Origin of the sequence: Bacteroides sp. AM23-12, from assembly GCF_003434395.1 — a bacterium.
GTDB classification, from domain to species: Bacteria; Bacteroidota; Bacteroidia; order Bacteroidales; family Bacteroidaceae; genus Bacteroides; species Bacteroides thetaiotaomicron.
The window spans coordinates 57,672-115,342 of sequence record NZ_QTLF01000009.1 but is presented as its reverse complement, the minus strand read 5'-3'; the positions used below and the strand labels follow the sequence as shown (position 1 = coordinate 115,342).

The window sequence follows — 57,671 nt, the reverse complement described above, 5'->3', positions numbered from 1 at the left end:
AAAAAGGCCAAGTGGAATTGATTGGAGTCAACTACGATATCACTGCCTTGAAAGAAACGGAAGCCAAACTGATAGAGGCAAAAGAGAAAGCCGAAGAATCCGACCGGTTGAAGTCTGCTTTCCTTGCCAATATGAGTCATGAGATACGCACTCCGCTGAATGCCATAGTCGGTTTTTCCAGCCTGATGGTGGATACGGAGGATATGGAGGAAAGACGGCAGTACATGGATATTGTGGAAGAAAACAATGACCTGTTATTACAATTGATTTCAGATATTCTTGACTTATCGAAGATTGAGGCGGGAACATTCGATTTCACCGAACGTGAGTTGGACGTAAATCTGCTTTGTGAAGATATTGTTCTCGCTATGAGAATGAAGGCCAGGCCGAACGTGGAAATCCTTTTTGACCGCCATCTGCCGGAATGTCGCATCATGAGTGACCGCAATCGTTTACATCAGGTTATTTCTAACTTTGTAAACAATGCGATTAAATTCACGGAAGAAGGAAATATACGGGTAGGCTATGATCAGCTTGATGAGGCTCATCTGCGTTTCTACGTTGCCGATACAGGCATTGGCATTGAGCCGGAAATGCAGAACGAGATTTTTGAGCGTTTCGTCAAACTGAATTCCTTTGTACATGGCACAGGACTCGGACTTTCCATTTGCCGCAGTATTGTGGAACAACTGGGTGGCGAGATTGGCGTAGATAGCGAACCGGAGAAAGGGTCTTGCTTCTGGTTTACCCTGCCGATAAAGTAAAGTCGTTATTCCTTTGTGCGGTTAGTCCGTGCAACTCTTTCTGATAAAGGCTGTTTAGAGTGCCGGCATGGGGACACTGACATTTTTTAAGATGTCGCTTTGAGCCAGATAGCTGCTATTATTGGCATAGATAAACATAACACTGCCATCTTTAATTGTATTAATGATGGGCTTGGCTAGTTTTGTCGGGAGGGCAGGACATCCCAGACTTCTCCCCAAACGTCCCGAGGCGGCTACTGTCGGATTGGCGTATGAAGCCCCGTGCACGACGATGGAACGTTCTTTTGCTTTGTCATTGATTCCTTTTTCGAGTCCGTTTAGGATGAGTGAGTAGCCGTTTCCGCCTTGGTAAGTGTTTTCAGTGAGATAAAATCCCAATGAACTTTTATAAGAGCCGTTTTGGTTGGAAAAAGAAGTGGCATAGTTCCCTCCACTGTTTCGTCCGTGTGAGACTACTGATGAAAACAGCAGTTGTTTCTTCTCCATATCGAAGACAAAAAAACGTTTTTCGGTAGACGGCTTTGAGAAGTCAATCAGCGTCAGAATCGGTTTACTCTTCTCCTTGATGCGGTTGTAACCGGCGACAGCCTGACGGAATGCAATGAAATTGACAATTCCACCCAACTCCATTTCTTCAAAGAGTTGTTCGCCGGCAGCTAATTCGGACACAGGAGTCGGAGAGTCAGATGCAGGAACGGCCATTGTGTCGACTGAAACATGGCTGAATGGAATGAAAAGGAATGATAAAAATAATATAACTTTCTGAAGCATAGGGCTTAAGCTTGAAATAAAATCGCGGTAAAGATAGGGATTTTTATTCCAAAACAAAAATAATCGTCTCATTAACAGGTGCCCAGTCGAAAATAAATTTGGCATGGGAAGTTGCGTTCCGTACACACATATGTGATCGGGGAGTGGTTCCCAGTGACCAGCTGTATTCTATCTGTGTCTTTCGGGGCTCATTGACAGGTACTCCGTGAATGTAGGCCCCGTCCGTGAAGCGGCTGGCGTAAGGCGCATAACCTCCTGTCTCTTTCGAGCCGTCTTTCAGAAATATCATTTTCACCTTCTTTTCCTGCAGTACGAACATTCCTAAAGGGGTTTCCTGCGCATACGGCGGTCGGTGAAGTCCGGTAGTAGAAGGGTTCATACTGCGTACTACCCATTTCCCTTTTTCCGTGCGTTCCAGTGCGGTAATATTCTGATTATGGCGGTCCACAAAGATGGCTTTATTGAAAACCACCGTATCTCCGATCACTTTGACATACTTTTTAGGAATCATCCATTCGCCTTCTGTAAATATCGGTTCTGCTTTGACAAAGTTTTCTCCGTCTTCGATGAAACGCGTCAGTTCACCATCCTGCCCGTAGCGTTCGGGGATTACCGTATCCGTCAGCAGATAAAGCGGGACAGACTGGTATCGTTCTACCCCAAGCGTGTCCGCTACCCGTCCGTAGGCATTTCTTTTGAAGTTTTTCACCAATGGAGCTTCACCGTTTCTGTTCTTGTAATTCTGGAGGATAGCCCATTGAGACGGCTGTATTTGTATATTTTCGAGCAAAGCAAGCTGTTCCTTTATTTTCTCCCATTGGAAACTGCGGGTCGTATCTTTATAAGGATATGTATCTTCCAGCGTGTACTTATCATACAGCAGCTCTTTGGTGATTTGAATTTCTTCCGGAGTAATCTTTTTGACGACGGGTTCTGCCACAGTTTTCGCAATTGTATCCTGTGCCAGCGAATCGACCTGCAAAGTTTTATCAGAAGATTTTTGTCCTGTACGTGAAGTGCAGGAACAGAGTACGCAAAAAGCGATGGATATGCCAAAACTTATTTTATTCATATAATCTATACAGTTCATCTTGGGGTTCGTTTACGAATATACGTTATTATAAGGAATAATCCGCTTCTATTGTTTAAAAAGTGTGGAACAAATATGCTTTTTTGCCATTAATAACCTGTTGTCAGTCATTTTGTCAGTCAATTTCTGCCAAACAATCATTATTTTGCTTTGGCATACTTTTCGCAACTGATTTAGCGTCTTCTTCAAGAAGAGGACAAATCATGAATATAATGTATAACAAATAAAATCAAAAAAAAGAACTATGAACATTAAACCATTAGCAGACAGAGTGCTTATCCTCCCTGCACCTGCAGAAGAAAAAACAATTGGTGGTATCATTATTCCTGATACAGCAAAAGAAAAACCTTTGAAGGGTGAAGTTGTGGCAGTTGGTCACGGAACGAAAGACGAAGAAATGGTATTGAAAGTAGGCGATACAGTTCTTTATGGCAAGTATGCCGGAACAGAACTTGAAGTAGAAGGCACTAAATACCTTATCATGCGTCAGAGCGATGTTCTCGCTATCCTGGGTTAATTCAAAATTCTAAATTTATCATATTAAAATAAATAAGATATCATTATGGCAAAAGAAATATTATTCAATATCGATGCCCGCGACCAATTGAAAAAAGGTGTCGATGCATTGGCAAATGCAGTAAAAGTAACTCTTGGCCCGAAAGGACGTAACGTTATCATCGAAAAGAAATTCGGTGCTCCGCACATCACAAAAGACGGTGTGACAGTAGCAAAGGAGATCGAATTGGCAGACGCTTACCAAAATACCGGTGCACAACTGGTGAAAGAAGTCGCTTCTAAGACTGGTGACGATGCAGGTGACGGTACAACTACTGCAACTGTTTTGGCTCAGGCTATCGTAGCTGAAGGTTTGAAGAATGTGACTGCCGGTGCAAGCCCGATGGATATCAAACGTGGTATTGACAAGGCTGTTGCCAAAGTGGTAGAATCAATCAAGGCACAAGCTGAAACTGTAGGTGACAACTACGACAAGATCGAACAGGTTGCTACTGTATCTGCTAACAATGATCCGGTAATCGGTAAATTGATTGCTGACGCTATGCGTAAAGTTTCTAAGGACGGTGTAATCACTATCGAAGAAGCTAAAGGTACTGACACTACTATCGGTGTAGTAGAAGGTATGCAGTTCGACCGCGGTTATCTGTCTGCTTATTTCGTTACTAATACGGAAAAGATGGAATGTGAGATGGAGAAACCTTACATTCTGATCTACGACAAGAAGATTTCTAATCTGAAAGATTTCTTGCCTATCCTCGAACCGGCTGTTCAGACAGGTCGTCCTCTGTTGGTTATCGCAGAAGATGTGGATAGCGAAGCGTTGACTACATTGGTAGTAAACCGTCTGCGTTCTCAGCTGAAGATTTGTGCTGTGAAGGCTCCGGGCTTCGGCGACCGTCGTAAAGAAATGCTGGAAGATATCGCTATCCTGACAGGTGGTGTGGTAATCAGCGAGGAAAAAGGTCTGAAACTGGAACAGGCTACAATCGAAATGCTCGGTACTGCTGACAAGGTAACAGTATCTAAAGATTATACAACAATCGTAAACGGTGCCGGTGTGAAAGAAAACATCAAGGAACGTTGCGATCAGATCAAGGCTCAGATCGTTGCTACTAAATCAGATTACGACCGTGAGAAATTGCAGGAACGTCTGGCTAAATTGTCAGGTGGTGTAGCAGTTCTCTATGTAGGTGCTGCTTCTGAAGTAGAAATGAAAGAAAAGAAAGACCGTGTAGACGATGCATTGCGTGCAACTCGTGCTGCTATCGAAGAAGGTATCATTCCGGGTGGTGGCGTTGCTTACATCCGTGCTATCGATTCTCTTGAAGGCATGAAGGGGGACAATGCGGATGAAACAACAGGTATCGGTATCATCAAACGTGCTATCGAAGAACCGCTTCGCGAAATTGTTGCCAATGCAGGCAAGGAAGGTGCAGTAGTTGTTCAGAAAGTACGTGAAGGTAAAGGTGACTTCGGTTATAATGCTCGTACGGATGTTTACGAAAATCTGCATGCTGCCGGTGTAGTAGATCCTGCTAAAGTAGCTCGTGTGGCTCTTGAAAATGCAGCTTCTATCGCAGGTATGTTCCTGACTACAGAATGTGTGATCGTGGAAAAGAAAGAAGATAAACCAGAAATGCCGATGGGCGCTCCGGGAATGGGCGGCATGGGCGGAATGATGTAATTCTTCCTTTCCGGACATAAAAATAAGGTATGGAACCGCTTTCCCTGTGGGGGAGGCGGTTCTTTTCTTACGTAATGAATTATTTAGCTTCGTTTATAATATTCTTCGCTTTCCTTTCATAAAGCAATGCTTTGGATATCCAAAAGCTATGCTTTATGGTTGCTAAAGCATAGCTTTAAGCTGCCATACGGGAGATGTTATAAATATTATTTTCACCTTCACTTTACCTTCGAAATCCTTTATTTATCGGTGATATCGGGTGAAGGACTAGTTATTCACTCTTTGAACTGAAAATGACATTCGTTCATGAAAGTATTATTCATTTTGCTATAAGCTAATTTATTTTTGCTATAATGATATTTGCATTAGCTATAACCTTAATGGAAAGATGCTAATAGATTATTTTTTTCTTCTCAATGTTTGTTTTAAACATCCTATTGATTGTTTTTAAATATCCTATTGATTGTATGTAAATGAGTGGTCGATTGTATCTGACTTGTCTGAAGAGAGAGGTGAAGGTACCTCCTTTCACCCGCTATCATTGATGAATAAAGGGTTTCAAAGAAAAGGTGAAGGGTGAAGCCCTTGTTTGATCATTCTAAACTCTCCTCCTTCCTGAAGGAGGGGAATTTAGTTACTTTTGACACATCTTCTTTCTATAACTGGATAATGTTTAACCAGTCCAAATTTTTTTGGGGCACTTCACTTTCGGACACCCTCTTTTTGTATATTATCATTTGCCTCTGTACGGCTTAATCTGCCGGAAATCCTTGTCATACAGCCCTACCAGTAAACTCTGTCCTTTATTATCTACTCTCAATCCACCATAGGCGGCACGATTATAGACAGAATCCTGTCCTTCTTCAAAAAAGAAGGATTCGGCACCGAGGAATAACCTGCCATTTATTGTTTTATATTTCAGGACGATCTCATTTTCATTTACTGGTTCAAGGGATTCCTGAAGACGTATTATTTCTCCGACGTGATTCTTGTCAAGCTTGAGCACAGCATAACTGCGTTTAGCTTTCTGTCTGTTTATCAACTCGGAATTTGCTTCTTTATAGTTAAGTCTCATATAATCTCCTTGCATCAGCGAACGGGGATCGACAGGAGCCAGTTGCAATAATACGAGTTGTCCCTCTTTCAGCGTCTGTTCTTTCTGATAAACAGACCAGTTAAAATATCCCAGAAGAAGAATTAAATTAGCGATAATCAGTATTCGGCTATATTTTTTCATGTCTTGTCTTTTTTTGAGTGAAAATATACCAGGCTATGAGCAATGCGATTCCCGTAAAGAACAGGGTGATCGATTTCGTCAGCAAGGTGATATCCAGATCATAGTAATATTTGGATATGGAATAGATGAAGAGGAGGAGCGCAACTGCGGACTCAGCTTTATAACCGTACTGAAAACATATCAGTATCAGCAGGATACTGCCCGATAGATAAGGGGCATGCAGACTGGGAAAGCAGATCAGGATACAAAGAAGATAGATGCACACCTGATGTACCGGACTCTTAACCTGCATCACCTGCACGATTTTATAAACCATCAGAAGGATACCCACCAACATGAAAACAGATATGATCCAGTCATTTGTGCTTTTTGTCAAGTAATTGACAGACAACCCGGCCAATGAAAGGACACAAGATACGAACAGACCGGAATGAATAGGTTTATATTTAGACAAATCCCCGTTCGTATAGCTGAGTATTTTTGTCTCAGATAGATTGACGAATAAGAAAATTGCTATAATAGGCACGGCAGCCACATTCAGCGGATTCAGTGAAGAGAATAAATTCGTTATCTCTCCGAACAGTGCCATATAGAATGAGATTACCGAAAGGAAGGTCAGGATGAACCCTTTGGATAACAGCATCGTTACTACACTGATCCCTATCAGTACAATAAAGAGGACATCCATGTTTCTATTCATTCCATAACCGGCTAATATACATCCGGCTATGTAGCATGTAATATTCATCGCATCCAGAAAAGGTTTGGTCAGGAGGCGATTGACAAATAAAGTAGTAATGATCAGGATACTTCCTGCAATCAGGCAGGATGTTTCGGACCGGAGAATGGAGGAAAGTACAAGAAATCCCAGAAAGAAGATAGCGGTCAGCACTCCTCCGATAATTGAAAGGACTTCGATTGTCAGGTTACTCTTCTGTGCCATACCATTGTTTTTTTAGGTGAAGGATTGCATAAATCAATAAAGTGGTACCGGTGATAACAATAATTCCTGAGAGGAGGAATATGTTGACGTCCCTAAGGTTACTGTGACAGATAAACAGGGATAGTAAAATCATCAGTATGGCAAAAGGAATGGCGGAAAGATAGAATAAATTCCTTTGTCTCCATCCGAACCATAACCCTGCCGAGAACAGCAGAACGGTACTTGCGAGCGGAATGGATACGATTGCATCCTTTTCGCAGATTACTGCCATCATAAGATAAGTCACATGCACAATGGTCGCCAGAGAAAGCAGGCTGACAAACCAACGGTTTTGTCGGCTGAGGGTACCTTTGATACTCATCCATTCTGTGACGACCGTTGCCGAAGCGCAAATCCAGGTTACTGCACTGGTCAGTAAAGTGACTGCCCATTGGTTATCCGGCACTATTTGCATAGCGTATAGCCATATGGTAGTACAGAGCAGTCCGATAAACGTCAGCCAGAGCGGAGTGAAACGGATGGCGAATGCCCAGAGGATGGTGAACAGTGTCCAGCCCAGAAATAAGTCATACGCATCAGCGCCTGTCTGATAGATTTGTCCGAATACGGCAAAGAGTGTACCCACAAGGAATGTGGCTCCGGTGAGGATTATCTGTTTGATAAGTATATTCCATCGGGTAAATACTGTTAGCAGAACAGATGCAACAAGCAATGTTTGTACGATTCCCAGTTTGGCGAATTTGGGAAGATCTTCCCAGTTATAGGCGAAGAAAAAGATAATTCCTGCTACCGTAAAACCAACGCCTGCTGCTAACAGAAAAATAGAAAGAAATTGTTTCCATTGTTTTTTATCGGCATACATCGGTTGCCTGAATAGGAGTGAAGAGTCCGGTTTTTCCATGTACTTTTCTTTTTTGATGATTACAAACATAAGAAAATAAAATGATTATCTTTCGGTTGGATATATAAAAAAGGCAGAATCTGATTCATTGTTAGTCTGTAATGAGATCAGATTATACCTTTCTGAAGATAATCATCTTGTCTGTGTGCAAGGATAAATATCGTTGAAGAAGGAACTGTCAGAAGACTTCCCGTATATGTTTATAATTCGAATTAATAGTATCGATCACTTCCTGTGAGCGTCCGTTAATCAACAGTTTATACATGGACTGGGCGAAGCCTACCATCTGCCCCAACTCTATCTTAGGAGGCATGGCAAGAGCGTTCGGATCGGTCATGATATTTACCAGTACCGGACCATCCAGTTCGAATGCATTTAATAAAGTAGTCAGTACTTCTTCCGGATTGCTGACATTGAAGCCTGTCATTCCCATTGCTTCGGCTACTTGCGCGAAGTCCGGATTCAGCATATTTGTCTGCCAGTCCGGCAGGCCGTCTACTTCCATTTCCAGTTTTACCATTCCCAGGGAGCGGTTATTGAAGACAATGATCTTAATCGGTAACTTATATTGAACAACGGTCTCCAGATCTCCTAAAGTCATCGACAGACCTCCGTCACCACAGAGCGCCACTACCTGACGGTCGGGGTAGGCCAGTGCTGCCCCGATGGCCTGTGGTAAAGCATTTGCCATAGAACCATGATTGAAAGAACCCAGCATATGCCGCTTTCCCGTAGCTTGCAGATAACGTGCACCCCATACACAAGTCATTCCGGTATCTACGGTGAATATTGCATCGTCCGATGCCAGTTTATCAATCTCGGACATCACATATTCCGGATGGATTTTGTTTATATCTCCTTTATTTTCCGTATAGGCTGCCAGGTCTTTCTTTACTCCTTCATATCTTTTCAGTTGTTTCAGCAGGAAAGTATCATCAGTTTTGGGGTCCAGCATACGCAATAATGCCTGAATAGTCATTCTTACATCTCCGCAAAGTCCGATATCCACTTTGGCACGGCGTCCGAGCCGTTCGGGTTTGATATCTATCTGTGCTATCTTGATGTCATCGGGCAGGAAAGCGGAATAAGGAAAGTCTGTGCCGAGCATAAGAAGTACTTCGGCTTCGTGCATACTGTAATATCCGGAAGGCATTCCCAACAGTCCGGTCATTCCGACTTCATAAGGGTTCTCATATTGTACTTCCATTTTTCCTTTGAAAGTATATACCACAGGAGCATTCAGCTTCTCGGAAAGCGCGATCACTTCCTCATGTGCTCCCCGACAGCCGATGCCGCAGAAAAGAGTAATGCGTTTATGATGGTTCAGCAACTCCGCCAATTGTACCAAGTCTTCTTCCGCCGGACAGACTTCAGGCGGAGCCGGATAATTCTTTACCGAAGATTCGACAGAAACTGAAGATGCTTTGGCCAGGTCTCCCGGTAAGCCTACAACAGCTACCCCTTTTCGGGTAATGGCTGTCTGAATGGCTGATTGAAGCATACGCGGGAATTGTCCCGGAGTAGTTGCCACTTCATTATAGTAGCTGCAATCATTAAAGAGTTTTATAGTATTGGCCTCCTGAAAATATTCAGTCCCGAATTCTCCGCTGGGGATGGTGGAAGCGATGGCAATGACCGGTGCTCCTGAGCGTTGTGCATCATATAGCCCATTGATGAGGTGAACATGACCCGGTCCGCTACTGCCTGCGCAGCATCCTATCCGTCCGGTCAGTTGAGCTTCGGCTGCTGCGGCATAGGCTCCGGTTTCTTCATGCCGTACATGTATCCATTGTATCTTATTGTTTTTTCTGACAGCTTCGTTTACTTCATTTAAACTATCGCCAGTCACGGCATAGATGCGCTCTACGCCCGATTCAACTAATGTATCGATCAGTTGTTCTGCTATTTTTTTTGCCATATTTCTAATAGGTTTAGGATTGATTCTTAATGTAATAACAGATGTATGCCAAGAAAAGTTCTGTTTTAACATATGCTAATAAGTCCGTTGTGTCGGTACACATCGCAGGTTTTATGTTAAAAATAATTTTGTAACAACTTTTTAGCATCGGGGAGGGAACAATTGTGATATCCATTTGTTATCTTTATAGGCGAAATCTTAACCTAATGTTTATAACCTCTTAATAGCTGTAGAAAATGGATAGAAAGCAAATCGGTGTGTATGCTGGTAAAGTCTGGCAACTGCTGAGCAACAATGAGAAATGGGGCTATGGTACCTTAAAGAGAAAGTCCGGGTTGAAGGATAAAGAATTGGGTGCCGCTCTGGGCTGGTTATCGAAAGAGAATAAGATAGAGTTCGATCAGTGTGATGAGGAACTTTATGTATATCTCTGCGTAAATGTTTATATTGGATGAAAGAATGTCTGATGTTTTAATGAGAACAGATTAAATCCCCGAAGTTACATCTTTGTAGATGAGGCTTCGGGGATTTTGGTATTTTATTCCTTCTCTTTCTTCTGTATTTTCATTTCGATGAGGAAAGCTGCCAGCAGCCCTGCGCCACCGAAAAGAAGTACGCATGCGCCATACACGACACTTGCCTGACGTTCCACGTCCCAGTTTCTGGAAGCGGTGTATCCCGGAAATGAGTTGATGCAGATAAAGAAGGCGACCAGTAGACCTAATCCTATTCCAAGCATCAGCAGACCGCTTTTTAAAGAACCGAAGGTAAATCGGGAGCGGGAGTAATTAAGGTTGAGGGATAAGTTACTGTTGATTTCTCCTGTGTTGACTCTGTCAGCCAGCTTTTCAATCATGGTTATCCGCTCTTTCTTACATACAAAAAGTTCAAATAATTTGTAGATTCCTAATGTAATAGTACCTACGACCAAGGGAATGGTGATAAAATCCATCATAATTATACTGTTTTTAAGTGAATATTTTCGTTCTTTGTATCGTTTGACGCAGTGGACGGAAAAAGGTTACACTGAAAAGCGGATAATTTATAATCCTGTATTTTTCCTTTCCCGGACTGTAACCTTTTGTAACGGGCAGCGTCTAAAGAGTCAAGATGGAACAGAAAGACGAATCATACTATATCGAACGCATACTGGATGGAGAGACGGAATACTTTTCCGTATTTCTTGACCGCTACAGTCGTCCGTTGTATACGTTGGTGGTGCAGATCGTCGGTTGTCCCGAAGATGCGGAGGAGCTGCTTCAGGATATTTTTCTGAAAGCTTTCCGCAACTTGAATCGTTATAAAGGCGAGTGCCGTTTTTCTACATGGATTTATCGCATCGCTTACAATACCGCTATCTCGGCTACCCGGAAAAAGAAACAGGAGTTTCTTTATATAGAAGAGAATACGATTAACAATGTACCCGATGAGATGGCGGACAATGTGCTTGCTCCGGCAGAAACCGAAGAACAATTGGTTCGTTTGGGGATGGCGATAGATCAGTTGAGCGGGGAAGAGAAAGCATTGATTACTTTGTTTTATTATGAAGAAAAGTCAATGGAAGAGATCGGTGAGGTACTGAAACTTTCGATCAGTAATGTGAAAGTACGGCTTCATCGTACCCGGAAAAAGATTTGTGTATTGATGAATAATAAATAGAAGAGAGGATATGGAAGAGGAAAGAAAGATAAACGAGAATACGGGCAATATGCTGAAACAAGCATTGGAACGGAGGCAAACGGAACGACTGTCTTCCAATTTTTCGTATCGGATGATGGAGCGTGTTCATCAGGAGGCTGAGAAGCAGACGAAGCGGAAAACGAGAGTCGGTTGGGCAGCTTTGCTGATATCGGCTTTGGCGTTGGTAGGGCTGGGTGTCTATGTGCTGACTTTCTATCTGGAATTTAACTTTGCCGATGTGATGCCGCAAATGAATGTCCGGCAGGATTCTTCTTTGTTTGGATTTTATGTCTATATCGCACTCCTTGCATTGGTCTTGCTCGGATTAGATTATTGGCTGCGCAAGAAGTATATCTGGAAATAATTCTGTTACTTTGCATGACAATTAAAACAATGTGAAGAAACAAGAAGAAACAATGAGAAGTTTTGCCTCTGATAATAATTCCGGTGTGCATCCGTTGGTGATGGAAGCATTGAGCTGGGCCAACGCAGATCATGCGTTGGGTTATGGTGATGATCAATGGACGGAAGAAGCCGTAGCCAAGATAAAAGAAACCTTTACACCGGACTGTGTTCCCCTGTTTGTATTCAATGGCACGGGCAGCAATGTGGTGGCTTTACAAGTAATGACGCGTCCGTATCATTCAATCTTCTGTGCGGAAACTGCCCATATTTATGTAGACGAGTGCGGCTCTCCCGTGAAAATGACAGGTTGTCAGATCCGGCCGATTGCCACCTCCGACGGTAAGTTGACTCCCGAACTGATGCAGCCTTATCTGCACGGCTTCGGCGACCAGCATCATTCGCAACCCCGTGCGCTTTACATCTCCCAATGCACCGAACTCGGAACGATTTATACACCCGAAGAACTGAAACGTCTGACTGACTTTGCCCATCTGAACGGTATGTATGTCCACATGGACGGAGCAAGGATTGCCAATGCCTGTGCCGCCCTTCATCTTTCGCTCAAAGAGCTGACTGTAGACTGTGGAATTGACATTCTTAGTTTCGGCGGAACAAAAAATGGACTGATGATGGGGGAATGTGTGATTATATTTAATAAGGACCTGCAACGGGAAGCCCGTTTTGTCCGGAAGCAATCTGCCCAACTGGCTTCCAAGATGCGTTACCTTTCTTGTCAGTTCACTGCCTATCTGACGAATGACCTGTGGCTGAAGAATGCTGCTCATGCTAATGCTATGGCAGGTAAGCTTTATCAGGCGCTTAAAGAGTTGCCGGAAGTCACCTTTACTCAGAAGCCGGAGAGTAACCAGTTATTTCTGACTATGCCCCGTCCGGCTATCGACCGAATGCTGGAATTTTATTTCTTCTATTTCTGGAATGAAGCGAATAACGAAATCCGCCTGGTGACTTCTTTTGACACTACAGAAGAAGATGTGAATCAATTTATTCGACTTTTGAGACGTTAAAGGAGAAGAATGGAACAACAAAAGCGCCTGTAATACTGTTGTAATAAAAAGTTTGGGGCTAACTTTGTCCCCGTAATATTGCTTTTATTATGATGGATGCTAGACGAAACGGACTTGTATTATTGGCGCTATTGTTGTTGACACAAACCACTATAAGTGCGCAGACTGATTCTATGGGTAAAGATGTGCCGGTAGATTCTGTCTCTGTGGCAACCTCAGACTCGCTTCAGACAAAGCGTAGTTTCTTTAAGAAGTTTCTTGATTATTTTAATGACGCCAATAAGGAAAAGAAAAATAAAAAGTTCGATTTCAGTGTGATTGGCGGTCCTCATTATTCCAGTGATACCAAGTTCGGTCTTGGATTGGTGGCGGCGGGGCTGTATCGTACAGACCGCAATGATTCGATCCTTCCCCCTTCGAATGTTTCTCTTTATGGAGATGTCTCTACTGTTGGATTTTATCTGTTGGGAGTAAGAGGCAATCACTTGTTCCCGCAAGAGAAATACCGGTTGAATTATAATCTTTATTTTTATTCTTTCCCCAGTCTTTATTGGGGAAGGGGATATGATAATGGAGCGAACTCTGATAATGAAAGCGACTACAAACGCTTTCAGGCACAAGTGAAAGTCGACTTCATGTTCCGTGTAGCGAAAAGTTTCTATATCGGACCGATGGCTGTATTTGATTATATAGACGGGCATGACTTTGAGAAACCGGAACTTTGGGAAGGAATGTTGGCACGGACCACTAATACGAGTCTCGGCCTTTCCCTTCTTTATGACTCCCGTGATTATCTGACCAATGCCTATCAGGGATATTACTTGCGGATAGACCAACGGTTTAGCCCGGCTTTTCTCGGTAATAAATATGCGTTTAGCAGTACGGAACTGACAACCAGCTATTATCATCCGGTATGGAAAGGCGGAGTCCTTGCAGGACAGTTTCACACTTTACTGAACTATGGCAATCCTCCGTGGGGATTGATGGCAACCCTCGGAAGTTCTTACTCAATGCGTGGTTATTATGAAGGGCGTTATCGTGATAAATGTGCGATGGATGCACAGATAGAACTCCGTCAGCATGTATGGAAACGAAACGGAGTGGCTGTATGGGCAGGAGCGGGAACTGTATTTCCGCGCTTCTCCGACTTTACGCCGAAGCATATCCTTCCTAATTATGGTTTCGGCTATCGCTGGGAATTTAAGAAGAGAGTAAATGTACGTTTGGATTTAGGGTTTGGCAAGCACCAGACTGGATTTATATTTAATATCAATGAAGCTTTTTAAGAACATAAAGAAATGGTTTGAAAATCAGGAACATTTGTTTTACTTGTTTCTGATCATCCTGATAATGCCCAACATCGTTCTGTGTTTCACAGAACCCTTGCCGTTGATGGCGAAAGTAAGCAACGTCTTGTTGCCTTTAGCCTGTTACTATCTGCTGATGACTCTGTCCCGCAACTGTGGCAAGATGCTCTGGATTTTGTTCATCTTCCTGTTTTTCGGCGCCTTTCAGATTGTGCTGCTTTATCTGTTCGGACAGTCCATCATCGCTGTAGATATGTTTCTGAATCTGGTAACCACCAATTCGAGTGAAGCGATGGAGTTGCTGGACAACTTATTACCGGCCATAGTCACCGTAGTCATACTTTACATTCCTGCTCTGATATTGGGCATGATTTCAATTATCCGCAAGCGCCGGCTTTCTGTGGCATTTATTCACAGAGAACGGAAGAGAGCCTTCATCCTGCTTGGAATCTCTCTTCTCACCTTGGGCGGAGCTTACTGGGAAGACTCCCGCTATGAACTGAAATCCGATCTTTATCCTCTCAATGTATGCTATAATGTGGGACTCGCTTTTCAACGTACGGCATTGACGCAAAATTACCGTCATACCTCGAAAGATTTTACTTTCCATGCCCAAGCCACTCATCCGGCGGACAAGCGTGAAGTGTATGTAATGGTAGTGGGAGAGACTTCCCGCGCATTGAACTGGCAACTCTACGGATATGAGCGGGAGACGAATCCGCTTCTGTCCCGTCAACCGGGAATTGTTGCGTTCTCCAAAGTCCTGACAGAGTCGAATACCACCCATAAAAGCGTACCCATGCTGATGTCGGATATTACAGCTTGTAACTTCGACTCCATCTACCATCAAAAAGGAATCATCACGGCCTTTAAGGAGGCAGGTTATCAGACAGCCTTTTTCTCCAACCAGCGCTATAATCATTCCTTTATCGATTTCTTCGGAAAGGAAGCCGATACATTCGATTTTATAAAAGAAGATTCGCTGGATTCCGCCTACAATCCTTCTGATGATGAACTGCTGGCATTAGTAGCGAAAGAATTATCCAAGGGAAATCAGAAACAGTTTATCGTACTTCATACATACGGTTCACATTTCAATTATCGTGAACGTTATCCGTCGGAAGACGCTTTCTTTCTGCCCGATTATCCGGTAGAAGCGGAAGTGAAGTACCGTGATAACCTGGTGAATGCCTATGATAACACCATCCGCTATACAGATGGCTTTCTGTCACGTCTGATTCATATGCTCGAAGAACAGCACGTGGATGCTGCAATGCTCTACACCTCCGATCATGGAGAGGATATTTTTGACGATTCCCGTCATCTGTTCCTTCATGCTTCTCCGGTTCCTTCTTACTATCAGCTTCATGTTCCGTTTCTGATATGGATGTCCGACACCTATCGGGAAGCTTATCCCGAACATTGGCAAACCGTGACCGGGAATAAGGATAAAGACGTATCTTCCAGCTGTTCATTCTTTCCTACCATGCTGGAACTGGGCGGAGTGCAAACTTCTTACCGCAACGATTCCTCATCTGTAGTCAGCCCTCTTTACACCATGAAGCCGAGAGTATATCTGAATGACCATAACGAACCACGCCCCTTGGATGATCTGGGAATGAAACAGCCTGACTTCCAGAAATGTCAAGTATTAGGTATTAGGTATTAAGTAATAAGTATTAAGTATTAATCGTAGCTTCGTAAAGCTTTGCCTGTACGGCTACGGTGTAATACTTAATACCTAATACTTATTACCTATTACTTATTCATTAATCCTTGTTAATTCTTATATCCAAAAGCATGATTGGCGTGTTATTTGCGATATAAAAGTATGAACGATTAAATTCATAAAACATGGCTTATATAGATTATTATAAGATTCTTGGAGTTGACAAAAGTGCTTCTCAGGATGATATAAAGAAGGCTTTTCGTAAGTTGGCCCGGAAGTATCATCCTGACCTGAACCCTAATGACCCAAGTGCGAAGGACAAGTTTCAGGAAATCAATGAAGCCAATGAAGTACTGAGTGACCCTGAGAAGCGTAAGAAGTATGACGAGTATGGGGAGCATTGGAAGCATGCCGATGAGTTTGAAGCTCAGAAAAAAGCGCGGCAGCAAGCCGGTGGCTTTGGAGGTGCCGGAGGTTTTGGCGGATTCGGTGGTGGCGGTCAGGGATTCTCTGATGGTGACGGAACGTATTGGTATTCGTCCGACGGTGGCGGTGGATTCTCCGGAGGTAATGCCGGTGGTTTCTCCGATTTCTTCGAATCGATGTTCGGACATCAGGGCAGGGGACAAAGTTCTGCCGGATTCCGTGGACAGGACTTTAATGCGGAGCTTCATCTTTCACTTCGTGATGCTGCTCAGACGCATAAACAGATATTGACTGTCAATGGTAAACAAGTACGTATTACCATTCCCGCAGGTGTGGCCGACGGGCAGGTGATTAAACTGAAAGGTTACGGAGCTGAAGGTGTGAACGGAGGTCCGGCCGGGGACTTGTATATCACTTTCGTCATTGCCGAAGACCCTGTATTCAAGCGTTTGGGCGATGACTTGTACGTAGACGTGGAAGTAGACCTTTATACTGCTGTATTGGGTGGTGATAAAGTCGTTGATACGCTGGACGGTAAAGTGAAACTGAAGATCAAACCGGAGACTCAGAATGGAACGAAAGTGCGTCTGAAAGGCAAGGGATTCCCGGTCTATAAGAAAGAAGGACAATTCGGTGACTTGATTGTTACCTATTCCGTCAAGATTCCGACGAATCTGACAGAAGCGCAGAAGGAGTTGTTCCGTCAATTACAGAGTATGAACTAAAATGAATGAGCACTATGCAGACCGAATTAATTATTGTCAGTGAATACTGTCAAAAGTGTCATATTGAACCTTCATTCATTGAGATGTTGGAAGAAGGTGGTTTGATTAATGTACGTACCGAAGCCGGCAAGCATTATCTGCTTGTTTCTGAACTTCCGAACGTGGAACGTTATAGTCGGATGTACTATGACTTATCCATCAATATGGAAGGCATTGACGCCATTCATCATATGCTGGAAAGAATGGACGATATGAGACGTGAAATTACTTCCCTCCGCAAGCAACTTCTGTTGTTTCGGGAAAGGGAAATAGAGGAAGCGGACTGGTAAAAAAACGAAGCCTCTGTTTGATGCAAACGAAGGCTCTATTTATAGCAAACAGAGGCTCTGTTCACGTAGATCAGAGCCTCTGTTTTATTCGGACCGTTACAGTACAAAGAAAACTATCTGATGTACGTGCAGATTTCTTCCAGATAGCGTGCATCCGTTTCATCAAAGCTGTCCGTTGTATCACTGTCTATATCCAGCACTCCGATGACGTTTCCTTCTTTTATAATAGGTACTACTATCTCTGACCTGGAATCGGAACTGCAGGCTATGTGACCGGGAAACAGCTCTACATCAGGAACAATCAGCGTCTGCGCTTCCTTCCATGCCGTGCCGCAAACTCCTCTGCCGAAACGAATGCGTGTACAGGCGATGGGACCTTGAAACGGTGCTAATACGAGTTCGTTGCCTTCCACCATATAAAAGCCGACCCAGAAAAAGTGGAAAGTCTGCTTCAGTGCGGCGGCAATATTTGCCAGATTGGCGATACGATTCGTTTCCGAGCTTACCAATGCTTGTAGCTGTGGAAGCAGTTCACGATATTTCTCTTCTTTATTACCTGTGTGAATCAGTAAATTTTCTGCCATCTCTTTTCTATTTGATTTGGTTTAGAATACTCGGATCTTTTATTTTATCATCCTCTGCGAAGAAAATGATTTTCGTCAGTATCTCCGCTGTTTTCGGGTCTTCATCCACAAAAGGCAGGAACAGTCGTCCGCGACTTTGCGAGTGTACCGGAAGAACGGCTATTTGTGCACCGCCTGCTTTATGGATAACACCACTGCCCAAATGAATGTTGTATTTGCCCAGCTTGCCTTCGATGTATGCAAAGTTCCCTTTCACCCTGACGTTGCTGAAGTGAAACAGGGGTAGGGTAAGTTCTACCAATGCACGGCGCATCTCGATGGTGGAATGGCTGGTTTCCGGATCGACACTTCCGGCGTGAGCCACACTGACGGCGAGGTCTACATCCCTCATCACTTCGGAGAAGACAACAGGTGGAATCTCCGAAATCTTCATCGGTTTATAATCCTTGCGGTTATGGAAGCAGACAAATTCCAGCGTGGGAGCTTCGATGTCGGCAGGAGAGAACCAGTCCGCCATCGCATAAATCGTGGCAATAATATTCTCTTTATAGTATATCTTCTGAAGTCCGTCCTCGTAATCGGCTACCCAGCGGCGTCCTTTCAGTACGGCAACCGTTTTCTGCGGTTGAATCTGATTGCCGGCGTAACGGCGGGATTGCGTAGCGTCTTTCTCTTCCGGTGTCGGGATGTACAATTCGCGGAATACCTGCTTGAAAGGCTGGCGGATAGCTTTGTCAAACAAGAACTTCTGATAAGCATGCCAGTTGCCACTCGCATACAGGTCTGTGGGATGGGCGATGCGTAGTTCCTCTTTCGGAGTGAGCGGAAGACAGATGCCGTCAGCCGTTATCAATAGGCCGTCGGTGTAGAAGCCTGTTCTGCCGTTGCTGGTGAAGACCAGGTTTCTCAGTAGCGGCCAGATAACCGGATTCTTCATCAGCTTGCGCAGTTCGTTTTCCTTAAAACGGGTACAGTCCTCCATTGCCTGTTCGAGCATGATGCGGGAACGGGCGTGCTGGTCTTTCAGTATTTTGTGTACCGCTTTCAGCTCTTCCACGTATGGGTGCTTTTTCAGTTTGGGAGGCAGGCTGTTCAGCTCTTTTCCGGCTCTTACTTGTTTGATCTCCGGTTTGCCTTCGTTGTTGACTTGCACATAGACTTCCACGCCTTCTATTTCTTTGGGGGTCAGGTAAGGAGTGATCTCCTTGATCAGTTCCGTTTCCATGCTCCATGTCAGACGGGTGACGTCTCCGTAACCGGAGTTGCGTGCCAGGTTTTGCAGGGCGATGGCAACGGCTTTCTTTTCACTTTCCTGTCTCTGTGCACCAAATTCCTTGCTCTCTTTCAGGAACTTTTGCAGGAACTGATAGCGTTCGAGCAATTCCTTGTCGGCCTTCCGGCCCAGCGGGATAAGGCCGTAGCTCATCAGTAAGTCTTTATTTCGCTTCGCTATGATTTCTTTCTTCGCATCTGCCGCTTTGGTCTTGCCGTTGACGGCATCGGCAAATTTACGGGCGCGGGTATGCGTGTTGCTTAATGAAATATATTTGGCTGCATTGTACACTACTTCGAAACGTTCCTTGCCGATAGTCTTGTAGGCTTCCTTGAACCAGTCGATGTCAAAAGCACCTTCCTGAAGGTCTTCTATGGCAATCGGGGTATATCGGGCGATGATCGCTTTCTTCTTGTCGTCGAAACATTCGCTGGTATGGGCATGGAAGTAGTAAGCGGCGCTTTCCAGTCCTTTCCATCCGGTCGCTTCTTCGGTGAGTTCCAGCCATTGCGGGGCGAACATGGCAGCTTCCACCAGTCGTATATGGCTGATGTCGGCCTGACTGGCGAGGCTTTTGAGTGTATCGCTGTCGTCGTCCGGAGACGGGTAGCAGGCATGGAGCAGGCTGCTCAATACTCCCCGTTTGGTGTTGCGCCAGTTGTAACTGTCACGTATGAAGGTGTCTTTGCCGAACGCTTGCAGGATACGGATCAGTGTTTCCGCTCCGTAGACGCGGTGAAGCTCTTCTGCCAGACGGGTGACCTGAGTCTCGGAATCTCCCCGCTGCAATTCTATTTCCAGAATTCGGTTCACTACTTTCTGAGTCAGTGAATGGAAGAGGGAGTGGTTGCGCTCGTCCAGTGCCGAAGTGATATCTTTGATGCGTGTGGGCGAGTTGACACGTCCCATCAGTTCCCGGTATATTTCTTCGGTAGGAATCAGTCCCAGCATCCATGCGTGGGCAAAGTCCATGCTTTGCAGGTAGACATCCGTTTCTTCCAGTTCGGGCGTATGCTCCATATAGTTGGTGAGCTTGTAGAGCTGGTACCGGACGGTGAAATAACGGGTGAAGAGAGCGTCATTGATGGGATGCTGAGGCGCGTCGAGCCAGAACCGTACAAACTTGTTGTTGTGTATCGGGTAAACGATCTCCCTTGCTCCATATTCCTGCTTGTCTCTGAGCCATGTATGCTTATTGGTGTATTGACGGAAGATATTCTTTGTATTGAGCAGAGGAAGCAACTGCAAAAGCATATTGACGGAGAACTGCTGATAAGTTGCTTCGTTTCTGTATTCATGTGCCAGTCCGTCGATAATATCTTCTATCTGCCTGTAATAGGTCAGCTTGCGGAGCGACTTTTGCAGCCCGCGGTAAGTGAAGCCTGCATACATCTTATTGATAAGCGGTTCGAATGTGTTGAGCGATTGGATAGCGGCTTCCTTGTCTTCCTGTTCTTCTTCGTCAAATTCATCGTCTTCGTCCTCTTCTATTTCGTTGGGTGCTCCGGTAGAGGCCAGCATGAACTTCATCATCAGCAATTTGTCGTAACTGCCGATTTCCTGTTGATAGAAATTCAGCCAGAGTTCCGGAAGTCCGAGTTCGCTCAGTCCGTCGTAGTGCTTGTACCAGTTCAGTAAGACACTGTTGCCCACCAGGCGTACTTCACCATATTTATCCGTGAATTCGTCTTCTTTATGCTTTTCGATGTATTTGTTCAGCTTGTCGAAGATCGCTTTGGCTTTTCCTAAACGAATAAACTCAAATGCTTTCTTCACATTGAATCCGGCATCGGGAGTAATCGGAGGCAGGCTGACTTCAAGCGCCGGATCGTATAGCCCGAAGCCATTCTCTCGGGTATAGTTACTTGTCGGGCTTTGTTCCGTACCGTCTCCGATCAGCGATTCGATCAGAATCTTTTCTTTGGCGTTCGGCTTCTGAATCTCTCTGACGGTGGACAGGAGTTTCTGATAACTGTCTTTCAGGAAATCAACGTTGCGGATGCTCTTCATCATATCCAGTCCGGCAAGGCGGCGCTCGGCATTCTTGTCGCTCAGCAATCGGCGGATACTGGCTGCCAGCTGTGCTTCCGGCTGTTTCATCAGCAGATTGATGGCATTGATACGCATCTCGCTATATTTGAAACGGAGCAGTTCTTCTATATGTTGATACTGTTCGGGGGACAGGGACATTTCGGACAATACTTTGTACGCTTCATCCCGTATGTCTGCCGAACGGTCTCCGAGTGATTGCAGCACATATTCCTGCTCCACCTTGCTTTCGGTACGGGCCAGGACGATTCCGATATAGCTGGCACGGTTGTAAGATTCGAGCGCGGGAAGATACGTGCAAAGTTCCTCTCTCAGCCGGATATCGTTGGTCATCCATGCGATGTACGCCATTTTGAGGACTACATCCGAACGGGTGAGCACCACACAATCCCACGGGAATACATAAGGCGAATAGACTTCCTTGGCGGAAATAGACTGGTAGACTTGTTTCAGATATCCGTAGTGACGGACCGCCTCTTCCGGCGTTTCAAAATAATCGCTGAGTGTGGGAGCTTCCTTGTTATCGCTGTATCGGCTTAGATAAAGCCCGTCCATATAAAGAGGAAGGATAGCCGCCACCACTTTCGGATCGTCGTGCCACACTTCGAATGCGTCTTTGCTGATCAGATGATTCATCTGAGACGATTGCGTGCAGCGCAGGAAGTACAGTAACGTCTGTATCTGATGCTTGGCTCCCTTTCGGATGATGTCCGATACGATGGCTCTGATCTCGTCCGTATCATAGAATCCGATGCTCCACAAAGCCAGATAAAGTTCGACTGTATCCTTGCTTTGCAGGGTATTGCGGGCTGTTTCGGGATGATTCAGGAAATTCCAGATCAGTTCGACATACTTGTTGGTAATCCGTTCGCTGCTGTCCTGTTCGCCGATTCCGGTGCATACGGCGATGCTTCGCTTGACGGAGGCAAAACGTTGCAGTCCGTTGTTATAGATGATGGAGAATAGGTAGAGGTAACTTTCGGGACATCCTTCGTCCATCGTTTCCACGATGGCTTGGCGCAGTCCTTCCTGTAGCTTGGCTGCCAATAGCAGTTTGCCTTCCAGCTCCAGAAGCGGGCGGTATCCGCTGATGGCGATGGCGTGGAGATACCAGCGTTGCAGGCGGTGGACGTTGTTTTCGCTGGTCAGTACCTGATTCAGGTATTCGATTACTTTTTCGTTACCTTGTGCTATTTGTGCGGCCAGCCAGTAGGAAGAGTTCATATAGCCGCTGAATTCTTCTGTATCTTCGGGTGTATTTCCTCCTTTTAAGATCGCTTCTACTGAAAATCCGGTAGCGCGTAACTTCAGAAACTGTAGCCATGCGTCTCTGGCGTGGTCCAGATGATTGGACGGATTGGCGGAACGCTGGGCGCGCCGGTCGTATCCGATGGTATGCGGACAGCGTGCTTCGAGTTGCAGATAAGTATGGAACAGTCCGGCGAATTCGTCGCCCAACATATAGCGGAACAGCGTGTTAAGTCTGCCATCCATCAGATTGGCAATGCTTTCGATGTTTTCTTCCCGGATGATCTCCTCCAGACGAGGTTCCAGTATCTCACTGAATATACCATACCGTCCTCCCATGTCCAAATCCTCCATGAACAGGTCGAACAGGGTAAGCGTTTCCGGCTCCAGGCTTGATTTTTCCTTTAGTAAACTCTCCAAATAGGGGTTTAGCAGCTTGTTCAATTTGTCGTTGTAAGTAATTCTCATGACTTTAAGCTTTTAGAGTTTATATTGCAGTTACCAAAGTCTTCCTGACAGCATTGTCAGCCGGATAAAGGTAAGTGTAGATTCTTCTTTCAGTTGGACGGAGGAGGATAATTCTCCAAGTTCCGCATCGTCCAGAAAGATGCGGAAGATTCCGTCTTCATATGATTGTAAAGCGTTGATGATAGCTTCGGTTTCCGCAGCCGGTCTGCCGTTATAGTTTGCTTCGAAGCCTACTTTGCCGGCGGCAGCCTTGTCTTCCATCTCTTCACTGGTGAGGTATTTCAGCATTTCACTTTGTTGCAGCCGTTCGTTGTACTCCTTTACTTGCCAGCAGACGACCGCTTCAATCAGTTCCTGCACACTGGCAGGAGGAGTAGGGAAATCGACCGGCATCTTTTCGATGCTGCATTTCCTTTTTCCTACTTGCTTGACTTGGATATATGCTTTCATACTTACTTTTATTTTTCGATTTGAATACTGGACGTGATTGCGTCCAGATCAGCCTGAGCCTTTTCGTCCGCAACCAGCATGACGATGGCAAAGACTCTTCTCTTATTCTCCTGAAAGTACAATAATACGGTTTGTTGCATTTCTTCTCCTTCTTCGTCGGGGTGCCCGATCCGCAAAGGATTGGTCGTCTTCGTCATAGGCAGACCGTTGATGTTGACTTTGCTCTGCTTGTAATCCTCCGAGGGCTTTCCTTGCTCATTTCGGGGGAGGGTGAGGAGCAGCTTCTTCATACGCTCGAACTCATCCTGCGTATCATAGCTGTTACTGGTCACTGTCAGCTGACTGCCGCCATTGACGAGTTTCAGCAGGGGAGGCTCCGAATCGGGAGTCGGCGCTTTCGTGCCGGTTATCTTGTACCAGTTGGTAGGATACTGGCAACTGAACTTTGATACAGCATCATAGCATGAAAGCCACGTATCCTCATCCGACATGGGAGTATACGGGAACTGTTCGGAAGTGGAAGATTTCCGGGGACTGCCGGTCACCGGGCGGCTGGCGCTTTTTTTCTGTTCTTCTTCCTGTTCCTTATAATAGGCTTCTACAAGTCCGCTTTTCCATTCGTTACGTATTTCCTGATACGTCGAGGGGATATTGCGGCAGAGTGCAAGGAAGCTGAACAGGAAGACACTGAAGATGATCAGTTCTCCGATGATGGAAACCGTTCTTCCGGCTTCGGGCTTCTTCATCCGTTCGCCGAATACATAGATGAATCCCAAAAGGAATCCGCTGAGTAAACCGCCGATGTGTGCGGCATTGTCTACTCCGGCCCGTATGCCGTAGATGAGATTGTAGCCTACGAAGATAAGAATACTGGTCAGCAAAGCCTTCCGCTGCGACCTCTCGATGCGGTGGAACAGCAGGAAAGCCAGAAAGATACCGTAGAGTCCGAAGATCGATCCGGAAGCTCCGGTACTGATCGTTTCCGCATGCATATAGAGGCTGAAGACAGCCGAACAGAGTCCTGTCAGCAGATAAGAGACGAACATACGACGCGTACCTATCAGATGTTCCAGCCAGATACCTATATATATAAAGGCGTACATATTCATCAGCAGATGGAAAGCGCCGATATGCACAAAGTTGCAGGTCACGGCACGCCACCAGTCACCGGTCAGGGTGAGCGGACCGAAGTCGGCGCCCCAGTTCAGCAAGGCCAGTGTGGAAGGTTCCAGAATTCCCGCTCCGGTAGCTGCCATCAGTATGAAGACAAGGATATTGATGTCTATCAGAACCGGTGTCGCGATGAATCCTTTCCGGGGGATAAAGAAATGGATGAAAGACGACTCTTTTTCGCTTTCTGCCTGAAGCCTCCGTTCTTCTTCCGTCAGCGGGCGGGTGAGTTCTTCTTCCAGTTCGTTGGCTTTTTGTGCCAGTTCCTCCGGTGTCAGAGCAGATTTAATCTCTTCCATCGTTTCCTGTAGTTTTTGGATATTCTTGCGATTTTTGCCATAATCTACCAGTTGTACGGAGGCGTATTGACTGCGGACGGATATTTCACCGCTGTTTCCTTCTTCGATGGTGAAAGTCACTTCTTCTCCTTGGGAACGCATACCCATTGGAACATAAAATATGACTTCACGAAGAGCGATTCCTTCGATATTCCATTCAAGTTTCTGAGACGCTTCGAGTGCCAGTATCAGAATTTGTGTATTTGATAAATCTGCAAAATGTAGCTTATCCTCGTGTAAAGGTCTGAGTCTAAACGCCATATTTCTCTCTTTTATTAAGTCGTAGATTGATATTACTCTCTTTTTGTACAAAAGTACAGAATAATAATGAAATAGAGGGTAAATGGGAGGGGGATATTTATGCGGACAACGAGAATACTAATACTTTGAGATTTAGTAAGTTCCTTTTGGAAAGAAGAGGACAAAAAAAGCATCCGCTTCGTTGGAAGGGATGCTTTTATCGTTAGTCACCCTTTTAGGGTTACTTTTTGTAGAAAGCAAGGTCTTCTTTATCCATATTTTTGATAAAGTTGGTATGCTTCGTAACTTCCGCTTCAGCAAAGTTCAGATATACATGTGCAGATTTGGAGAACAGGTCGGCAGCCTTGCTTGCGTCCTGAATCAGCAGGTGGCACATGATGATATCGGCAGCCATTTCCATCAGTCTGCGGGCTGTGAAGTCGAGCAGTTCCTGATCCTGAGCTTCTTTAACGGCGTTGGTGCTGGCTTCGAACTGGTCGGCCATCTTTTTCAGACGGGACATCAGCGGTTCCATTTCCGGTGAACAGGGTACTGTTTCAAATTCGCGGATCGTAGCAAGGTAAGAACCGTTGGTTACGTAGCGGATAGCGGCTACAGTCTGCAACTGGGTAGTACCTTCGTAGATGCTGGTGATACGTGCGTCGCGGTAGATGCGCTGGCAGGCATATTCCATCATGAAGCCCGAGCCTCCGTGAATCTGTATACAGTCGTAAGCGTTTTGGTTGGCATATTCGGAGTTCATACCTTTGGCAAGCGGAGTGAAGCTGTCGGCCAGTTTGGCGTATTTCTTTTGTTCCTGGCGTTCTTCCGGAGTCAGCTTGCGTTCGCGTGAGATGTCGTCCAGTGCTTTGTAGATGTCTACGTAGCGGGCTGTCTGATAAAGCAACGCACGGCCGGCATCCAGCTTACCTTTCATAATGGCGAGCATGTCATACACGGCAGGGAAGTCGATGATTGCTTTTCCGAACTGCTTGCGGTCTTTGGCATAGGCCAGTCCTTCATTGTAAGCAGCCTGGCTCAATCCTACAGATTGTGCGGCGATACCCAGACGGGCACCGTTCATCAATGCCATTACATATTTGATCAGACCGAGTTTGCGGTCACCGCAAAGTTCGGCTTTGGCATTCTTGTAAACCAATTCGCAGGTAGGAGAACCGTGGATACCCAGCTTGTGTTCGATACGGCGTACATCCACACCACCCTGACGCTTGTCATAGATGAACATGGACAGACCGCGACCGTCTCTCGTTCCTTCTTCCGAACGGGCAAGTACCAGATGGATATCTGCATCGCCGTTGGTGATGAAACGTTTCACACCGTTCAGCAGCCAACAACCGTCTTTTTCGCTGTAAGTAGCTTTCAGCATCACTGCCTGAAGGTCGGAACCTGCATCCGGTTCGGTCAGGTCCATAGACATGGTTTCACCCTGACATACACGGGGGATGAAGCGGCTGTGCTGGTCGGCATTACCAAATTCATACAGTGTTTCGATACAGTCCTGCAAAGACCAGATATTTCCGAAACCTGCATCGGCGGCAGCAACGATCTCGGCACACATGGTGTACGGAGTGATCGGGAAGTTCAGTCCGCCGAAACGGCGTGGCATTGTCATTCCGTTCAGACCGGCTTTGACCATCGCATCCAGATTTTCTTTAGTGCCGGAAGCGTATTCCACCCGTCCGTTGGCGCAGTGTGGACCTTCTTCGTCAACACCTTCAGCGTTTGCATTGATAATTTCGCCTGTTATTTCTCCGGTGATCTCCAATACTTTATCGTAAGAGTCCAGTGCGTCCTCAAAATCCAGAGGAGCGTAGTCGAATTCATCTTTATCTCTGTAGTTGCGTTCTTTAAGTTCGCAAATACGTTTCATCATCGGATTGTTCAAGTGATACTTGAGTTCCGGTATTTCTGTGTAAAAATTAGCCATCTTTCTTTACTTGCTATTCTGTTTATAATACTTAATCATCTTCGGCACAACTTCTTCGATGGTTCCGTTGATTACATAGTCTGCAATCGTGTTGATCGGAGCATCCGGATCGTTGTTGATAGAGATGATAATACCACTTTCCTGCATACCGGCGATATGCTGGATTTGTCCTGAGATACCACAAGCAATGTAGAGTTTCGGACGAACCGTTACACCTGTCTGACCAATTTGGCGGTCGTGTTCTGCAAAACCTGCGTCAACAGCGGCACGGCTTGCACCTACTTCGGCGTGAAGTTCCTTTGCCAGGCTGAACAGCAGGTCGAAGTTTTCTTTCGAACCTACTCCGTAACCACCGGCAATGATGATCGGAGAGCCTTTCAGGTTGTTCTTCGCTTTTTCTACGTGGCGTTCGATTACTTTGACCACATAGTCTGTGTCGGCTACGTACTTCTTCACGTCGTGGCGGATCACTTCTCCCTGATAAGCCGGAGAAACGATTTCTTTCTTCATTACACCTTCGCGAACGGTTGCCATCTGTGGGCGGTGTTCGGGGTTGACGATGGTTGCAACGATGTTACCGCCGAATGCCGGACGGATCTGGTACAACAGGTTCTTATAAACTTTTCCTTCTTTCTTATCTTCGTGGTCACCGATTTCAAGGGATGTACAGTCGGCAGTCAAACCGCTGGTCAAAGCCGAAGAAACACGCGGGCCGAGGTCACGGCCGATAACGGTAGCGCCCATCAGACAGATTTGCGGCTGTTCTTCTTTGAAGAGGTTTACGAGGATGGAAGTGTGAGGAAGTGAAGTATAAGGATAAAGTCCTTCAGCGTCGAAAACGTGGAGTTTGTCTACTCCATAAGGAAGGATTTGCTTTTCAATTTCTTTGAGGCCGGTGCCGGCAACTACTGCTTCGAGTTGGCAGTTGAGTTCGTTAGCCAACGAACGACCTTTTGTCAGAAGTTCCAGGCTGACGTCTGCGACGATGCCTTCTTCTATTTCGCAATATACAAATAAGTTATTCATGATTATCCGATGGTATGGTTAGCTAACAGTTCAACAATCAGTTCTTCCACATCACGGTCGCTGCCGCTGATGGTTTTGCTCTCTTTGGCCTGGAACACGATGTTCTGGATGGCTTTTACTTTCGTAGGCGAACCGGACAGACCGCATTGGGCGAGGTCGCCGTTAACGTCGGCTACGCTCCATTCGGGCAGGTTGAGGTAATCGCGCTTGTCATACAGGTCGGTATAGTCGAGGTTACCTTGTTGTTTTTCCGTAACGGTTTTGGCGTGTTTGTACTTCTGTACCAGCTTGGCGTTACGCGGGCGGCAGGGAGCAGCCGAGCCGTTGACTGTGATAACGATGGGCAACGGACCTTCTACTGTTTCAACGCCGCCGTCGATGTGACGTTTCACTTTGATTTTGCCGTCACCTACTTCCAGAATCTCTTCAGCGTATGTGATTTGCGTCAAACCAAGTTTTTCTGCCACCTGCGGACCTACCTGTGCCGTATCACCGTCGATAGCCTGACGACCGCCGATTATAATGTCGCACTCACCAATTTTGCGGATAGCAGTTGCCAAAGCGTAGCTTGTAGCCAGCGTATCTGCACCGGCAAAAGCGCGGTCAGTCAGCAAATAACCATTATCGGCACCACGGAAAAGTCCTTCACGAATAATATCAGCAGCGCGTCCCGGTCCCATTGTCAGAATGGTTACGGTAGAGCCTGGGTGAGCATCTTTCAGACGAAGAGCTTGCTCAAGGGCATTCAGGTCTTCGGGGTTGAAGATGGCAGGGAGTGCCGCACGGTTAATAGTTCCGTCGGCTTTCATGGCATCTTTCCCAACGTTACGTGTGTCGGGAACTTGTTTTGCCAATACAACAATTTTCAAACTCATGCTATTAATTTTAGTATTAGTATTTCTACACATTAGCAGCCAGTAGTCAAGTAGTAATAATCTTGCTATCCAAACTATCCGGTTAACTATCAGCGTGCAAATTTACTCAAACACTTGGTTCTGACAAGAAAACCGAGTAAAAAATGCACATTATTAAGTTTTTTGAGCAAATAAGGGCAAGTTTATGAGGTTAGCCATAGTCCTATGGCGGTTTGGGGGAGAAGGGGGATGGGAATGGGAAAAAGAGACACTACCATAGGAATTGTTTTTTATAAAAACATCTGTCACCGTCACCGTTCGAAGGGTAACTGTCTGACTATAAATGATTCATCTGGTGACAGCAAGTGGTGACAGCAGCGTGACAGAAGATGTTGCCGTCACAACGTGATAGGAGGGACAACGGATAAAAAGCAGGTAAAGTAACAAGGGATGGCGGCTCTTGTTTTTATTCTATATACAGGCGATTTCAGGAATGCCTTAGTCTAGTTGGTTTCCATGCGATGAAACTATAGTTCCAAAGCCTTGAAACCAATGGTTCCAAAGCCTTGAAACTAATGGTTCCAAGCCGCAGAAACTTTAGTTCCAAGCCGCAGAAACTAAAGTTTCAAGCTGTAGAAACTCTGGTTTCAAGGTAATGAAACTGTAGTTTCAAGCGGTGGAAACTACTGAAAGCTATATATGCTTGGGTTATAAGGTAAGGCCGACTAAAAAGTAGACTTGTTCTTCATAAGGATTGGCGATCACTTTTCCGAAGATCGGCAAAGAGAAAGTAGAGGTAATCTTTAGTTCTTTGGTGGCCGAAAGTCCGATGTTGACAACGTTGAATTTATCGGAATACATGCCGTCCCAAGGGGTAAAGCCTGCTTCAAGGGCAAGGTCCACCTTCTTTATACTGAACGGATAACTGAGTTCGCAGTAACTGGACCACGCACGTTTCCCGTTTTCGCGGTAATCATTCCCCGCAAATGTGGTGTACCAGCTGACTGAAAGCGGGAACTTTTCACTAATCATATATCCGGCACCGACTTCAAAAGTATGTCCGGTGGAGTGTGAACTGTAATTGAAGTACTTGAAAGGTTCTTCTTCCGTTTGCGTGAAGTAGTTGTTGGCGTATAAGGTCAGATTCCTGTATTCGTATTCCAATGACAAATCTATTTCATTATTCTTATGGCGAAATTCGGTCGAACCCCAGACGTAGGCAGTCAGTCCTTTCCAGTTGACGCCCAATGACGGTTGTACGCTGGCGTTACCGCTGTCCATACCTCTCCAAATGTAGCTGCTGACAAAATCCGCTGTTACAAAAACATCCTGTGCCTGTGCTAAAACGGAACAAAATAAGAGTGCAATCAGTAAAATTCGTTTTTTCATTTTGATGACTTTGTTGTATTCGGGCGGCAAAGATACGAATTGTTGACGAATCTGAAAGGCCCCGGAAACAGAAAAAGCATTCGGACAGGTGGTTAAACGGGAAGAGTAACCACCATTTTGCAGCCGGAAGTATAGCCGGTATCTATTCTGATTTGCCCTCCGAGCCGTTGTATGATGATGCGGCAGATGTACAGGCCAAGTCCGGTGCCCGGTTTGAAGTCATCTACTTTGGTGAAACGTTCGAACACCCATTCCTGCTTGTCGGCAGGGATGCCGATGCCCGTATCGGTGACGGAGATCACCAGTTGTCCTTTTTCTTTGTCGATGTTGCAGGTCAGTGTGATTGTTCCGCTTTCTGTGAACTTGGCGGAGTTACTTAGTAAATTGCCAATCACACGGGAGAGATAAAAGGCGTTTGTCTGTGCCGTCATTCCATCTTTATCGCCTGTGATGATACATTCGATGTTCGGCTTGGACAGAGTTTCCTTAAGTTTGGCCATTTCTTCAACACATAGTCCGTATACGTCGGTAGACTCCACAGGAAGAGGTAGTTCGGAGCTGACAAGCTGAGACAGCTCCAGCATATTGTCCATCAAAGAAGCTAACGCGGTAGAATTGCTTTGTATCAACTGCCGGAATTCTTGTCTGGTGGCCGTGTCTAAAGATTCATCGAAGATCAGTTCGGAGAATCCGGCGATTGAATTGAGCGGAGTACGTATTTCATGACAGATAGAGTTGAGGAAAGCCGTTTTCATCTTCTCGCTTTCGGTGGCTTTCATGCTTTGTTTTCTGACTTCTTCGTGCGCGGTCATTAGTGCGCAGTGCATTTTCTTCAGCCGTTTTACCATCGTTCGCTGATAGATGCTCCATCCGATTGCTGCCAGTAATAAGATAAAAGTACCGGTCAGTGCGATTTGTTTGTTTTTGTTGGCGAGTTTGCTCTTTTCCAGTTCCAGTTTGTTGACGTCGAAGCGGGTTTGCATTTCGATCATTTGTTGCTCTCTTTTTTGTGATTTATCCGACATCCGGTTCTTATTGCTTTCTTTTAAAGTCAGATATGCGTTTTTATAATCATTCAGTTTATAGTACAGACCGGCTTTCGCATTGAGTATGGGAACGAGGTTGACTGGTTGGAAATGGTCTGTTTGAGTGGCGGAATCAATGTAAGCTATCGCCTTTTTGTATTCGCCTATTGTCTGATAATATCTTGCTGTCGTCTCGTAAGTGCTTTTTACAACCTTCTTTTTATTTGCTATCTGGATATATTTCTGATAATAGTCCTTTATCTCTTCTTTCGAAATAAGATCTGCCATGAAAATAATCTGCGAATATTTAGCCATGTAGTAATGTGATTCGTCCAGAAATCTCCGGTCGAAAGTCGTATTCAGATGATTCCATTGCTTGTGTAGCTCGATCATTTTGTTCACTTCGTCTACTGCCTTTTTGTTTTCAACAGTTGTATATAAGTCTGCCAGTTCGTAGTGGCACAATATTTCGAAGTGCACCCTGTCTTGCAAAGGATAAGGGGCTAGTATCTCCAGTGCGCGCTCTACGTAAGGAATGGCTTTGGAAACTTCATTGTATGAATGTGTCAGTACCGCTGAATAATCGAGTGATACTCCGGTCAGATATTCCCATTGAATTTGTTCTTCAGGTGTCATTTGTCCGTGATTTTCCTTTTTCAGCTTGTCCAGTTCCTGTTCGATTGTTTCCAGCGAATTGTTCTTTCGCATTTCCGCCCAGATGTTGTAACAATACAAGTAATACCGGAAAAGGGTGTTGTGTTCTTCCGGCAGATATTGTCGGGCGAAGGTTATATACTTTTCTACCTTCTCTTTGTTTTTGGAAGCATATCGTTGTATCAGATTATCGAGTGCGAGCTTCATCATATATTCGTCTTTGGCTTTTGCGGCCTCGGTGAGGGCTTTGTCCCAATATTGGGAGGAAATGTTGAGGCTGTCTACGTGGATATCCGCCAGATGAATATAGATAATGGCCCGTTGCCCGGCATCCGTGTCGTTTTGCAAGAGATTCTGCAGACTGTCGACGGAAGCCGTAACGGCGGAAGCACGTGCGATAGAGGGCGCTAGCAGGATAGCTCCGATGAGAAATAAGAATTGTATTTTTCGTGTGATCAGATTCTTGGTCATATGATTAGATATTATTTGTTTTGGAATAAGGATATGTGAAAGTCAGTACGGGACCTTCCGGAGTATTCGGTTCAATCGTATATGTACCTTTGAAATATTCGATTGTCAGACGGTTGATGCTATGGCGTACTTCTGCTTTTTGTGTTTGCAGGGTCGGATCGGCTAACGGACTGTTGACTACCCGAAAGACAAATAGTTCCCGTTGCGTGTCACGTTCCAGATAGAGAGACACTTTCCTTTTCTCTTCACACGGGTCTGTGTAGATCAGTGTACTGAGAATCAATTGTGTGAATCGGGCGGTGTCTACCTGAAACGGCTGGCTTTCTATTTCCGTATGAAAGTCTGCCTGTATCTTATCTCCGCATCTCATGCGTACCATACCGAGAACGTCCGAGCACAAGGAGATGATTTCGTGCTCCTGTATCTGCCATTTCGTTCTTCCGGCCTCCAGTCTGGAGAGGTCGAGCACGTCGTTCACCAGTTGTATCAGTTCGGCGGAGTTGGTCTGGATAATCTCCGAATATTCTTTCCATTGGTCGGCATCCATGCTTTCCGGATCAGTAGTCATGAGTTGAGAAAACCCTAAGACGTTATTCAACGGGATGCGTATGTTATAGCTCATGTTAACAAGGAAGCGGCTTTTTACTTCGTTCGCTTCTTCCGCAATCTGGCTCATCTTGCGGATTTCCTCTTCTTCTTTCCTCAATTTCTTGCGTACATAATAGATACGTATGGTAGACGGAATCAGGATAAGCAGTGCGATGGCTATCAGAGTCAGTCCGGCATAATGAACCATTGCTTTGTACTGTTCTTTTTCAAGAAGCAGGTTGTCCATGTTGCGCATCTGATAGATTTCATTCGTCTGCGAGATGGATAGTGCCCGATAGAATGAGTCTTTTTTCGCCAGCAAACTTTGGAATAACGGGATTGCTTCATCCGCTTGTCCCGCCTCTGTAAGAATGCTTGCATGTTCTATTTTGTAGTTCAGCCCTTCATTGTCCGATACTTCGGACAGGAGTTCGATAGCATTTTGAGAGTATGACAGGGCCTTTTCGTATTCTTTGGTAATCCGGTAATAATGGGAATACACATTATAATATAATCCCCGGCAAGGAATGTAAGTGGTAGGAGAGAAGTATTCATCCATCTTTTTCAGATGGGGGCGGGCTTCGTCCAGTGTACCTTCATTCAGATAATAGTCGGCATAGAGAGACTCCAATAACAGGTAGCTGTATGCTTTGGGTGTCTGCTTTGCTTCTGATAGTGTGTCCAGCACTTTCTTGTATTCCTGCAGGTACTTCAGGAAGTTTTTGTTTCTAGTGGCGGAACAAGATAAGGCTATTTCTTGGAGCACGCTTTTGCGCGATTCCAGGGAGGCGGCGGGTGGCAGAAGGCGGTAGGCTTCGAATCCGGCCTCTTCGCCTTCTTTAAAGCGGGCGGTCATCATATAAGCAGTCATCAGGCATAGTTTGGCCGATGACATTCCTTGGGGATTGTTTAACTTTTGTGCCAGTTTAAACATCTCTTCGGCTTGGGTGATGCTATATTCTATTTTATGCTTTATGATATGTATGGTTATTTCTGCTCTTTTTCCTTCGAAGTATAAGCTGTAGGAGTTGTTTTTTAAAGCAACCGGAGAGAGCTTGTCCATCCAGATGACTGTGTTTTCTTCGTCTTGGTGGTTGAAGTAATAAACGACATGGGCATACAGAGCAAGACACTGATAATACTTGTTGTCCTGTGTGGTAGCTTCCTCCAATAATTTTCCCAGATAGTAGACGCAGGAAGGTGACATCGGGTCCAGATAAGCGAGTGAATAAAGCATCTCCAGCCGGGAAGAATCGGCCGGCAAAGTGTCCAGTATCTGAAGCAGACTGTCTTTGGCAGCTTCGTTATTGCTGGAGAGAGCCTTGCCGGTTCCTCCTGCCAGTACGATCAGTATGAAGAATATCCATAACCGTTTCATGACTGTGCCTCCTTTCCTTCTTTTGTGGGGTTGATGGGATGGGTGAAATAAAATCTGCATCCGGTGGTGTAGGCAGGGTCTATCCATATGCTGCCGCCGATCCGTTCAATGATCAGTTGGCAGATAGAGAGGCCGAGTCCGGTTCCCTGTGCTCCTTCGTTCAGTTTTTCAAAGCGGTTGAAAATGGAACTTTGCTTTTCCAGTGGGATTCCGCAACCGGTGTCGGTGACGGAGAAGAGCGCAAATTCTTCCGATTCCTGACGGACTTCCAGCGTGATACTTCCCTGCGGGGTGAACTTCGTGGCGTTGATCAATAGGTTGATCAGTAACTGTTGCAGGCGTGAATCGTCAGTGTATAACTTTAGGGAAGCCAGCGATGTGTTGAAACGGAGCTCGGCTTGTGTCTGCTTTACTTTGTTGACGGTATCGATTACGTTATTGCAGATGGCGATAGCGTCACAATAGGTGAAGTTGAACTTCATGTTTCCGATCTCCAGATTGGAAAGGTCGATTACGTCATTTATTAGTTTTAGCAACAAGTCGGAGTTTTGCTGGATGATGTCGCCGCATTGGCGGCGTGTTTCGGCGTCGAGTGCCTGCTCGGTCAGCAGACTGGAGAAGCCGGAGAGGGCACTCAGCGGAGTCCGTATCTCATGGCTCATGTTGGAGAGGAAAAGACTTTTGGTCTGCATGGCATTCTCGGCGTTGAGTCGTGATTGCTCCATGCGGATTTTGGATTCCGCTATCTTCTTGTTTTGTTTTAATATGTGTATCACGAGGTAAATCATGATGCCCAGCACTATGACTCCTATTAAAATGCCGCCCATGAAAATACGGTTGAACTCGGCTTTATTCTCTACTTTCATCCGGTTTTCCTCATAAGATGCCCGAAGGCTGTTGATGCGGTGTGCATAGCTGGGAGCGACTACCGAATCGGTGACGATACTGATTTCTTCATACAGATGCGCCGCTTCTACTTTACTGCCCATTTCTATCAGTAAGTTCGCTTTGGCATAAGCTACTTGCAGGTAGATGATGGAGCGCGTCTTTTGCCGGATGCCGGTCAGAATCTCATTGTAATACTGTAATGCAAGATTGTAGTTCCCTGTTGCTTCGTTATATCGTCCTTGCATATAATTGTAGGTGGTGCGATAATAAGGTTGCCTGTCCGAAAGGTAGATTTGCTCTGCTTGCAGCAGGCAGTTGTTCGCATTGCGCAGATCGTTCTTCTGGATATAGTAAGAAACATCTGTAGCAAGTGTCAGAAATTGCAGCGTCTGATGGGTCTGTATGGATTTTGATTCGGAAAGTATCTTTCTGTATTTCTCTGCTTCCTCTGTCCTTTGAGTCAGAATAAGCACCTGTATAAGTTTCAGGATAGTCATTTCTTTATAATGGTTGTTCTCCGAAGGCGAGGCGGGATAACGGATGGCTTCCTTATAAGAATCAGTGGCTTCTTCGGGCATATTGGAGCAGAAATAGGCATCTCCGATAGCTGCGCTCGAAAGGGCTATTCCTAAATCATATCTCATCGTTTCTGCTTTTTCGTACATTTGTCGCGCTTCGTCGATTGCTTTCCCGATGTCTCCGCGCAGGGAGTAGATGTAAACCACCAGTTGCCGGATGCTGAAAGACAGTTCCATCTTGTTTTCCTTTTCCAGTATAGGGCTCAGTTGCTGTCCCCAGGCGATAACGCTGTCTATCGGCGCGATGGAATCGTACGCAATGTTGTTTTCTATCAGGCGTTTCAAATTGGACAGTCGTTCGGTATTCAGGTTTACTGAATGTGAGGGGAGAATCCAGATAAACAGACCTATAGTAAATAATATATAGATATTCCTCTTCATTAAAAGTGGTGTTTTGTTGTATGTGTTATACTAGTTGCCAAAAATAAGCAAAAATCACAAAGAAGCGGTAGGTTGGCGGTGAATATTTTTCTCTTTGTGTTAATATACGTTGCTGCTTGTTCGTTTCATTGGTTCTGTTGCCGGCCATCCGGGAGCTGAGGCTTTATTCTGTGTGGATGTATATAAAAAAATCTGTCGGGGAAGTCTCCCCGACAGATTTAACCAGTAATCTAAGTGAGTTTTTCAGAATGTGATGTCCATTTTCACTACAAAAGTACGGGGAGCGGCTACTGCCATCGGGCGGTAACTGTATTCTTTATTCAACAGGTTGTTGACCATGAATTGGAAGGCGACTTCTTTGGTCGCTTTTACCCCGAAGCGCAAGTCAACGGTGGCATAGTCTGTATTATGTTTTTTCCAGTAAGTAGCCAGTGTTTCTCCTCTCGATTTTCCGAAGAGGATCGTGCGTACATAGTCCATTAAGTCTTGTTGTTGCTTTTCACGTTCGTCCATCATGAGGTAGTCCACTGCCAGTATCTTGCTCTTCCATGCAAAGTTGGCACCCAGATTGATACGCTTCCATTGAAAATCGACCGTGGCTTTAAAGCTGTGCTTCGGGCGGTATTTCAGATATTTGCCTGTATTCGACTTCTCCTTCATCTGAAGGGCGTCGGTGTATAAATCTTCTATTTCATTACGTTCCTTGTAGTCGGCATCGCGGGGCTCAGTATATACATATCCCAGATTATAGAATAGTTTCGTATTCTTGTTGAAGTCATAAACGCCGTTTGTCGAAATCTCCATACCGTAGATTTGCGCTTTCGATACGTTGTGGAACTGTGCTCCGATACCGAAACCTTTGCCGTCCGTCACCATCTGGATGGCATCGCTGATGCTGTTGATCATGCTGTAGTCTGCGTTATTGAACAGTCCGAACTGAAATTCAACCATGTCTCTGTACTCGGTATAGAATCCGGCTACGTCTACAAATCCTTGGAAGTTGCCGATCTTGTATCCTTGCTTGAATCCCAGTTCGGCATTGTAACCTTTCTCCGGTTTGATGTCGAGGTTCGGATAGATACCTACTCCTCCGATGTCCTTGCGGAGATATTTCTCGTTGATGGACGGGTTGCGGTAACCTTGTCCGGCGCTGGCACGGATAAAGCTGTAATCGGCTAACTGATAGTTCAGTCCGGCACGGAACACGGGGCGGAACGGAACTTTGGCTCCGAATATTTTCGTTTCTGCTTCACGGTGATGGTTGTTCACACGGTAGTATTCGGCTCGTACCCCTGCCGATACGCTCAGGCGGTCCCAGAAGCGCTGGTCGTACTGGAAGAAGGCGGCTACATTATCGCTTTTGTACACCTGATCCATGATGGAAGAATTGTAGCGGACGTGCTCGTAAGTCATTCCGGTAGTGATCTGTGCGCCGCCGTCCCATTTCTTGTTGAACTGGTAGTCAAGATAATAGTTATAGTTCTTGTCCGTTTTCGTCTGGACGTTGTTTCGGGTCGGATTCATTACGTTGGATAGCCAGGGGATGAGATCACTGGGGACTTGTCCGTTTTGTATGCCGTTCATCAGGTCACTTGGCAGTCCGTTGTCCATCACCCACGAGATGAGGTCACAATAATCGGCGGTGGTGGCGTTGGGGAAGATGTTGCCCAAGGAAGTGAATACCCCGTTCATGGCATCTTCCAGATTATTGTTGATCAGACCGGAACCGATGCCGACCAATGCCGGGTAGAGCGAACTGTAATCGCCGCCTGCTATATTCTGTATAGTCTGGGCGTTCGTTCCCATATTCCCAAGAATATCAGTGATGGATGCTCCCTGACTGGGCTTGACTATGTTGTCGGCACTATGGTAGAAACGTCCTTTGATCTTGTGTGACGTTCCGTTTTCCGGATTTACGTAGTTGATGAACGGGTCGATGTGGAAGTTGTTTTCTTCGCGCCCCATGTTGGTGAAAGGAGAAGGTTTGTAAACTTCTGTTGGTGATCTCCAGATGAAGAAGTCTCCGTACTGATTGGAAAGAAAGTCAACGTTTAGACCATAGTTCAATATCTTCATACCCATGTCCGGTTGATGATAAGTCAGGTTGCCGCCCATGCGGAAACGTTTGTTATATCCTTGCTGCCGGTATCCTTCATCGGTAAAGAGGTTAATGCTTCCGCTGACGTCAAAGTTGCCGATACGGCGGGAGTGGGAGAGATCGAATCCCTCATAAATAGGGTTTCGTATGCCGCTGAGAAGGTTTCCGCGCAGGATGGGTTTGACGGAATACTTGTCGTCTTTCCAGAAACTCTTGTCGCTCCATTGGTATTCGTCATTCTCGGCATCGCCATATATACCGATATAGGCGCTGAAGCGGGTTTTCGGTGTCAATCCCGGACGGGCGGTACGGATATTGATAATACCGTTGAGAGCAGACGAACCGTACAAAACGGATGAGGCTCCCTTGATTACTTCTATCTGTTCGATGTTTTCTAGAGGTACGGTGTTCCAGTTGATTTCTCCGGTTTTTGGATTTAGGGTGCTCATTCCGTCTACCAGAATCTGGCTGCGGGCACCTACTCCGTAGGTCCATCCGCTGCCGCCACGCATGGAAGGCTGTTTGTCCACAATGTCCACGCCGGGCAGCGTGCGGAGAGTAGAAGTGATATCTGTCGGTGCCTGACGGGCGATATCGCCTGCTTTCACCAAGTCCATGGATACGGTGACATTACTGAGCTTTTGCTCAAAGCGTCCGGCGCTTACCACTACCTCTTCCAGCAGCTTGGTACTTTCTTTCATGTACACGTCTTTAGTGATCACTTCACGTTTGCCGATAACAATGGGCATCAGAACGTCTTCATAACCGATATAGCTGAACACAAGGTCGACACCTCCCTCCGGAAGTTTGATTTCATACGCTCCGTTTATGTCGGACACGGTTCCCTGATTGCCGTGCAACTTGTACGTTACCGCTGCGCCAACCAAAGGTTCATTGGTATTGGCGTCATATATATGTCCTTTCAACGTCTGGGCAAAACTAGTCCCGAATCCGGCAAGGCAGATGAATAATGTCAGAATATATAGTTTTTTCATTGTTTCTGTAATTTATGTTTTTTCTTCTGGTGGAAAGTCTCATTCATTTTTGTCTGTCAGGTCGAGTCCCAAGTCCAGTTGGGTGATGATAGACCAGTTGTCATACAGTGGACCTAAATAGGAATTGTACAACATCGGACCGAAGTTAGGAATACCTTCCATCACTGGCTGAAGATGGGGGATGAAGGCTATGAGAGGACTCAGCGCTTCCCTGTTCAGATAGATATGCGTATGTCCGTTCTCCTTTTCTATCTGCATGGGGATGCCTTCCTTTATCCACGAGAAGAACATCTGAAAACTTTGGTGATCCATATTGGCGATCATAGATAATAAAGAGTTGTCCAATGATTCGCTCACAACTCCCAGTAGAGTCTTCAGTAAGAAAGGATTGGATTTCAGGATAGCATCTGCAATGCCTGCTATCAGATGAGCATCGACCGTCTGTCCCTGCCCTTGCATGACCAGGCTGATAATGCCCGGAAGGTTCAGTTTGACATAGAGAAGGTCATTTTTCAGATACCAGAAAGCCAGTCCCCGGGGAGACTCTGCATAATTGCGTCCCTGGGTTGCGGCAGTAATATCATCGGCAGACAATGTATTGAACATTAACTTCATCATAATGAAATTAATGACTTGTTGCTGGGATGCGGGATTATCCATGTCGATTTCGCTGAACTTCTGTTCCCCCAATTGCAGTTCGTCCGATGTATATTCGGCCGTAATGTTTCCGTCGGATTCCAGAGTGACACTTTTGAGTAATTGCGGTAAGAGGTATCCTCCCATGCCTTTTATAATAACGGATACGGTTGCGTACAAACTTCCCGCATCCTTTACCATCTCTAAATCCATGTCGGTATAAAGGGCTGCTGTCAGTATCTGATTGTCCGACTCTCCCCATTCATATTCGCCGGTTGTCTGATTGCGTACGACATCTTTTCCTCTGCCGCGTGTCAGTTCGCTCATCTGATAAGTTTTTATCCATTGATTTTGCGGCATCGTTACATTCAAATCCAGTTTCATCGTTTTCGGAGTAATGGAGCCGGCGTATTTCACAGTTGCTCCCGCGCACGAAACTGTTTCTCCGCTGAACGTATAGTTGTCTTCCTGCTCTGATAAGTTTATCCGGAATGATGTCTCTTTTTCTCCCGGAATGATATCGTTTAATGTCAATGTTCCTTTTTTACTGTCTTCCGTCTGAAAGTTGACGGTTTTTCCGATTAACTTTTCTCCGCTGTAGGTCAGGTCCAGAGTGGATGGTTTGATATACGAGCCATATTCCTGGCTGAGTTCTCCCGGCCAGAACAGCTTGTCATTGTAGGTTTCTTCGCAAGATGCAAGGAAGAATGTTGTACAAGCTACATAAAATAGTTTTCGTAATGTTTTCATTCTCTTTTTTGTTTTTATTTCAACGTATTTATTAAAACATTGCAAATGTCGGTTAATATTGTTTCTACATCAAGCTCTATTCTTGGTATTCGATGTTCTATTTTAACTATTTTATATGCACGTGTATTTGAATAGATAATTGTAATGTTCTCTTTTAAATAATAGATGTTCTGTTTTTCATATTTTAATAAAGGACTTGGAGGAAATTCGAATGGAAAAAGATATCTTTGTGGAACTAAATTTCTTAATTATGATCATAGATGATGCTCTTCCCAAGTTTGACCTTCCGGTCGATTTTGTTACAGATGACAGCATAACCGGCGATATTCTGAATCAATACGGTCATTTTCCCTGCCATATAAAGGCGGGAGTCTTTGTTCTTTGCACGCGGGGAACTGTACGTGCCACTATCAACCTGTCCGAGTATACCATTACCCATAATGACTTTGTGACTGTCCTCCCCGGATCATTCATACAGATTCACGAAGTATCTTCGGATACCCGTGTTTGCTTTGCGGGCTTTTCTTCGGAATTTATCTCCCGTGTGAGCTATGTAGAGACTTATCTGGATTTTCTTCCTATGATTTTGGACAACCCTATTATGACATTACAGGAAGAGGTAGCGCAATTATACCGAAACGCTTTCAGCCTGCTTATCCGTGCCTATTCTTTACCGAACACACTGGATAACAAAGAAATATTAATGTCTATTTTTACTATATTCTTTCAGGGGGTGGGTGAGTTGTATAAACGCTGTAAGCCGACTACCAACGAACCTATCAAGCGGGAACATGAACTTTATCGCCAGTTTATCCAGTTGCTGATGACTCATTATACGCAGGAACACGAAGTTTCTTTTTATGCGAAGAAGTGCGGAGTGACTCCGGCTCACTTTTCCGGTGCTATCCGTAAAGCCAGCGGGCATAGCCCTTTGGCGATTATCACGGGAATTATTATCATGAATGCCAAGGCACAATTGAAGTCAACCCGATTGCCTGTAAAGGAAATTGCTTTTTCATTAGGATTTAATAATCTTTCCTTTTTTAATAAATATTTTCGTAAACATGTGGAAATGACTCCACAGGAATATCGGGAATGCTAATGGATGACGGTAGTCAGACCGATGATGAATGGGGATGCTCCGGAGGATGGTAAAACAGCAGTTTACCGTTGAAATAAGTCCTTTGGTCGATTATATTTGTGGAGATGAAGCAGCGATTCTATCTTTGTATCAGTAATTTGGAACAATGAAGCATGGAAAGACTGCGTAAACAACAATTGCTGGAGCAGAGCATTTATGGGGCTATTTGGATTGTTATTTTTCTTCTCCCATTGATAGGAGGATACTTTGCTGTCAGTGGTGGACTTGAAAAAGAAGAAATCCGTGTAATTGTTTATGATTCGTGGTTGAGCATTCTTCCTTTTTTCGTATTGTTTCTGTTGAATAATTATGGATTAGTTCCGTATTTCCTGTTTAAGAAAAAGTACTGGTATTATATTATTTCTTTGGTTTTTCTAATCTCTACTGCTTGTTGGGTTATTCCTGATCCTTCTATGGAGCGTTTTCCAAAGGAATTCAGATATGGCGATCTTCGCAAGGGTAAAGGAAAAATCCAGAGAGACCAGATTATTAAGATGAGAGAGAAGGCTCGGCAGGAAGAGTCTGTTCATTGGGAAACGCCTCGGGCAAACGATCCGGCTTTGGAAAAAATGCAACGACCGGGCGGCTTCCCTAAACCGACTCTTTATCCCATTCCTCCCTTCACCATCCGTTACCTTATTCATTGTGTAATTGCCTTTTTGATGGTAGGGTTTAATATTGCTGTCAAGCTGTTTTTTAAATCCTTTCGTGATGAGGAAATGCTGAAAGAACTGGAGCACCAGCGTTTACAGTCGGAATTGCAGTATCTGAAGTATCAGATAAATCCGCATTTCTTTATGAATACACTGAATAATATCCATGCACTAGTGGATATTGATACGGGAAAGGCTAAGAGTACGATTGTAGAACTTTCTAAACTTATGCGCTATGTGCTTTACGAGGCCAGTAATAAAACCATTCTGCTATTGCGCGAGGTTCAGTTTCTAGAGAATTATGTCACTTTGATGAGCTTGCGCTATCCAGAGAAAGTTTCTATTGAAAAGAATTTCCCTCTTGAAGTGCCCGAAGTTCAAATTCCTCCTTTACTTTTTATTTCTTTTGTGGAGAATGCCTTTAAACATGGAGTGAGCTACAGGAAAGAGTCATTTGTCCATGTTGTAATGCAACTGGAAGAAGGAAACCGTCTTGCTTTCAGATGTACCAATAGTACGGGGACTTCGTCTGACGAGCAGCATCACGGTATCGGTTTGGAGAATATACGCAAACGGTTGCGGCTGTTGTTTGGCAATGACTACACCCTCTCCATTACTGAGGAAGATGATAAATTTGATGTATTACTTATTATACCTTTATTATAATGAAATGTATAGCGATTGATGACGAGCCTTTAGCATTGAAGCAATTAACGGATTATATATCCCGTGTCCCTTTTCTATCTTTAGTCAAGTCCTGTCAGGATGCTTTTGAGGCGATGAAGGTGTTGGCAGACGAAGAGATAGACTTGATATTTGTGGATATCAATATGCCCGATTTGAATGGACTGGATTTTATCCGCTCTTTAATCAGCCGTCCGATGGTGATCTTTACTACTGCTTATTCTGAATATGCGGTAGACGGTTTCAAACTGGATGCTGTCGATTATCTGTTGAAGCCGTTTGAATTTCAGGATTTGCTGAAAGCAGCGGATAAGGCGCGAAAACAGTACGAATACCGGCTATTGGAACAGCAGGGAGAACTGGGAAATAGTTCGCAGATCAAAGGAGATTCCTTGTTTGTAAAGAGTGACTACAAAGTGGTGCGCATTGATGTGAAAAACATCCGGTATATTGAAGGGATGAGCGAATACGTGCGTATCTGTATAGAAGGAGAGGATAAACCGGTCATAACCCTTGCCAGTCTTCAAAAAATGGAAGAACGGCTTCCAACGTATTTTATGCGGGTACATCGTTCTTACATTGTCAATCTGCGTAAGATAACCGAAGTTTCCCGACTTCGTATCATCTTTGATAAAAATACATATATTCCTGTTGGTGATAATTATAAGGAGAGATTTTCGGAACATATCAGCAAGTTGAGTTTCTCTTAAGTATTTGGCTATTTACAGTATACAAGAGAACATCATTAAACATAAAAGCTCCGGAAGTAATCTTAACTTCCGGAGCTTTTATGTTTAAATAAGAGTGAATCTTTATTTGATACCTAGTTTCTTTGCAATTTCTTTAGGAAGTGCATCTTTGTGTACCAGGATATTCATTGTTTTGTAAGCAACGAATGCTTTGGATGCATACCAGATGCCTTTGTACTTACCACTTGTACCCCAAGAGTTCTTTACCATAAAGTATTCTTTTCCATTCTGATCTTTGGCGATACCGTAGATTACCATTCCGTGGTCATCTGTAGTTTCCCAGTTGTCGAAAGCTGTCTGGCGCATTTCCTGAGTGATTTCCATTTCCGGAAGCGGTTTGGAAGTCAGTTCTTTGCGTTTATCGGCAGCAGTCAGACCTGTCCAGCGAGCCATATCCGAGCCGGTAAGTTCTGCTCCTTTGGCAGCATCCGGCATTACGGCAACACCGTCACGGGTGAAACCTTGTTCGCTGACGTCACTACCCCATGCGAATGTATATCCTTGCTTTACAGCGTTGTCCATTACAGCCATGAACTCGTCGAGCGGAAGATTGTAGGACAGACCATTACGCCAGTTGTCCTGAATCTCGATAGCGAATTGAGAATAGAAAGGATGGTGTGTATATGAAGTTAGTGACACATAATCTTCAGCTTTCAGTCCGAGCGATTCAGCGAAAGTCTTCGGAGTATATTCCTTGCCTTTGTAAGTGAAGTTCTCCGGGCACGTTCCCAAATAAGTATCGTAGATGGCGCTAAGACCTTTCTTCCATACCGGAGTCAGTTTAGTGAGTTTACCTTTGGCGATCGCATTGATGTATCCTTCTGCAACAGCGTCCAGTTCATTGTGTACCGGCAGTGTATCACCATACATGATACCCGGCATTGCTTCTTGCGGAACCAGTCCGTAATTCTTCATACAATAGATGATGTCATAGAAACTTCCGCCGGGAGAGAAAGAACTGTCGCCATGATAGCGTACATAGTTTGTTCCGCGGTCTTCCATTGTTTTGTGTACAACGAACATTTCCGAAAGGTCGTATTCACCTTTACCCAAACGTAGTAGTTCTGATTCCAGGAATCCCAAAGCAGAGAAACTCCAGCAAGTACTTGAACGATTCTGGTTCTTGATAGAAGTAATCGGATTTTCTTTCACTGTTGTGAAAACGAAGCCCTCTTCGGGTTTTGCGTCTTGTGCCATTGCGCTCAGGCTGAACAAGCCTAAGGCAGCGATAAGGATACTCTTTTTCATTCTGATGAAATTAATATTAAATTGTTTTGGTTACAAAGATATGGATTCCTTGGGGGAATTCCATATTCTTGCATAGATTTTGCATAAAAAAAGAGTAGAAAATGCTGTATCCCACCTTCTCTACTATACAAAAAGAGGAAAAGGCAATCGTATGTGATCACCTTTTCCTCTTTCTACATTTATTTTATTTTGATTCCGAGACTTTCTAAATCATCGAGAGTAACAGTATAATTCTCTCTGCTTTTCATCCGTTTCATTACTAACTGTCCGACTTGTTCGGCATCCCTTTTCTCCATGAAAGGTTTTTTACCGGAAATACAGGGTATGAAAGGCTGAAAAATCGTTATATGATTGTTGTGAGATATTTGATAGCCATATCCTCCGTTTACCTCAATCACTTCCATTGAAAAAGAAGGATCAGAAGAATCTGTATTAGAAAAAGATGCTTTGGAAAAAGACAGACAAGCGATTACTGTCAATATTCCTGCAACAGAGCATCCGAGTATCTTTTTCTTAGTCATTCTCTTCCCATTCATATGGATGTAACTCCCATGTATCGTCATAATAATAGCTGCTACTGCCTCCGGTAGTGATAATACCTCGTCTGCCGGTAGCGAAACAAACCGCTTTGATGCGTGAACTTCCTTTGAAAGGAGTGTAGTCAAAACCATCTTCCGTTTCACTGCTGCGCCATAAGTCTTTAGCAGGATCGTATATCCAGTAATTACTTCGGAAGCTACCGGAGGCTGTTTGTCCTAAAGTGATATATGCCTGATCGTCTATAATAAAAGCACAGCCGTAGGTGCGGGTGATTGATTTGTAATCGTCATCATAGTCGTCACTGCTCTGGTCTGTAATGTCACGGAGACGTACCCATTTGTTCTCTTCACTTTTGCTGGGATCGAACTTCCAGAAGTCATCGACATCCTTACCATTGTTTGTTCCTCCGACAATGTAGGCGACATTATCGATAATAAAGGAGAGTCCGCCGGTTCTTTTCTGACCGCCGAATCCGTTGACGATAGTCCATTGGCTGCCGGAAGCGGCTGTCGGATCAAAGCGGTAAAAGTCCTTGGTCTGTTTATCATCTTTAGACTGACCGGTGCCTACATAACCGTAATTACCGATAGCGAAGGCTATGGCGTTGATTCGGGCATCTCCGGGGTAGTCATCCATCTGTTTCCAGGTGTCCGTTGCCGGTTCATATTCCCATGTATCTTTTAAATATGCATATCCTCCGGTATGTAGTGGATCGTCATCTCTGTATACGGTATATCCCGTAGTCACATATCCTTTGGAGTTGATCGCAAATCCGACAGCCCCGTTCCGGGCCGCCGCCTCTTCGGGAAGGTCGGCACATTGCGTCCACCAGTCGTTATCGATATTATATTCCCAACAGTCTCTTTCCCGCTGGTCTTTTCCCCGATATCCACCGCACAAATATCCCCGGTTATCTATCACAAATCCGGCTGCGTCCTCCCTTGCCCTTCCGTCGAAATCAGAACGGCGATACCACACACCTAATGTGTCGTCATCATCATCTGAACATGAGAACATGGATAGCATAGCTATTGATACTAATAACAGTTGTAGTTTTTTCATTATTTCCATTCGTTTTATTACGTTTTAAACTTGGGGCAAATGTAGCTATCAATGCGGTTGAAGAAAAAAGATATCGACAAATAGCCCTATTTTCTCTATCGAACAAAACCGAGTCTATAAATAGCGGGAAATAGTCGATTAATTTTGGGGATGCTTTCCTAAAGGGGTTCCTTTGCAACTCAAAAATAATATTCATTATGAGACTATTAATTACACTTTTTTATTCATTACTCTTATTTTGTACAATATTCTCCTGTAGGGATGAATCTTCTTCCATTGGAAGTAAATGGGTAGAGAGTTCTTTTATAAATGTAGTGACAGATACGTGTATGGTGACTCTGAGCACATTATTAGCCGACTCGCTGGCAACTTCGGGAGATACGATCTGCCAGATCGGGCGATTTAAGGATGCTCTTTACGGAGAAATAAAAACTTCGTTTTATGCAGAATATCAAGTACCTTCTCACTCACTTAATGAGACTACTGACTATCAGTTTGACTCTATCACGTTCAAATGGTATACTTCCGGGGATTATCTGGGGGATACGCTGGTCTATCATCGTATTGACTTATATAGTTTATCGCAAGGACTCTCTCTGGAAGATAACGGTTACCTGTTTAATAAGACCAACGTTAGCTATAATCAGAATAATCATCTTGGTTCTGTCTCTATACGTCCTACACCCGGCTATCGGAACGAGTTGCATGAAACGCGCCTGCCTGACGAATGGGGAAAGAAGTGGTTTAATTTAATGCTGGAAGATGATGAATGTATGGAGTCTCAGGAGCGTTTCCGGGCTTTCTTCAAAGGAATAGCTTTTATTCCCGATGAAAACGGGACGTGCATCAACGGCTTTCAGGTGAACGATTCGAGTTTTTGTATTACCCTCTATTATCATGAACTGAAAGAGAAGCCTACGGAACAGACCTTAGTGTTCAATGCCAGCACTTCACTGAACTACACCAAGGTGGAACATGACCGTACTAATACTCCTTTGGAGAATCTCAAGGCAGGAACAGATTATGAACTGCCTTCTTCCGAGAGCGAACATCAGGTGTATCTGCAAGGGCTGACCGGTATGTATATCAATGTCGAATTTCCCTATCTGAATAATCTGAATCAGACCGGAAGGCTTGTTTCCATTGAAAGTGCAGTACTCAAGCTATATCCTATCAAGGGTACGTATAACGGCAAGTATCCATTGCCGAAATCGTTGTCTCTCTATACGGCAGACCAGAATAACGCCACTCAGAGTGTCATTACTGATATCTCGGGAAATACCGTACAAACGGGAAGCCTGGTGGAAGATAATGTCTATTATGAAGATACTCACTATTCGTTTGATATCACCTCGTTTATTCAGAATAATCTGGGGACAGCGGGGGAGAGCCGTGAGAAACTGCAAATATTCCTCTCTGACAATGCTTTTTATAATACCGTTCAGGGAGTGGTGCTGGGAGATAGCAAACATCCTGTGAATGACCATGATAATAATGTATCACTCACTATTTATTATAAGACATATACGAAATGAAAAGAAGAGTTTTATCTATCCTTATACTAGGTGCGAACTTATTGAATGTAGCTGCCCAAAATATGACGAGTTCTCCGGTTTCCATGTTCGGACTCGGCGAATTGTCCACCGGAGAAGGCGGAATTTATTCCGGTTTGGGTGGAGTCGGCATTGCATTGCGTGGAGAAAATGTGATTAATAGTGCCAATCCGGCTTCTTTAACGGGATTATTGCCGCAGTATTTCTTTTTCGATTTGGGTGTCAGCGGGTCTTATCTGAAATATTCACAGTCAGGAGCGAGCAATCATTCTCTGAATGGTAATCTTAATAATTTGGCTGTTGGATTCCGTATAGCTCCCCGTTGGTATGGAGCTATTTTTATGGCTCCTGTCAGTAGTGTAGGGTATGCCATATCGCTCGATCAGGATGTGGCGGGTACGGACGGAAGTACGGTGACTTCACTTTTTCAAGGTGAGGGAGGGTTATCCAAAATGGGCATCAGTGTTGCGCACGAACTGTGGAAAGGGCTTTCACTGGGTGCAAACTTTTCTTATGTGGGAGGAAGTATTTCACAAACAGAAACTCAAGGGAGTGCAACTGAAAGTAATAGTTCGCATAAACATACGATTTATGCTGATTTCGGATTGCAGTATACCTATAAGCTGGATTATTACCGTTCGGCAGTGGCGGGAGTCGTATATGGATATTCTCAAGACTTGATGCAGGATAATGATCATGCGGTGAGTAGTAGCAGTTCCAGCGGAAACATTGAAGAAAAAGGAAAAAAGTATCGCACTTGTTTGCCGCAGTTTATCGGCTTCGGAGCGTCTTATACTACGTTGCGCTGGATGGCTTCCATCGACTATAAATTTGTTGACTGGAGCCGGCTGGAGTCTTCGCATTCCAGTATAAGTTTTCGTAATCAACATCGTTTGATGCTGGGAGGCAGCTATACATTGGGAAATCCTTATAGTAAACCGGTACGTTTATTGCTAGGAGCAGGTATGGGCAACTCATATATTTCAGTGCATGATAAGACGACAACGAATTATTATCTGAGTACCGGACTTAATTTTGAGTTTCGTAGCCGCAGTACGCTTTCTTTAGGAGTGAAATATACAGATCAACTGAAGGTGAATTCGGGGAGATTTAAAGAGCAGAAACTTTCTTTTTTTCTGAATCTGACTTTCTCGGAAAAGACTTATAAGGCAAAATTGAAGTAACTGGCGGGGTATTTTCTTTATCTGGCGGGGTAGGGAGAGCATTCATAATATAGAGGTAGGTGTGTCAAAAGTAACTAAATTCCCCTCCTTCCCGAAGGAGGAGAGTTTAGTTACTTTTGACACACCTACCTCTATTATTTATTGCCTTTCGGTGTCACTACATAGTCTTCTTTTATAAACTCATCATAAACCCGTTTAGGATGATCGAATGCTGCGGTTCCATTCCTCTGTTCGTTGAAGTTTTCCCGGCGGAATTGTTTCAGCTTCAGGTTGTCTTCGGCATATTCTCTTAACTTCTTATGTTCACGTCCATAAAGTGAACTTTCAGTAACATCAGAATCAAGCAGGCTTTCTTTAGGAGTGATGGTGGGCAGGAGCACTTGTTCCAATAGTCCACGATAGGCACCGTTATATTCACACCAGACAAGATCGTTGGCAACGAATATACGATAGAAGTACTTTGACCATGCGGTTTTGATTTCGATGGATTGAGCGTAAATCTCAATCGTTGCTTCTGAACCATACGCTTGGTCACGGATCACGACGGTCGTCCGACCGCTGATTTCTTCCTTCACGGAAGTTTGCCATTTGTCGGAATGCAGGATTTCCTCAATGAGTTCCGGCAACTTTTCTTTAATTTCAAACTGTATTCTCATGGTGCTTGCCTGCGGGCAGGACTTTTTTTGAATTTCCTACTTAAAACAATTAAGCTAGCCTAAAGTTACATAGATTGAAGCAAAAAAACAAGATTTTGTTTGAATATTTACTATTTTTGCCAAACTATCTGCCTTTTTCGTTTGTTTTTATTATAATTATGCAACAAATAGCAAAAAAACAAGTTTATGCAGAATAAAGCCCGGAAGAATTATATTATTTATGTACTTATGCTCCTTCTGTTTGGAGGGTTGATTTATGTTGCTATTGAAGAGGGCGACAGGTTTTCACATCATGCTGCGAACACGTTAAACACGCTACAAGACGGGCCTTTTGCCATGTTTCTACAATTTATGCAAGATAATCTGCATCATCCGCTGACGACGTTACTTATTCAGATTATTGCCGTATTGTTGATGGTACGTCTTTTCGGTTATTTGTTTAGTCTTATCGGGCAACCGGGAGTGATTGGAGAAATCGTAGCAGGTATTGTCTTGGGGCCTTCTGTTTTGGGACTTTTTTCCCCGGAAGCTTTTCATTTTCTGTTCCCTGTCCATTCGCTGACCAATCTTGAATTGCTGAGTCAGGTCGGGCTGATCCTTTTCATGTTCGTTATCGGTATGGAACTGGACTTCAGTGTGCTGAAAAATAAGATAAATGAAACGCTGGTGATCAGTCATACCGGTATTTTAGTACCTTTCTTTTTGGGTATCCTGTCTTCTTATTGGATTTACGAAACGTATGCCGCCGATCATACTCCTTTTCTGCCTTTTGCCTTGTTTATAGGCATCTCCATGAGTATTACCGCTTTCCCCGTGCTGGCGCGTATCATTCAGGAACGAAATATGACCAAAACTCCTTTGGGGACTCTTGCGATTGCTTCTGCAGCTAATGATGATGTGACTGCATGGTGTTTGCTGGCTGTTGTTATTGCTATTTCAAAGGCGGGTAGCTTTGCCAGTGCTCTCTATTCTGTGGGATTGGCTGTAGCGTATATTGCAGTCATGTTTTTGGTTGTGCGTCCGTTTTTGAAAAAGGTGGGAGAGGTGTATGCCAATAAGGAGGCGATCAATAAAACGTTTGTGGCATTTATCCTGCTGATTTTGATTATTTCTTCCTGTCTGACAGAGATTATCGGTATTCATGCTTTGTTCGGAGCATTCATGGCAGGAGTGGTGATGCCGTCGAATCTGGGTTTCCGAAAGGTGATGATGGAAAAGGTGGAAGACATTTCTTTGGTTTTCTTCCTGCCGTTATTCTTTGCTTTCACAGGTTTGCGTACGGAGATAGGTCTGATCAATAGTCCGGAGTTATGGATGGTGTGTTTGCTGCTAGTGACAGTGGCCATAGTCGGTAAGCTCGGTGGCTGTGCCATAGCTGCCCGTCTGGTAGGTGAGTCATGGAAGGATAGTCTGACGGTGGGTACTTTAATGAATACGCGCGGATTGATGGAGCTGGTGGCATTGAATATTGGTTACGAAATGGGAGTTCTTCCCCCGTCTATTTTCGTAATTTTGGTCATTATGGCGCTAGTTACAACCTTTATGACCACTCCGCTGCTACATTTGGTCGAACGTTTCTTTGTACATCGGGAAGAAAAGTTATCTTTGAAGCGCAAACTTATATTTTGCTTTGGTCGTCCGGAGTCCGGGCGCAGTCTGCTTTCCATTTATGATTTGTTATTCGGGAAGCAGTTGAAGAAAGAACATGTGATTGCAGCGCATTATACAGTGGGTACGGATTTGAATCCGTTGGATGCACAGCATTATGAAAGCGAAAGCTTTGCTTTACTTAATCAAAGAGCTGTCGAACTGAATATTCAGGTAGACAATCACTATCGGGTGACGGATAAGCTGGTACAGGAAATGATTCATTTTATTCGCAAAGAGCACCCTGATATGTTGCTTTTAGGAGCCGGTAGCCATTACCGTCCCGAAATGCCGGGAACTCCGGGAGCTATTTTATGGCTGACGCTCTTCCGTGATAAGATTGACGACATAATGGAACAGGTGAAATGTCCTGTTGCCGTATTTGTGAATCGTAGTTATCGGGAAGGAGCACTGGTTAGTTTTGTTCTGGGAGGAATGATTGATGTATTCCTGCTTTCGTATCTGAATATAATGTTGCAAAACGGTCATTCGGTGCGCCTTTTCCTTTTTGAAACGGACGATGAAGAGTTTCATCAGTGCATAGATGACTTGTTGGCTCATTATGCTGATCAGATAGTAGTGGTGTGGTTTGCAGGAGTGGAAGAATTAGTAACCAAAGAGAAAGATGGATTGCTGGTAATGAGCCATCTTTCCTATACAAAATTATCCGAGGATGAGCTTGTGATGCGGGAATTGTCATCGTTGCTGGTTATTCGTCGGAATAAGAATAAGGGAGAAAAAAATGAAAGACTTGAAATTGGATGAGCATACAGGTTTAGTACTTGAAGGAGGCGGAATGCGGGGAGTATTCACTTGTGGGGTACTTGACTATTTAATGGATCATGATATTCGTTTTCCTTATGTGATCGGGGTATCGGCAGGAGCCTGTAACGGCTTGTCGTATGCATCCCGTCAGCGTGGTCGTGCCAAGTTCAGTAATATTGACCTGCTGGAGAAATACAATTATATCGGCCTGAAGCATCTGCTCAGGAAGCGTAACATTCTCGACTTTGATTTACTTTTCAACGAATTTCCCGAACATATTCTTCCTTATGATTATGATACATACTTTGCTTCTCCCGAACGTTTCGTGATGGTAACCACGAATTGTATGACAGGAGAAGCTAACTATTTTGAAGAGAAACGGGATAAAAGCCGTGTGATTGATATTGTCCGGGCGTCCAGTAGCCTGCCTTTTGTTTGTCCTGTCACTTACGTGGATGATGTTCCGATGCTTGATGGAGGAATTGTTGATTCTATTCCCTTGCAGAGAGCTATTGCGGACGGTTACACCCGTAATGTGGTTGTACTTACCCGTAATCGCGGTTACCGGAAAGACACGAAAGATATCCGTATTCCATCCTTTGTCTACCGGAAATATCCGAAGTTGCGCGAGGCATTGAGTCGTCGGTGTGCAGTTTACAATAAACAGCTGGAAATGGTGGAACAGATGGAAGATGAAGGAAAGATCATCGTCATCCGTCCGCAGAAACCGGTGATGGTGGACCGGATTGAACGGGATGTACAGAAACTGACAGAATTTTATGAGGAAGGATACGACTGTGCAAGAAACCTGTTCGAATTCTAAGTAAATAATAAATGACCTGTTTTGTTGATAGTCTGCATGAAGAATGCGGACTATATCTGTGATATTTATATATTTCTGTATAATATTTCTACAAATACTCTTCTTTTTCTTCAATTAATCCGATTTTAAGTCATTATTAATTCGTTTTTGTGGTATTTATTAAGGGATGCCCCTTTACTTTGCTGAAAAATATTTTTGGGCAGACTTAATAACATAACATGAAAAATAAAAGAATAACATGGTAAAAAGGTTTGATTGGTTGTTGGTGTGTTTATTGTTTTCAATAGGGGTGATGGCACAATCCGGCGGGAAACAGTATAATTCTTACAAGGGATTGGTCATGGCAGGTTATCAGGGGTGGTTCAACACCCCTGGTGACGGCTCGGGCCGTGGTTGGCATCATTATAATGGACGTAATGGTTTTCGGCCGGGGTCATGCTCGGTAGACCTTTGGCCTGAAGTGTCGGAGTATAAGAAACTCTATAAGACTGAGTTTTCCTTTGCTGACGGTAAACCGGCTTATGTTTTTTCTTCTCATGATGAATCTACGGTAGATGTACATTTTAAATGGATGCAGGAGTATGGACTGGACGGAGTATTTATGCAACGTTTTATTACGGAGATACGGAACGAAAGCGGATTGAAACATTTTAATAAGGTGTTGAATTCAGCGATGAAATCTGCTAATAAATACGAACGGGCTATCTGCGTGATGTACGACCTGAGCGGCATGCAACCGGGAGAAGAGCAGTTATTGCTGAAAGATATAGCAGAAATAGCAGAACGCTATTCTTTAAAAGACCATGCAAAGAACCCCTCTTATCTGTATCACAATGGTAAACCGCTGGTTACGGTTTGGGGAGTCGGATTTAATGATAATCGTCGCTATGGGCTGAAAGAAGCCGCTCATATTATTGACGGCTTGAAGTCACAGGGATTCAGTGTGATGCTTGGAGTACCTACGCAGTGGCGTACACTGAATGGGGACACAGAATCAGATCCCCGCCTGCATGAGCTTATCCGAAAATGTGATATCATGATGCCTTGGTTTGTAGGGCGTTATAATGAAACGACTTATCCCAAGTATCAGAAACTGGTGGAAGAAGATATTCAGTGGGCAAAAAAGAATCAGGTAGATTATGCTCCGCTGGTTTTCCCCGGTTTCTCATGGGGAAATCTGAAGGGGAAAGATCATAATTCGTTTATTCCCCGCAATAAAGGTTCTTTCCTTTGGACACAATTGATGGGAGCCATTCGGGCGGGTGCTGAAATGATCTACGTGGCTATGTTTGATGAAATAGATGAAGGGACGGCCATCTTTAAATGTGCTAAGAAGGTGCCCGTAGGTAAAAGTACATTTGTACCCCTTGAAGAAGGCGTGGAAAGCGATCATTATTTGAAATTGGTGGGAGAGGCCGCTAAGATTTTAAGAAAGGAAAAAGCTGTGGCATTTAGTACAAAGCTGGATACGAAAAGTCCGAATCCTTTTATCCGGCATATGTATACCGCTGACCCGTCAGCGCATGTATGGGAAGATGGCAGATTGTATGTGTACGCTTCTCATGACATTGCTCCTCCGCGCGGATGCGACTTGATGGACCGCTATCATGTATTCTCGACCGATGATATGATTAACTGGACGGATCATGGAGAAATCCTGAGTTCCGACCAGGTGCCGTGGGGACGGAAAGAAGGAGGTTTTATGTGGGCTCCGGATTGTGCTTACAGAAACGGCACCTACTATTTCTACTTCCCCCATCCCAGCGAAACAGACTGGAATGATAGCTGGAAGATCGGTGTAGCTACCAGTGACAAGCCTGCGGAGGGATTCAAAGTACAGGGATATATTGAGGGAATGGATCCGATGATCGATCCTTGTGTATTTGTGGACGATGACGGACAGGCCTATATCTACAATGGTGGCGGTGGCACCTGCAAAGGTGGCAAACTGAAAGATAATATGATAGAACTGGATGGCCCCATGCGGACTATGGAGGGACTCTCAGACTTCCACGAAGCGACCTGGATACATAAGTATAACGGAAAATATTACTTGTCTTATTCTGATAATCACGACGACGGAGAAAAACATAACCGAATGTGTTATGCCATCAGTGATTCACCTCTGGGGCCTTGGGAATACAAGGGAATTTACATGGAACCCACCGATAGTTATACCAACCACGGCTCTATTGTCGAGTTCAAGGGACAATGGTATTCTTTCTATCACAACAGTGCATTGTCCGGTCATGATTGGCTGCGCTCTATCTGTGTGGACAAACTGTACTACAATCCGGACGGCACTATAAAAATGGTGAAGCAGACTAAATAACAGATAGATCGATACACAGGCAATTAATAAATAGAATCCTTATAATAGTTGAAAAACGAATATAGCATGAAAAACAAAATGAAATGGATATTGGCAGTAGGATTATTGTCATGTTCGGTAGCAATGGCACAGCAACAGAGTGATATATTATCGGTATCTGCTTCTGCAAATGCAGAAAATGCTGCTTTAGCCTTTGACAGGAATGTAAAAACGATGTGGACAATCCCTTCTCAGGCACTAAAGGCTGAACAATGGCTGATGTTTACCATTCAGCAGCCCGGAGATGTTTGTGAACTGGACCTTCAGATGCAGGGTATCAATAAGAATGAACTGAAAGAAGTACTGGATATCTTTGTCACTTATGACCCCATGAATCTGGGAACTCCCGTGAACTACCGGATCGAAGGGAGCGACAAACAGATGAAAGTCAAATTCACTCCTAAATACGGTGCACACGTCAAGCTGAATTTTAAGCAAGGAAAGCTGGATAAGCCTTTCTCTCTGAAAGAAATTTCAGTTCTTGTGGCAGAAAAGGTATTGACGGACAGTCAGGGAAAAGTAACCGACCGTCGGTATATGGACGCGTCACTGCCGGTAGAAGAACGGGTGGAAAGTTTGTTGGCAGTGATGACTCCGGAGGATAAAATGGAACTGATCCGTGAAGGATGGGGTATTCCCGGTATTCCTCATTTGTACGTGCCTCCTATCACAAAGGTAGAAGCGGTGCATGGTTTCTCTTATGGTAGCGGTGCTACTATCTTCCCCCAGGCTTTGGCGATGGGAGCTACCTGGAACAGGAAGCTGACGGAAGAAGTGGCTATGGTGATCGGAGACGAGACAGTGGCTGCCAATACCAAACAGGCATGGTCGCCGGTGTTGGACGTTGCACAGGATGCACGTTGGGGGCGCTGTGAAGAAACTTTCGGAGAAGACCCTGTATTGGTGTCACAAATAGGAGGTGCATGGATCAAAGGATACCAGTCCAGAGGATTGTTTACTACTCCCAAGCATTTCGGCGGACATGGTGCCCCGTTGGGCGGACGTGATTCACATGATATAGGACTGTCCGAACGTGAGATGCGCGAGATTCATCTGGTTCCGTTCCGTCATGCGATCCGTAATTATGACTGCCAGTCTTTGATGATGGCCTATTCCGACTATATGGGAGTTCCGGTTGCCAAGAGCAAAGAACTGCTGCAACAGATATTGCGTCAGGAATGGGGATTCAACGGGTTCATCGTCAGTGACTGTGGCGCTATCGGAAATCTGACAGCCCGTAAACACTACACGGCAAAAGATAAGATTGAAGCTGCCAATCAGGCATTGGCTGCCGGCATTGCGACCAATTGCGGTGATACTTACAATAATAAAGAAGTGATTCAGGCGGCAAAAGACGGTCGTATCAATATGGAAGATCTGGACAATGTATGCCGTACGATGCTGGGTACGATGTTCCGCAACGAACTTTTTGAAAAGAACCCTTGCAAACCACTGGACTGGAAGAAAATATACCCGGGATGGAACTCGGACAGCCATAAGGAAATGGCACGTCAGGCGGCACGTGAATCAATTGTAATGCTGGAAAACAAAGAGAATCTTCTTCCTTTGTCAAAGACACTGCGTACGATTGCGGTACTGGGTCCCGGTGCAGATGACCTGCAGCCGGGCGATTACACTCCGAAATTGCTTCCGGGACAACTGAAATCGGTATTGACAGGTATCAAAGGTGCAGTAGACAAGCAGACCAAAGTTCTTTATGAACAGG

At 44.7% G+C, this 57,671-nt stretch carries 44 protein-coding genes (2 of these 44 cut by a window edge); 20 read left to right on the top strand and 24 right to left on the bottom strand.

All coding sequences use genetic code 11. The annotated features are described in order from the left end of the window. Positions 1-764, top strand: partial view of an ATP-binding protein gene (locus DW640_RS10830; protein WP_233525437.1) — the 3' portion only. It extends 1,888 nt beyond the left edge of the window; the window shows 764 of its 2,652 coding nt (coding positions 1,889-2,652); its start codon lies beyond the left edge, outside the window; its stop codon occupies positions 762-764. Positions 765-818: 54 nt separating this feature from the next. Here the strand turns inward: DW640_RS10830 and DW640_RS10825 are convergent, their stop codons facing one another. Both DW640_RS10825 and DW640_RS10820 read right to left on the bottom strand, forming a co-directional pair. Beyond that, complete coding sequence (locus DW640_RS10825; protein WP_055221489.1) at positions 819-1,535, bottom strand: murein L,D-transpeptidase catalytic domain family protein; 717 nt, start codon at positions 1,533-1,535, stop codon at positions 819-821. 43 nt (positions 1,536-1,578) lie between these two features. Continuing rightward, positions 1,579-2,625, bottom strand: coding sequence for a L,D-transpeptidase (locus DW640_RS10820; protein WP_117578095.1), 1,047 nt, complete (start codon positions 2,623-2,625; stop codon positions 1,579-1,581). A 244-nt stretch (positions 2,626-2,869) separates the two neighbouring features. Here DW640_RS10820 and DW640_RS10815 point away from each other — a divergent pair, with 244 nt between their 5' ends. After that, entirely contained in the window at positions 2,870-3,142 is a 273-nt protein-coding gene (locus tag DW640_RS10815) for a co-chaperone GroES (RefSeq protein ID WP_010539043.1), read from the top strand. A 45-nt stretch (positions 3,143-3,187) separates the two neighbouring features. Further along, the gene (groL, locus tag DW640_RS10810) at positions 3,188-4,825 is read left to right on the top strand and encodes a chaperonin GroEL (RefSeq protein ID WP_008763228.1); all 1,638 of its coding nucleotides are present in this window, start codon (positions 3,188-3,190) and stop codon (positions 4,823-4,825) included. A 733-nt stretch (positions 4,826-5,558) separates the two neighbouring features. Here the strand turns inward: groL and DW640_RS10805 are convergent. The 4 genes from DW640_RS10805 to DW640_RS10790 form a co-directional block, all read right to left on the bottom strand. After that, positions 5,559-6,062, bottom strand: a complete 504-nt coding sequence (locus tag DW640_RS10805; RefSeq protein WP_117578093.1) for a GDYXXLXY domain-containing protein — start codon at positions 6,060-6,062, stop codon at positions 5,559-5,561. Beyond that, positions 6,049-7,005 (bottom strand): DUF4401 domain-containing protein, encoded by a 957-nt coding sequence (locus tag DW640_RS10800; RefSeq protein WP_008763233.1) that lies wholly within the window; start codon positions 7,003-7,005, stop codon positions 6,049-6,051. Before DW640_RS10800 ends, DW640_RS10805 begins: the two co-directional genes overlap by 14 nt. After that, positions 6,989-7,906 carry a DUF2157 domain-containing protein gene (locus DW640_RS10795; protein WP_117578114.1) on the bottom strand — a complete coding sequence of 306 codons (918 nt, stop codon included), beginning with the start codon at positions 7,904-7,906 and terminating at the stop codon, positions 6,989-6,991. Before DW640_RS10795 ends, DW640_RS10800 begins: the two co-directional genes overlap by 17 nt. A gap of 178 nt (positions 7,907-8,084) precedes the next feature. After that, a complete protein-coding gene (locus tag DW640_RS10790; RefSeq protein ID WP_117578091.1) occupies positions 8,085-9,824 on the bottom strand; it encodes a thiamine pyrophosphate-dependent enzyme in 1,740 nt (579 codons plus the stop codon). A 236-nt stretch (positions 9,825-10,060) separates the two neighbouring features. On the opposite strand from DW640_RS10790, the gene DW640_RS10785 reads away from it, so the two are divergent. After that, on the top strand, positions 10,061-10,279 hold the full coding sequence (locus tag DW640_RS10785; RefSeq protein ID WP_011108003.1) for a winged helix-turn-helix domain-containing protein: 219 nt from the start codon (positions 10,061-10,063) through the stop codon (positions 10,277-10,279). A gap of 83 nt (positions 10,280-10,362) precedes the next feature. Here DW640_RS10785 and DW640_RS10780 read toward each other — a convergent pair whose 3' ends face one another. Further along, complete coding sequence (locus tag DW640_RS10780; RefSeq protein ID WP_008763237.1) at positions 10,363-10,779, bottom strand: DUF6249 domain-containing protein; 417 nt, start codon at positions 10,777-10,779, stop codon at positions 10,363-10,365. Between the two features lie 155 nt (positions 10,780-10,934). On the opposite strand from DW640_RS10780, the gene DW640_RS10775 reads away from it, so the two are divergent. The 7 genes from DW640_RS10775 (at position 10,935) to DW640_RS10745 (ending at position 17,390) form a co-directional block, all read left to right on the top strand. After that, entirely contained in the window at positions 10,935-11,483 is a 549-nt protein-coding gene (locus DW640_RS10775; RefSeq protein ID WP_016266920.1) for an RNA polymerase sigma factor, read from the top strand. Positions 11,484-11,493: 10 nt separating this feature from the next. Then, on the top strand, positions 11,494-11,868 hold the full coding sequence (locus tag DW640_RS10770; protein ID WP_008763239.1) for a hypothetical protein: 375 nt from the start codon (positions 11,494-11,496) through the stop codon (positions 11,866-11,868). A 52-nt stretch (positions 11,869-11,920) separates the two neighbouring features. Next, positions 11,921-12,934, top strand: a complete 1,014-nt coding sequence (locus DW640_RS10765) for a low specificity L-threonine aldolase (RefSeq protein WP_117578089.1) — start codon at positions 11,921-11,923, stop codon at positions 12,932-12,934. An 89-nt stretch (positions 12,935-13,023) separates the two neighbouring features. Then, on the top strand, positions 13,024-14,220 hold the full coding sequence (locus DW640_RS10760) for a BamA/TamA family outer membrane protein (RefSeq protein ID WP_081029931.1): 1,197 nt from the start codon (positions 13,024-13,026) through the stop codon (positions 14,218-14,220). After that, positions 14,207-15,910, top strand: a complete 1,704-nt coding sequence (locus DW640_RS10755) for a lipid A phosphoethanolamine transferase (RefSeq protein ID WP_117578087.1) — start codon at positions 14,207-14,209, stop codon at positions 15,908-15,910. Before DW640_RS10760 ends, DW640_RS10755 begins: the two co-directional genes overlap by 14 nt. Before the next feature lie 185 nt (positions 15,911-16,095). Continuing rightward, positions 16,096-17,061, top strand: a complete 966-nt coding sequence (locus tag DW640_RS10750; protein ID WP_055300324.1) for a DnaJ C-terminal domain-containing protein — start codon at positions 16,096-16,098, stop codon at positions 17,059-17,061. A 14-nt stretch (positions 17,062-17,075) separates the two neighbouring features. Next, on the top strand, positions 17,076-17,390 hold the full coding sequence (locus DW640_RS10745) for a chaperone modulator CbpM (protein ID WP_008767738.1): 315 nt from the start codon (positions 17,076-17,078) through the stop codon (positions 17,388-17,390). Positions 17,391-17,503: 113 nt separating this feature from the next. On the opposite strand, the gene DW640_RS10740 is transcribed toward DW640_RS10745, so the two are convergent. The 13 genes from DW640_RS10740 to DW640_RS10680 all read right to left on the bottom strand — a co-directional run bounded on the left by DW640_RS10740 (position 17,504) and on the right by DW640_RS10680 (position 40,869). Beyond that, the gene (locus DW640_RS10740; protein ID WP_008767739.1) at positions 17,504-17,974 is read right to left on the bottom strand and encodes a GAF domain-containing protein; all 471 of its coding nucleotides are present in this window, start codon (positions 17,972-17,974) and stop codon (positions 17,504-17,506) included. Positions 17,975-17,981: 7 nt separating this feature from the next. After that, a complete protein-coding gene (locus tag DW640_RS10735; protein ID WP_117578085.1) occupies positions 17,982-23,012 on the bottom strand; it encodes a DUF4132 domain-containing protein in 5,031 nt (1,676 codons plus the stop codon). 30 nt (positions 23,013-23,042) lie between these two features. Beyond that, positions 23,043-23,462: a hypothetical protein gene (locus DW640_RS10730; protein WP_008763247.1), complete on the bottom strand. Its 420-nt coding sequence runs from the start codon at positions 23,460-23,462 to the stop codon at positions 23,043-23,045. A gap of 8 nt (positions 23,463-23,470) precedes the next feature. Further along, positions 23,471-25,231 (bottom strand): rhomboid family intramembrane serine protease, encoded by a 1,761-nt coding sequence (locus DW640_RS10725; RefSeq protein ID WP_117578083.1) that lies wholly within the window; start codon positions 25,229-25,231, stop codon positions 23,471-23,473. Positions 25,232-25,451: 220 nt separating this feature from the next. After that, the gene (locus tag DW640_RS10720; RefSeq protein WP_062694675.1) at positions 25,452-27,158 is read right to left on the bottom strand and encodes an acyl-CoA dehydrogenase family protein; all 1,707 of its coding nucleotides are present in this window, start codon (positions 27,156-27,158) and stop codon (positions 25,452-25,454) included. A 6-nt stretch (positions 27,159-27,164) separates the two neighbouring features. Then, the gene (locus DW640_RS10715) at positions 27,165-28,184 is read right to left on the bottom strand and encodes an electron transfer flavoprotein subunit alpha/FixB family protein (protein WP_008763251.1); all 1,020 of its coding nucleotides are present in this window, start codon (positions 28,182-28,184) and stop codon (positions 27,165-27,167) included. Between the two features lie 2 nt (positions 28,185-28,186). Continuing rightward, positions 28,187-29,059 (bottom strand): electron transfer flavoprotein subunit beta/FixA family protein, encoded by an 873-nt coding sequence (locus DW640_RS10710; protein WP_008763252.1) that lies wholly within the window; start codon positions 29,057-29,059, stop codon positions 28,187-28,189. Between the two features lie 687 nt (positions 29,060-29,746). Next, positions 29,747-30,427 carry a hypothetical protein gene (locus DW640_RS10705; protein WP_117578113.1) on the bottom strand — a complete coding sequence of 227 codons (681 nt, stop codon included), beginning with the start codon at positions 30,425-30,427 and terminating at the stop codon, positions 29,747-29,749. A 92-nt stretch (positions 30,428-30,519) separates the two neighbouring features. After that, positions 30,520-32,577: a HAMP domain-containing sensor histidine kinase gene (locus tag DW640_RS10700; RefSeq protein WP_011107992.1), complete on the bottom strand. Its 2,058-nt coding sequence runs from the start codon at positions 32,575-32,577 to the stop codon at positions 30,520-30,522. A 4-nt stretch (positions 32,578-32,581) separates the two neighbouring features. Next, positions 32,582-34,543 (bottom strand): HAMP domain-containing sensor histidine kinase, encoded by a 1,962-nt coding sequence (locus tag DW640_RS10695; protein ID WP_008767748.1) that lies wholly within the window; start codon positions 34,541-34,543, stop codon positions 32,582-32,584. Then, positions 34,540-36,390 carry an ATP-binding protein gene (locus DW640_RS10690; protein ID WP_117578081.1) on the bottom strand — a complete coding sequence of 617 codons (1,851 nt, stop codon included), beginning with the start codon at positions 36,388-36,390 and terminating at the stop codon, positions 34,540-34,542. Before DW640_RS10690 ends, DW640_RS10695 begins: the two co-directional genes overlap by 4 nt. A 243-nt stretch (positions 36,391-36,633) precedes the next feature. Continuing rightward, complete coding sequence (locus DW640_RS10685) at positions 36,634-39,483, bottom strand: TonB-dependent receptor (RefSeq protein WP_016266929.1); 2,850 nt, start codon at positions 39,481-39,483, stop codon at positions 36,634-36,636. 39 nt (positions 39,484-39,522) lie between these two features. Then, positions 39,523-40,869 carry a DUF4925 domain-containing protein gene (locus DW640_RS10680; RefSeq protein ID WP_055229531.1) on the bottom strand — a complete coding sequence of 449 codons (1,347 nt, stop codon included), beginning with the start codon at positions 40,867-40,869 and terminating at the stop codon, positions 39,523-39,525. A gap of 250 nt (positions 40,870-41,119) precedes the next feature. Between DW640_RS10680 and DW640_RS10675 the strand changes: the two genes are divergently transcribed. From DW640_RS10675 to DW640_RS10665, 3 genes are all read left to right on the top strand, one after another. After that, the gene (locus DW640_RS10675; RefSeq protein ID WP_016266931.1) at positions 41,120-41,971 is read left to right on the top strand and encodes an AraC family transcriptional regulator; all 852 of its coding nucleotides are present in this window, start codon (positions 41,120-41,122) and stop codon (positions 41,969-41,971) included. Between the two features lie 152 nt (positions 41,972-42,123). Further along, entirely contained in the window at positions 42,124-43,329 is a 1,206-nt protein-coding gene (locus tag DW640_RS10670; protein WP_016266932.1) for a sensor histidine kinase, read from the top strand. Continuing rightward, positions 43,329-44,057 (top strand): LytTR family DNA-binding domain-containing protein, encoded by a 729-nt coding sequence (locus DW640_RS10665; RefSeq protein WP_008763260.1) that lies wholly within the window; start codon positions 43,329-43,331, stop codon positions 44,055-44,057. Before DW640_RS10670 ends, DW640_RS10665 begins: the two co-directional genes overlap by 1 nt. A gap of 102 nt (positions 44,058-44,159) precedes the next feature. Here DW640_RS10665 and DW640_RS10660 read toward each other — a convergent pair whose 3' ends face one another. From DW640_RS10660 to DW640_RS10650, 3 genes are all read right to left on the bottom strand, one after another. Then, positions 44,160-45,344 (bottom strand): aminopeptidase C, encoded by a 1,185-nt coding sequence (locus tag DW640_RS10660; RefSeq protein ID WP_016266933.1) that lies wholly within the window; start codon positions 45,342-45,344, stop codon positions 44,160-44,162. Between the two features lie 179 nt (positions 45,345-45,523). Beyond that, positions 45,524-45,865 (bottom strand): DUF4907 domain-containing protein, encoded by a 342-nt coding sequence (locus DW640_RS10655; protein WP_008763262.1) that lies wholly within the window; start codon positions 45,863-45,865, stop codon positions 45,524-45,526. Continuing rightward, entirely contained in the window at positions 45,858-46,946 is a 1,089-nt protein-coding gene (locus tag DW640_RS10650; protein WP_008763263.1) for a kelch repeat-containing protein, read from the bottom strand. The genes DW640_RS10655 and DW640_RS10650 overlap by 8 nt, the downstream gene beginning before the upstream one ends. Before the next feature lie 197 nt (positions 46,947-47,143). On the opposite strand from DW640_RS10650, the gene DW640_RS10645 reads away from it, so the two are divergent. Then, positions 47,144-48,481: a DUF4270 family protein gene (locus DW640_RS10645; protein WP_016266935.1), complete on the top strand. Its 1,338-nt coding sequence runs from the start codon at positions 47,144-47,146 to the stop codon at positions 48,479-48,481. Continuing rightward, positions 48,478-49,683 (top strand): hypothetical protein, encoded by a 1,206-nt coding sequence (locus tag DW640_RS10640; RefSeq protein WP_117578079.1) that lies wholly within the window; start codon positions 48,478-48,480, stop codon positions 49,681-49,683. Before DW640_RS10645 ends, DW640_RS10640 begins: the two co-directional genes overlap by 4 nt. 134 nt (positions 49,684-49,817) lie before the next feature. Here the strand turns inward: DW640_RS10640 and DW640_RS10635 are convergent, their stop codons facing one another. Next, a complete protein-coding gene (locus tag DW640_RS10635; RefSeq protein ID WP_008763266.1) occupies positions 49,818-50,339 on the bottom strand; it encodes a hypothetical protein in 522 nt (173 codons plus the stop codon). Positions 50,340-50,525: 186 nt separating this feature from the next. Between DW640_RS10635 and DW640_RS10630 the strand changes: the two genes are divergently transcribed. From DW640_RS10630 to DW640_RS10615, 4 genes are all read left to right on the top strand, one after another. Next, positions 50,526-52,751: a cation:proton antiporter gene (locus tag DW640_RS10630; protein ID WP_117578077.1), complete on the top strand. Its 2,226-nt coding sequence runs from the start codon at positions 50,526-50,528 to the stop codon at positions 52,749-52,751. Continuing rightward, entirely contained in the window at positions 52,729-53,574 is an 846-nt protein-coding gene (locus tag DW640_RS10625) for a patatin family protein (protein WP_016266939.1), read from the top strand. The genes DW640_RS10630 and DW640_RS10625 overlap by 23 nt, the downstream gene beginning before the upstream one ends. Positions 53,575-54,997: 1,423 nt before the next feature. Then, entirely contained in the window at positions 54,998-55,906 is a 909-nt protein-coding gene (locus tag DW640_RS24390) for a family 43 glycosylhydrolase (protein ID WP_307838427.1), read from the top strand. A gap of 66 nt (positions 55,907-55,972) precedes the next feature. After that, positions 55,973-57,671, top strand: the 5' portion of a protein-coding gene (locus DW640_RS10615) for a glycoside hydrolase family 3 N-terminal domain-containing protein (protein ID WP_199610326.1). 1,166 nt of this gene lie beyond the right edge of the window; only the first 1,699 of its 2,865 coding nucleotides appear in the window; it begins with the start codon at positions 55,973-55,975; its stop codon lies beyond the right edge, outside the window.

Coding starts and splice junctions, on each gene's coding strand:
- DW640_RS10825 (WP_055221489.1), bottom strand. CDS start 1,535: ATGCTTCAGAAAGTTATATTATTTTTATCATTCCTTTTCATTCCATTC.
- DW640_RS10820 (WP_117578095.1), bottom strand. CDS start 2,625: ATGAACTGTATAGATTATATGAATAAAATAAGTTTTGGCATATCCATC.
- DW640_RS10815 (WP_010539043.1), top strand. CDS start 2,870: ATGAACATTAAACCATTAGCAGACAGAGTGCTTATCCTCCCTGCACCT.
- groL (WP_008763228.1), top strand. CDS start 3,188: ATGGCAAAAGAAATATTATTCAATATCGATGCCCGCGACCAATTGAAA.
- DW640_RS10805 (WP_117578093.1), bottom strand. CDS start 6,062: ATGAAAAAATATAGCCGAATACTGATTATCGCTAATTTAATTCTTCTT.
- DW640_RS10800 (WP_008763233.1), bottom strand. CDS start 7,005: ATGGCACAGAAGAGTAACCTGACAATCGAAGTCCTTTCAATTATCGGA.
- DW640_RS10795 (WP_117578114.1), bottom strand. CDS start 7,906: ATGGAAAAACCGGACTCTTCACTCCTATTCAGGCAACCGATGTATGCC.
- DW640_RS10790 (WP_117578091.1), bottom strand. CDS start 9,824: ATGGCAAAAAAAATAGCAGAACAACTGATCGATACATTAGTTGAATCG.
- DW640_RS10785 (WP_011108003.1), top strand. CDS start 10,061: ATGGATAGAAAGCAAATCGGTGTGTATGCTGGTAAAGTCTGGCAACTG.
- DW640_RS10780 (WP_008763237.1), bottom strand. CDS start 10,779: ATGATGGATTTTATCACCATTCCCTTGGTCGTAGGTACTATTACATTA.
- DW640_RS10775 (WP_016266920.1), top strand. CDS start 10,935: ATGGAACAGAAAGACGAATCATACTATATCGAACGCATACTGGATGGA.
- DW640_RS10770 (WP_008763239.1), top strand. CDS start 11,494: ATGGAAGAGGAAAGAAAGATAAACGAGAATACGGGCAATATGCTGAAA.
- DW640_RS10765 (WP_117578089.1), top strand. CDS start 11,921: ATGAGAAGTTTTGCCTCTGATAATAATTCCGGTGTGCATCCGTTGGTG.
- DW640_RS10760 (WP_081029931.1), top strand. CDS start 13,024: ATGATGGATGCTAGACGAAACGGACTTGTATTATTGGCGCTATTGTTG.
- DW640_RS10755 (WP_117578087.1), top strand. CDS start 14,207: ATGAAGCTTTTTAAGAACATAAAGAAATGGTTTGAAAATCAGGAACAT.
- DW640_RS10750 (WP_055300324.1), top strand. CDS start 16,096: ATGGCTTATATAGATTATTATAAGATTCTTGGAGTTGACAAAAGTGCT.
- DW640_RS10745 (WP_008767738.1), top strand. CDS start 17,076: ATGCAGACCGAATTAATTATTGTCAGTGAATACTGTCAAAAGTGTCAT.
- DW640_RS10740 (WP_008767739.1), bottom strand. CDS start 17,974: ATGGCAGAAAATTTACTGATTCACACAGGTAATAAAGAAGAGAAATAT.
- DW640_RS10735 (WP_117578085.1), bottom strand. CDS start 23,012: ATGAGAATTACTTACAACGACAAATTGAACAAGCTGCTAAACCCCTAT.
- DW640_RS10730 (WP_008763247.1), bottom strand. CDS start 23,462: ATGAAAGCATATATCCAAGTCAAGCAAGTAGGAAAAAGGAAATGCAGC.
- DW640_RS10725 (WP_117578083.1), bottom strand. CDS start 25,231: ATGGCGTTTAGACTCAGACCTTTACACGAGGATAAGCTACATTTTGCA.
- DW640_RS10720 (WP_062694675.1), bottom strand. CDS start 27,158: ATGGCTAATTTTTACACAGAAATACCGGAACTCAAGTATCACTTGAAC.
- DW640_RS10715 (WP_008763251.1), bottom strand. CDS start 28,184: ATGAATAACTTATTTGTATATTGCGAAATAGAAGAAGGCATCGTCGCA.
- DW640_RS10710 (WP_008763252.1), bottom strand. CDS start 29,059: ATGAGTTTGAAAATTGTTGTATTGGCAAAACAAGTTCCCGACACACGT.
- DW640_RS10705 (WP_117578113.1), bottom strand. CDS start 30,427: ATGAAAAAACGAATTTTACTGATTGCACTCTTATTTTGTTCCGTTTTA.
- DW640_RS10700 (WP_011107992.1), bottom strand. CDS start 32,577: ATGACCAAGAATCTGATCACACGAAAAATACAATTCTTATTTCTCATC.
- DW640_RS10695 (WP_008767748.1), bottom strand. CDS start 34,543: ATGAAACGGTTATGGATATTCTTCATACTGATCGTACTGGCAGGAGGA.
- DW640_RS10690 (WP_117578081.1), bottom strand. CDS start 36,390: ATGAAGAGGAATATCTATATATTATTTACTATAGGTCTGTTTATCTGG.
- DW640_RS10685 (WP_016266929.1), bottom strand. CDS start 39,483: ATGAAAAAACTATATATTCTGACATTATTCATCTGCCTTGCCGGATTC.
- DW640_RS10680 (WP_055229531.1), bottom strand. CDS start 40,869: ATGAAAACATTACGAAAACTATTTTATGTAGCTTGTACAACATTCTTC.
- DW640_RS10675 (WP_016266931.1), top strand. CDS start 41,120: ATGATCATAGATGATGCTCTTCCCAAGTTTGACCTTCCGGTCGATTTT.
- DW640_RS10670 (WP_016266932.1), top strand. CDS start 42,124: ATGGAAAGACTGCGTAAACAACAATTGCTGGAGCAGAGCATTTATGGG.
- DW640_RS10665 (WP_008763260.1), top strand. CDS start 43,329: ATGAAATGTATAGCGATTGATGACGAGCCTTTAGCATTGAAGCAATTA.
- DW640_RS10660 (WP_016266933.1), bottom strand. CDS start 45,344: ATGAAAAAGAGTATCCTTATCGCTGCCTTAGGCTTGTTCAGCCTGAGC.
- DW640_RS10655 (WP_008763262.1), bottom strand. CDS start 45,865: ATGACTAAGAAAAAGATACTCGGATGCTCTGTTGCAGGAATATTGACA.
- DW640_RS10650 (WP_008763263.1), bottom strand. CDS start 46,946: ATGAAAAAACTACAACTGTTATTAGTATCAATAGCTATGCTATCCATG.
- DW640_RS10645 (WP_016266935.1), top strand. CDS start 47,144: ATGAGACTATTAATTACACTTTTTTATTCATTACTCTTATTTTGTACA.
- DW640_RS10640 (WP_117578079.1), top strand. CDS start 48,478: ATGAAAAGAAGAGTTTTATCTATCCTTATACTAGGTGCGAACTTATTG.
- DW640_RS10635 (WP_008763266.1), bottom strand. CDS start 50,339: ATGAGAATACAGTTTGAAATTAAAGAAAAGTTGCCGGAACTCATTGAG.
- DW640_RS10630 (WP_117578077.1), top strand. CDS start 50,526: ATGCAGAATAAAGCCCGGAAGAATTATATTATTTATGTACTTATGCTC.
- DW640_RS10625 (WP_016266939.1), top strand. CDS start 52,729: ATGAAAGACTTGAAATTGGATGAGCATACAGGTTTAGTACTTGAAGGA.